Genomic DNA, 51404 nt, shown 5'->3' on the forward strand with positions numbered 1-51404 from the left:
ACATATTGGGCGAGGATGGAACTTTTGCCGCAGCCGGGAGTGCCGACAATTGTGAAATAACCGCGGCTGTGGGAGTTCAGAAAGTCGGAAATGGCAGAAAAAACAAACTTGCGCCCTGCAAAATTCTCGGTTTTTTCTCGCAGGAGTTGCTGAAATTCCCTTGGGTAAGCAGCGGTAGAGATGGGAGTTGAGAGAGGTGAGGAATTCATGTTAGTGCCTCCACCCCTTCTAGCCGCAGGAAATATACGCGGCCGGATGCGTCGCCTGCGACAATTGTGACTCCATCGGGTGCAATGGCGCAACAGGCGATCGGGCTTTCACAGGTAAAATTAGCAATAACCTTTCCACTCGACAAATCCCAAACTTTGATGGTCTTGTCCGATGAACCAGAAATCGCCCGCTTGCCATCAGCGGTGACGGCTACTATATTTACCGAGTCGCTGTGACCTTTGAGAGTAAAAAGTTCGTTTCTAGTTGTTAAATCCCAGACTTTGATGGTGTTATCCCACGAACCAGAAATTGCTCTCTTGCCGTCAGCAGTAAGGGCGACTGCTGTTACAAATTGGCTGTGAGCTTTGAGAGTCAACTTTTCCTTTCTAGCTATTAAATCCCAGATTTTTACGGTGTTGTCCGATGAACCAGAAATTGCTATTTTGCCATCCTCCGTGACCGCCACTGCTTTTACGCAGTCGCTATGACCTTTGAGAGTAAACAGTTCCTTTTGAGTGGTTAAATCCCAGACTTTTAGGGTATTATCCGATGAACCGGAAATTGCCTGCTTGCCGTCGGCGGTGAGGGCTACCGCATTTACCGAGTTGTTATGACCTTCGAGAGTAAACTCTTCCTCTCTTGCTCTTAAATCCCAAACTTTTAGGGTTTTGTCTCTTGAGCCAGAGATTGCCCGCTTGCCATCAGTAGTAACTGCTACCGCATTAACCAAGTAGCTATGGCCTCCGAGACTAAATTCTTCCTTTCCAGTTCTTAAATCCCAAACTTTGATCATTTTATCCTCTGAAGCAGATATGGCCAGCTTGCCATCGGGAGTGACGGCGACTGCTTTGACCCAATCAGTGTGACCTTTGAGAGTAAACTCTTCCCCTCTTGCTCTTAAATCCCAAACTTTTAGGGTTTTGTCATAGGAACCAGAAACCGCCCTACCATCAGCAGTGACGGCAACTGCACTTACCCAATTGCTGTGACCTTTGAGAGTAAACTCTTCCTTTCCAGTGGTTAAATTCCAAACTTTTAGGGTTTTGTCATAGGAACTAGAAATCGCCCTACCATCAGCAGTGACAGTAACTGTACTTACCCAATCAGTGTGACCTTTGAGAGTAAACTCTTCCTTTCTAGTGGTTAAATTCCAAACTTTGAGCGTCCTGTCTTTTGACCCAGAAATTGCTCGTTTTCCATCAAGAGTAACCGCAACTGCATTTACTGAAGCACTGTGAGCGTCAAAAGTAAACTCTTCCTTCCCAGTTGTTAAGTCCCAAACTTTGAGGGTTCTATCCCACGAACCAGAAATTGCTCGTTTTCCATCAAGAGTGACAGCGATGGCCCATACCGCGTAACTGTGACCTTTGAGAGTAAACTCTTCCTTTCCAGTTACTAAATCCCAGACTTTGAGGGTGCTATCCCACGAGCCAGAAATTGCTCGTTTACCATCAGGAGTGACCGCTATCGCATCTACCCAGTAAGTGTGACCTTTTAGAGTAAACTCTTCCTTCCCCGTTGTTAAATTCCAGACTTTGAGCGTGTTGTCTCTGGAACCAGAAATTACCCGCTTCCCATCAGCAGTTACAACAACTGCATTTACCCAGTAAGTGTGACCTTTGAGAGTAAGCTCTTCCTTTCCAGTTGTTAAATCCCAAACTTTTATGGTTTTGTCCCAAGAACCAGAAATCATCCGCTTGCCATCGGGAGTGACAGCGACTACATTTACTGAGTCGCTATGACCTTTGAGAGTAAGCTCTTCCTTTCCAGTTGTTAAATCCCAAACTTTTATGGTCTTATCTGCTGAACCAGAAATTACCCGTTTGCCATCAGTAGTGACGGCAACTGCATTTACTAAACTGGTGTGATCTTCAAGTGTACGTATTAATCCTCCTTGGGGAGGAATGAAACAAGGGATTAAAGGACGCAACCAAGGTACTGCTTTCCACTTTTTTACTACCTCCAGCATTGCTTGAATAGAAGGCATTTCAAAGTACAGTAGGCGACCCAATAATTGTTCTGCCAGCTTATTGTTATCTAGTTCCAAAATATCCACTGACATCCACAATACCGATTGAATCAACTCCAAAGATTTCGCTTTTTCTGGGTTGTAATCTGGGTTAATTACTGCTTCTGAATCGTCAATCAAATTAAAATCATCAATAAGTGCTTGCACTCCAAACTCAGGATGTTGAAGCTTTGCCATCAGAAAATTAAAATCAGTCAGTTTTTGATAATACTTTTCTAAATTTCCTGACTTAACATAATTTGGCAGTAAGCTACCCAGATAAGCACGTTGATAGAAAAGTGGTTTGGCCGCTAACTTGTCAGCAAATTCTCCCATATCACGCCATCCCCTTTTCTAAATACTCAGTAATCCCTTCTAGCCGCAGGAAATATACGCGCCCCGATCGATCTCCTGCGACAATTGTGACTCCATCGGGTGCAATAGCGCAAGAGGCGATCGGGCTTTCACCGGTGAAACTAGCAATGATATTTCCATTCGACAAATCCCAGACTTTGAGGGTGTTGTCCGATGAACCAGAAATCGCCCGCTTGCCATCCTCCGTGACGGCTACTATATTTACTGAATTGCTGTGACCTTTGAGAGTAAACTGTTCTTTTCCAGTTGTTAAATCCCAGACTTTAAGAGTTTTGTCTCTTGAACCAGAAATTGCCCGCTTGCCATCAGCAGTAGCCGCGACTGCTATTACCGACTTGCTGTGACCCGTGAGGGTAAAAAGTTGCCTTATAGCTATTGGATTTCTCCAAATAAAAGCTAACAATTCCCTCCTTATTTCTACATCCCAGACTTTGAGGGTGTTGTCCGACGAACCAGAGATCGCCCGCTTGCCATCAGCAGTCACGGCAACTGCATGTACCGAGTCCCTGTGACCTTTGAGCGTAAACAGTTCCTCTCGAGTTACTAAATCCCAAACTTTGAGAGTGTCGTCCCGTGAACCAGAAATGGCTCGCTTGCCATCAGCGGTGACGGCGACAGCATTTACCAAGTCCCTGTGACCTTTGAGCGTAAACAGTTCATCTTCAGTTTCTAAATCCCAAACTTTGAGGGTGTGGTTCCGTGAACTAGAAATCGCCCGCTTCCCATCAGCGGTGACGGCGACTGCACTTACCGAGTCCCTGTGACCTGTAAGCGTAAACAGTCCATTTCCAGTGGTTAAATCCCAAACTTTGAGAGTGTTGTCCGACGAACCAGAAATCGCCCACTTCCCATCAGCAGTGACGGCGACTGCTTTTACCAAGTAGCTGTGACCTTTGATGGTAAACAGTTTATCTTCAGTTGTTAAATCCCAGACTTTAAGGGTGTTATCCGACGAACCAGAAATCGCCCGCTGCCCATCAGCAGTTACGGCTACTGCATTTATCGAGTCCATGTGACCTGTAAGCGTAAACAGTTCCTTTCTAGTGGTTAAATCCCAAACTTTGAGGATGTTGTCCGACGAACCGGAAATCGCCCGCTTGCCATCAGCAGTCACGGCTATTGCTTTTACACTGTGACTTTTGATGGTAAACAGTTCCTTTCCAGTTGTTAAACCCCAAACTTTGAGGGTGTTGTCCGACGAACCAGAAATCGCCCGCTTGCCATCAGCAGTGACGGCGACTGCTTTTACCCAGTCGCTGTGACCTTTAAGAGTAAAGAGTTCCTTTCCAGTGGTTAAATCCCAGACTTTGAGGGTGTTGTCCGACGAACCGGAAATCGCCCGCTTGTCATCAGCAGTGACGGCTACTACTTTTATCGAGTTGCTGTGACCTTTAAGAGTAAAGAGTTGCTTTCCAGTAGTTAAATCCCAGACTTTGAGGGTGTTGTCCGACGAACCAGAAATCGCCCGCTTCCCATCAGTAGTGACGGCTACTGCTGTTACCCAGCTACTATGATCTTCAAGACTAAACAGTTGATTTCCAGTGGTTAAATCCCAGACTTTGAGGGTGTTGTCAGACGAACCAGAAATCACCCGCTTCCCATCAGCAGTGACGGCTACTGCATATACTGAGTTGCTGTGACCTTTGAGAGTCAACTGTTCATTTCCAGTGGTTAAATCCCAAACTTTGAGGGTGTTGTCAAATGAACCAGAAATTGCTCGCTTGCCATCAGCAGTGACAGCAACTGCATTTACCGAGTTTCTGTGACCTTCGAGGGTGCGTAGTAGTCCCCTGCGAGGGGGAGTTAAACATGGTGTCAAAGGACGCAACCAAGGTGCTGCTTTCCACTGCTTGGCTACCTCCAGCATTGCCTGAATCAGAGGCACTTCAAAGCATAGTAAGCGCCCTAACAATTGTTCGGCCAGTTTGGTCTTATCTCGATCCAAAATATCGGCTGACATCCACAGCGCCGCTTGAATCAAGTTCAGGGCTTTCGCTGTTTCTGGGTTGTATTCTGGGTGAGTTACTGCTTCAGAATCGTCAACTAAATTAAAATCATCAATAAGCGCCTGTAGTCCAAATTCAGGATGATGAAGCTTTGCGCTCAGAAAATTAAAATCGGTCAGTTTTTGATAATATTTTTCTAAATTCCCTGACTTAACATAATTGGGCAGTAAACTGCCCAGATAAGCACGTTGATAGAAAAGTGGTTTGGCCGCTAACTTGTCCACAAAATCTCTTGGGTAAGAATCGGTAGAGATGGGAGTTGCCAGAGGTGAGGAATTCATGTTAGTGCCTCCATCCCTTGTAGCCGCAGGAAATATACTTGGCCGGATTCTTCGCCTACCACAATTGTGAGTCCATCGGGTGCAATAGCGCAAGACGCGATCGAACTTTCACCAGTAAAACTAGCAATGACATTTCCACTCAACAAATCCCAGACTTTGAGGGTTTTGTCTGTTGAACCAGAAATTGCCCGCTTGCCATCCTCCGTGACGGCTACTGCATTTACTGAGTCGCTATGACCAGTGAGAGTAAATTCTTCCTTTCGAGTTGTTAAATCCCAGACTTTGATGGTGTTGTCCCACGAACCAGAAATTGCCCGCTTGCCATCCTCCGTGACGGCTACTGCATTTACTGAGTAGGTGTGACCAGTGAGAGTAAACTCTTCCTTTCGAGTTGTTAAATCCCAGACTTTAATGGTGTTGTCGAAAGAACCAGAAATCCCGCGTTTCCCATCAGCAGTGAGGGCTACTGCATTGACTGAGTAGGTGTGACCAGTGAGAGTAAACTCTTCCTTTCGAGTTGTTAAATCCCAGACTTTGATGGTGTTGTCCCACGAACCAGAAATCGTCCGCTTCCCATCCTCCGTGACGGCTACTGCATTTACTGAGTTGCTGTGACCAGTGAGAGTAAACTCTTCCTTTCCAATGGCTAAATCCCAGACTTTCAGGGTTTTATCTCTTGAACCAGAAATCGCCCGCTTCCCATCCTCCGTGACCGCTACTGCATTTATCCAGTTGCTGTGACCAGTGAGAGTAAACTCTTCCTTTCCAGTGGCTAAATCCCACACTTTGATGGTATTATCCCTTGAACCAGAAATTACTCGCTTGCCATCGGGGGTAACGCCTACTGTATTTACTGAGTCGCTATGACCAGTGAGAGTAAACTCTTCCTTTCCAGTGGCTAAATCCCACACTTTGATGGTAGTGTCAAATGAACCAGAAATTGCCCACTTGCCATCCTCCGTGACCGCTACTGCATTTACCCAGCCGCTGTGACCGTTGAGAGTAAAATCTTCCTTTCTAGTGGCTAAATCCCACACTTTGAGGGTATAGTCTCTTGAACCAGAAATCGCCCGCTTCCCGTCAGCAGTAACCGCTACGGAATTTACCAAGTGGCTATGGCCGTTGAGAGTAAACTCTTCCTCTCCCGTGGCTAAATCCCAGACTTTGATGGTATTGTCAAATGAACCAGAAAATCCCCTTTTGCCATCAGCAGTAATCGCTACTGCATTTACCCAGCCGATGTGACCTTTAAGAGTAAACTCTTCCTTTCCACTTGTTAAGTTCCAGACTTTGAGAGTGTGGTCTGATGAACCAGAAATTGCCCGCTTTCCATCCTCCGTGACCGCTACTACATTTACCCAGCCACTGTGACCTTTAAGAGTAAACAGTTCTTTTCCAGTGGTTAAATCCCATACTTTTAGAGTGTTGTCCGATGAACCAGAAATTGTCCGCTTGCCATCAGTAGTGACAGCGACTCCATTTACTGAGTTTCTGTGACCTTTGAGAGTGCGTAGCAATCCCCTGCGAGGCGGAGTTAAACAGGGTGTCAAAGGACACAACCAAGGTGCTGCTTTCCATTTTTTTGCTACCTCTAGCATTGCCTGAATCGAAGGCATTTCAAAATACAGTAAGCGCCCTAACAATTGTTCCGCCAGTTTGGTCGGATCTTCATCCAAAATATCGGCTGACATCCACAGTGTAGCTTGAATCAAGTGCAGGGCTTTCGCTTTCTCAGAGTTGTAATCTGAGTGAGTTACTGCTTCTGAATTATCAAGGAAATTGAAATCATCAATAAGTGCCTGCACTCCAAACTCAGGATGCTGAATCTTTGCAATTAGAAAGTTAAAATCTGTTAGTCTTTGATAATACTTTTCTAAATGACCTGACTTGACATGATTTGGCAATAAACTACTCAGATAAGCACGTTGATAGAAAAGTGGTTTGGCCGCTAACTTGTCAGCAAAATCTTTTGGGTAAACAGCGGTAGAGATGGGATTTGCCAGAGGTGAGGAATTCATGTTAGTTCCTCCATCCCTTCTAGCCGCAGGAAATATACTCGGCCCGATGCGTCGCCTGCGACAATTGTGACTCCATCGGGTGCAATAGCGCAAGAGGCGATCGAACTTTCACCTGTGAAACTGGCAATGACATTTCCACTCGACAAATCCCAGACTTTGAGGGTGCTATCCCACGATCCAGAAATTGCCCGCTTCCCATCAGCATTGACGGCTACTGCATTCACCGAGCTGCTGTGACCACTGAGAGTAAACAGTTCCTTTTCAGTGATTAAATCCCAGACTTTGAGGGTGTTGTCCCACGAACCAGAAATCACCCGCTGGCCATCAGCAGTGACGGCTACTGCATATACTAAGTCGCTGTGACCCGTGAGAGTAAACAGTTCCTTTCGAGTTTTTAAATCCCAGACTTTTAGGGTTTTGTCCCACGAACCAGAAATCGCCCGCTTGCCATCAGCCGTGACGGCTACTGCATTTACCAAGCCGCTGTGACCTTTGAAAGTAAAGAGTTCCTTTCGAGTTGTTAAATCCCAGACTTTGAGGCTGTTGTCTCTTGAACCAGAAATTGCACCCTTGCCATCAGCAGTGACGGCTAGTGCATATACTGAGTCGCTGTGACCATTGAGAGTAAAGAGTTCCTTTCGAGTTGTTAAATCCCAGACTTTAAGACTTGTGTCAGATGAACCAGAAATCGTCCGCTTGCCATCAGCAGTGACAGCAACTGCATTTACTGAGTTACTGTGACCATTGAGAGTAAACTGTTCCTTTCCAGTGGTTAAATCTCCGACTTTCAGGGTGTTGTCTTTTGAACCAGAAATTGCCCGCTTGCCATCAGCAGTGACAGCAACTACATTTACTGAGTTGCTGTGACCATTGAGAATAAACAATTCCTTTCCAGTGGTTAAATCCCAGATTTTAAGGCTGGTGTCCGATGAACCAGAAATCGCCCGCTTGCCATCAGCAGTGACAACTACTGCATTTACTGAATTGCTGTGACCTTCAGACGTGAAATCTTCCTTTCCAGTTGTTAAATCCCAAACTTTGAGGGTTTTGTCATCTGAACCAGAAATTGCCCGCTTGCCATCAGCATTGACTGCTACTGTATTTACTGAGTTTCTATGGCCTTCGAGAGTAAATTCTTCCTTTCCAAGGGTTAAATCCCAGACTTTGATGGTGTTGTCATCTGAACCAGAAATTGCTCGCTTGCCATCAACAGTGATGGCTACTGCATTTACTGAGTTGCTGTGACCTTTGAGAGTAAACTGTTCGTTTCCCGTGGTTAAATCCCAGACTTTGAGAGTGTTGTCCAAAGAACCAGAAATCGCCAGTTTGCCATCAGCAGTGACGGCTACTGCATATACTGATTTCCTGTGACCAGTGAGACTAAATTCTTCCTTTCCAGTGGTTAGATCCCAGACTTTAAGGGTTTTGTCTCTTGAACCAGAAATCGCGCGCTTCCCATCAGCAGTGACGGCTACTGCATATACTGATTCCCTGTGACCAGTGAGACTAAATTCTTCCTTTCTAGTGGTTAGATCCCAGACTTTAAGGGTGTTGTCCCACGAACCAGAAATCGCGCGCTTCCCATTAGCAGTGACGGCTACTGCATTTACTAATTGCCTGTGACCATTGAGAGTAAACTGTTCGTTTCCAGTGGTTAAATCCCAGACTTTGAGGGTGTTGTCCCACGAACCAGAAATCACCCGCTTGCCATCAGCAGTGACAGCAACTGCATTTACTGACTTGCTGTGACCATTCAGAGTAAACTGTTCCTTTCCAGTTGTTAAATCCCAGACTTTAAGGCTGGTGTCCGATGAACCAGAAATCGCCCGCTTGCCATCAGCAGTGACAGTAACTGCATTTACCGAGTTGCTGTGACGTTTAAGCGTGCGTATCAGTCCCCTACGAGGGGGAGTTAAACAGGGCGTCAAAGGACGCAACCAAGGTGCTGCTTTCCACTGCTTGGCTACCTCCAGCATTGCTTGAATCTGAGGTATTTCAAAGTACAGTAAGCGCCCTAACAATTGTTCCGCCAGTTTAGTCCGATCTCGATCCAAAATATCGGCTGACATCCACAGTACCGCTTGAATCAAGTTCAGCGCTTTCGCTGTTTCTGAATTGTACTCTGGGTGAGTTACTGCTTCTGAATCGTCAACCCAATTGAAATCATCAATCAGTGCCTGCACCCCAAACTCAGGATGCTGAATCTTTGTCATTAGAAAGTTAAAATCAGTCAGTTTTTGATTATACTTTTCTAAATTCCCTGACTTGAGATAATTTGGCAGTAAGCTGCCCAGATAAGCACGTTGATAGAAAAGTGGTTTAGCCGCTAACTTGTCAGCAAATTCTCCCATCTCACAGCATCCCCTCTTCTAAATACTCAGCAATCTGTTGATTTACTTCTTTAAAAATCTTCCGCTTTGAATCCATCTCCCGTTTGCCTTTCAGAAAGTCAAGGAAACTAGCATGATAGATGGTGTAGCAGATTTCTCCCTCTACATTCTGCTTTTTCAAATACTCAACCCACTTATCTTCTAAAACCTTTCCCACGTCACATTCATCCACCTTGGTAATTCCAGCAATCATCTCGCAGGGAATCGGCGTGCCAATCTCTAGTAAAATATACAAGACATTCTCCATCAATTGCCCTGGCTTAGCTTCCATTCCCATCCGCACCCAATGGCTTTGATAATACTCTTGCAACCCATCGGGCAATTGCGTTAAACTCAAGTCATTGTAATCACCTTTAGCAATTGCCGGCAAAACATAGCGCAGATACATAAAATTCTTTTCGCTCTTGTTTGCCACTTGCTCGACAAAAGTTGTATGGGGAATGTTGCGGGTTTGAATCCAGTTTTTCAGACCATCTTTATAGTCAGAATCGGTATTTATAACAAAGCGAATATATTCTTTGATATCATCATGATTGAAATTAACATACTTTTCGTCTCTTAAATCTAGCTCTTTTACCGGAACATCTACTAACAACTGCTTTTTCTCCGAACTATATGGTCGCCTTGTCAGTAGAAAATATACGTTATTGGGCAGATTTTTCGGTAAATGTAAAAGATTTCCTCCCGGTTCTTGTTCGACTTCATCCAGTGCATCAATTGCAATTACCAAACGATCGCCCGCCGTGAGTTTTCCCGCCACCTGTGCCAGTAAAGTTGGTAAATCGGCGTCTTCTGAATTTTGCAATTGATAGCGGTCAATTAATTGCCGACGAATGCTCTTCAAAAACAATTCGGGTCTGTTGCGACGTTCGACGAGAATATTGAAATAGCAGGGAGATTTATGTTCAGAGACGTATTTGGCAACGATCGAACTTTTGCCCATTCCCGCATCCCCGACGATCGTAAAATAACCGTGAGGATTGTCGGTGATAAATTGCTGAAAAGTCTCAAAAACAAATCCGCGCCCGCAAAACCTGCGAATTTTTTCTTCTATTATCGATATAAATTCTTCAGGGTAGGGAGATGAGTTAGAAGCTTGGGTGGCAACTACTGGTTGTGATAGTTGATAATACTTCTGTATCAATTTAGTCTGCAGAATCTTCAACTTTCCTGCACCTTGTTGGTCAGAAAGGTCAGGGAAGCTCTTTGAAAATCTCTTGTAAATCTCTCCCAGTCGCTGTGTTACAGCAGCTTCTGATATGCTGAATTTTACTGAAAGCTGTGCCTTATTGAGGGGTGCTCTTTCAGGAGAGAAGAGTGCTGCTAATAATGTTTCTGTTTGTTCCATCGATAATTCATGTCTCCCAGATTCGCCTCTAAGGAATTCTTGCCAATCCATCTAGGTTAACCCCTCATTTAACTTTATTACAACTTACCCGTCGTGCAATTAAATCATCTTGAGCCTTGCCAAGGATCTCTTAGACGGCTGGGATGCTTGCCAGTCCTGAGCCTTGCGAAGGATAGGGACTCTGCATGACAGTAGTTTAATTATACCTTGAGTATACTTTGATTATACCGACCTCTAATAGACCTAACTTTATACCTCTGGTCAACTTCACTCTATTAAAGTGATGCGATGATTTGATCAGAACACAGACAAACAGTTATTGATCAACAAGAGAGGTCAGTCAAATGAATTTTAAATTATTCGGAAACTCACACGGTGACGAAGATTTTAGCAAAATGGATGGAATCCCGTCACTTGGGATAGGTATAAAAATTATTAGCCAAATTGCCGATGAGCTTAGTTATACCCACACTTCTGACCGTCGAAACTGTCTGTTAATTGTAAAATATTTTCAGCCCGTACTACCTCACCCTAGCACTCAAGCTGATTGTTTGAAGCGAGCGACTGATACTTTAAACATTTTCAACTGGTTGAAAGAGCAAAAAACTAGCCAATCCGAGCGCAGTTCTAACCAGCCACTGCAAAAAATTACTCTGCAACTTAATAGTGATGTTGCCACTGTCACTCAAGTTTTATGGTGGGTCGAACAGTTAGAGAATCTACCACTTCCCGAAGAAGTTTTGCAGCTTTGTAAACTGGCGACGGTGGAGGGGTTTATCAATGCTATTCACCACCACAAAAATATGCCGTCAAACACTCCGATCGATCTTGCGATCGCAGTTTTTAACGAACGCATCGAAATTCAAATTTGGGATTGGGGAAAGCCTATTAATTTCCCAAGCAAAGTTGAAAATGAACAATCGCAAGCAAAAGAACCGTTCCGTTTGAAGGAGCTGGAATTTATGGTTTAGCAAACCTGACTATATCTGCAAATCATTCTTTAATTAGTTCTGCCTGACTAGAGCCGATAGGTTTTAATCTCCTGCCCGATTTGCCCTCAAAATTATGGCAGATCGCAAATTAAAACTCACCTAGTCTCCCCTACATCCTCCCTTTTTGCTTCAGTAGGATATCTGTAGAAACAAAAACAATCAATATTTAGCAGAGAAAACCGTTATGAACTATAACTTAGAAAATTCGCACCGTGACGAAGATTTTAGCGAAATCGATGAAATAGGCAAAATAGGTATAAAACTTATTGGCAAAATTGCCGATCAGCTAAGTTATACCCGCACGTCTGCCGGTCGAAACTGTCTGTTAATTGTAAAATATTTTCAGCCAGCTTTAGTACCACCCCAACCTAGCACTGAACCTGATTTCTTTAAGCGTGCGATCGACGTTTTACACAGCTTTAACTGGCTTCAAGAGCAACGAAATCCCCAATCCGAGCCAAGTTATAACCAGCCACTTCACAAATTTAAGCTTCAAGTAAATAGCGATCTCCAGGCGGTTACTCAAGTTTTAGGGTGGGTCGAGCAGTTAGAGCTTCTACCCATTCCCGAAGCAGTTTTGCAGCTTAGTAAACTTGCTGCGATCGAGGGTTTTGCCCATGCTGTTCGCCACGCCCGCACAAATCTGTCATTGGAAACTCCGAAAATAGAACTGGCGATCGCAGTATTTAACAAACGCCTAGAGATCGAAATATGGGATTGGGGCAAGCCTTTTGACCTCAAGACCAAGCTGAAAGAAGAATTGCCTGAAAAAACTCTGTTTAGTTGGAACGACCTGGCCTTTACTCTTCACTAAAGCTGTTCTGAAATTGCCAGTTGTCCATTGACAACACAAAGGAAGTTTTTTGTGATGATTACTGATACTACTCCCAAGATTCTTGTTGTGGATGATTACCCATCCATCCGCAATCTAGTTCATCGCTTTTTAAATCAGAAATATCAAGTAGATTCGGCAGCAGATGGCGAGACTGCTTTAGCATTGTTTGAGACATTCAAGCCTGTCATAGTAATTCTTGGTGGGAATTTGCCGGGTACTACTTTAGAGCTTTATAGCTTGATAAAAATAGGTAAAAACCGATGGTGAAAGTTGAGGGTGCGGAATATGGGTTGCAGCAGATTATGGATGATTTGGAAGACTAACATCGAGTTTTAAATACTCGACTTCTTTCCTCGTCCCCTGGGTCTGGAAACCACCTAAGTTTTAGGGACACGGCCGTGCCGTGTCCTGACTTAGATATCCTAGTTTTTAGCCACCCCAAACCTTCTTCAAAACATCTTGAGGAGAGATGTCTGCCATTTTGCCAGTAGGAGATTTAATGCCCAAAAATCGATCGCTCTTTGGCAACAATTTTGCAGGTTCAGTCGGGCCGAACAAAGCTATTGTATAAGTTTGAACCGCCACAGCTAAGTGCATCGGCGCACTGTCAGTACATATCATCAAATTAGCAGCAGCAATTGTCGCCGCCAACTTGCCGACATCATCCGGCGAGATAACTTTTACATTGGGACATAACTCGACTAACTTTGTCACGAAGTCTGCATCTTCGGGGCCTTTCACAACAACAACGGGCAAATTCGGCTGCCGCTGCTGACAATCTTCAATTATTTGCTTCCAGTTGTCTGTAGGGTAAATTTTGTCAATACCTTTAGACACAGCTAATTGACTGGAACCGCCGTGAATCAAAATGTAGCCGCTTTCTTTTACGCCCAACCGCTGCTGTTCGGCTTCCGCCCACTGAATGTCCTGTTTTGGTACATTAATTGCGATCGCCGGACAAGGATTTGTAATGTTAAATCCTTGCAGCAAATCATGGTACATTGAAGCGGCGTACTGTTCAGTTTTCAGCGGTACAGCAGCAGTGAGAAATCGAGCACCGTTGGTTCCCGAATACCCAACTCTCTGCGGAATGCCGGTCAGCCACAGCAGCAGCCCTACAGTCCACCGCTGGCCGAGGGAAATAACTGCTTCGTATTCGCGATCGCGAATTACGCCCAGTAAATTGCCCAAATCTGCCATAGCGTTGCGGTCTTTGAAATTGTACGTCAAGACTTCTTTGACGGATTTGCAGACTCGGTAAGCGCCCTTTGCCCTCGGTTCCACGATGACATCAATTTGCGCCTCTGGATAAGACTGCTTGAGGTCATCAAGGGTGGGGAAAAATAAAATTTGGTCGCCAATCCCGCCAGGGACAAGTGCTAGTATTCGCATCATAAACGATCGGGCTATTATCTATCGAGGTAGCTCTCAGCGATCGGTCTTCAGCTATCAGCTTATAGTAATTCTAGACTTTAAAAGCTACTGGCTGACAGCTAAACAACTGACCCAAAAGTACAGGACGCTCTTAATATATACCTAGTTGGGTGAAGAAGGGTTACTTAATGCACTTATTAATTCCTGCAGCAGGTTCGGGGCGACGGATGGGGAGTCAGCGGAACAAACTGCTGCTGACTTTGCTGGGAAAACCTTTGCTGAGTTGGACTTTGGCTGCTGCTGAAGCTTCGCAGCACATTAGCTGGATTGGCATCATGGGCCAGCCAGACGATTTTCCGGATTTTAAAGCAATTCTGAGCGATTTATCTTTGGTCAAGCCCGTGGAACTGATTAAAGGAGGCGCCACCAGGCAAGAGTCAGTTTACAACGGTTTGCAGGCTTTACCACCAAATGCCGATCGAGTGTTGATTCACGACGGCGCCAGGTGTTTGGCAACTGCTGAATTGTTCGATCGATCTGCCGAGGTTCTCTTGACCTGTCCGGGCTTGATTGTCGCCGTCCCGGTCAAGGATACGATTAAGGTCGTAGATGACCGTCGGATCGTGCGAGACACCCCAGACAGAAGCAATTTGTGGGCGGCCCAGACTCCTCAAGGATTTGAAGTGAAATTGTTAAAGCAGTGTCACGAAGAAGGACGACAAAAAGGTTGGGAAGTGACAGACGATGCGGCTTTGTTTGAAAAATGCGGTTTACCAGTGCAAATTGTGGAGGGAGAAGAGACGAATTTGAAAGTCACAACACCGGTTGATTTAGCACTAGCTGAATTTATTTTGCGGCAGAGAACTGATAAGAGCAAATAAAATGTGTTGAGTCTTTTTAATAACGGGCAAGATGCCCGTTCCACAATCAATAATTTGTTAGTTGTGGAACAGGCATCTTGCCTGTCCCTTATGTTATTGTAGAAATATCATAGCTGGAAATAAACATATGATTTCTGTTGCGCCGATCGCACCACCGTTACCCATAGGCGAACAGCGAGTGGTGTTTAGAAATATTACTTGGCAGGGTTATCAACAACTGCTCAAAATTTTGGGCGATAAACGAGCAGCTAAATTGATATTCGATCGAGGGATTTTAGAAATAACCATGCCATTAGAAGAACACGAATTTTCAGCACGCTTAATCGAACTTTTGATTCGGATTTTGGTAGTAGAGCTAGGTTTGAAGATTAAAACAATGGGTTCGACAACCCTCGATCGATCGGACTTAGAGCGCGGTGCAGAACCAGATAATGCCTATTACATCCAAAATCAGCCCCTCGTAGTCGGTCGTACAGTAGATATAGCCACAGATCCAGCACCCGATTTAGTAGTGGAAATAGATATCACCCATACCGATATTAACAAGCTTGCTCTCTATGCCAGTATGGGAGTACCGGAGTTTTGGCGGTACAATGGTAGAGAATGGCGAATTTATAAGCTAGAGAACGATGAGTATTTGGAAGTATCTGTCAGCCCCACTTTTCCCATCGTCCCCAAGGAAAAGCTTTACGAATTCTTGGCAGCAGCGCAGGTAGATGAAGTAGAAGCGGAGGTGAATTTCCGCAACTGGGTGAGAGAGATGGCGAATATTAATAACACAAGTGGAGGATGAAAGCAATGGAATATAGCGGTACATGGCGGATCACAGAGATGGCAATGTGGGATAGTGATTATTTGGACATGGAAGTTGAAGCCTATATCGAGATTGATGAAACAGGTTCAGGAGAATTTCAATTCGGTTTAGTATCAGGTGAAATTGACGGCGAAGTCGTAAAAGATGGAAAGGATCAGCGATTTGAGTTTACATGGGACGGTAATGATGAGAACGATCCTGCATCTGGTAGCGGTTGGCTCAAATTAAAGGATAAAAACTCGGTAGATGGTCGAATCAAATTCCACCAAGGCGACAGTTCTAGTCTTGTTGCAAAACGCATGAAATAGGCAATCAGCGATCGTACTATTTTATGCGATTTTTTTTTACCGCAGATGAACGCATATACACTCCCATCCGCGTTCATCTGTTGATATCTGCAGTAAAAAAAACCCAATCTAACCAATAACCAATAACAACTGACTTAGATTTCTCATGAAGGATTAATCGGAAAATCCCCCTCACTATCAACCTCTGGGGCACTTTTAACTAAATCCAAAAACGCAAACACGGCCGGAATCAATAACCCATCCCTCAAAACAGACACCCCAATTACCCTTTCAAAATCCGCAGGCAAACTGCAAACTTTCACCGACGTAGGTATCGGTTCCGCAGCCAAACGCGGAAGAATTGCTGTACCCAAACCTTGCATCACCATACTGACAATAGTTGAATCTTCGCTGAGTTCGTAAGCGATATTTAAGGGAAACCCCGAAGTTGTCAAATATTTTCGCAGCGGTATCGAACAAGGATTTTCCGCCGGCTGCAAAATCAACGGATAAGCTGCTAATTCTTCCCAGGTAATCTTATCACTTGACAATTTGGCAGTTGGCGGCAGCAACACAACATATTTATCCCGCAAAATTTCTCTAGTTTCAAATTCATCGGAGATGGGAAGAGATACAAAGCCGATGTCTGCTTTGCCCGATCGCAAAGCCTCTTCCACAGCTTGGGTATAATAAACTTCGGTAATGCTAACCGTAATTTTGGGAAAGCAACTGCGAAATTTAGCAATAATACCCGGTAGGATATGAGTTGCGACACTCCGAAAAGTAACTATCCGTACCTGACCTCCCTGCAAACCTTTTTCTAAATCCGCTTCTTTGACCATCATTTCTAAGGCGCAGGCTATTTGACGCCCGTGACTCACTACCCTTTCCCCCACTGGCGTCAGTTGAGCACCGTGTCGCCCCCGGTGGAACAATTGCACTCCCAATTCTGTTTCTAAAGAGGCGATGGCGTGGCTGACGGCGGATTGGGACAGTTCCAATTGCAAAGCCGCCTCGCTAAAGTTTTCACAGTCTGCTACAGCTATCAAAGCTTGAATCTGAGAGAGTTTCATCCGCCGCGTATTGATTTCGTTCATAGCGTTTGTGCCAGTAGTACCCAAATTGTCACAAGGGCTTCGATATATCGATTTTATTCATACAACCTATGCAAGCAATGCTTTGATTGTCAATTGCCGCAGAGTTAAGGTTAATTTATCAGGTAACAGATAGACTTTTACAGGACTTGCACGACAACAATATTGTGCTTTAATTGCGAAAATTTTATTGCAGTTACAAGCTATTTTTTGTAATTTTATTAGTGCAGTTTTTGTAGAAAAAATCACTTTAAGGTGTTGGCTATGTCTACTTACAAAAGTCTGATAAACCCCCGAATAATGATGTTTTTTCCGATAACAGATAGAGCTAAAATATCCGCACAACAGAAAGGGCTATCTCTCTTTTCACCTATAAATAAAATTGGGCAGTTTTTGCTCTACCTCATTTCTAGTGAGGAGGAACTGAGAATTTGGCAGACGTGCGATCGCTATGGTAACACTTGGTGGCACGGTTGCGATCGGGCGACGGGTCGTTCTACCTGCGTGGCAACGGATGATGAAATGCGCGCTTGGATAGATCGGCGTTATTGCCAATAGTAGTGTGTGGGTTGCGTGGAAAAGCAGTGAAATACAGTCGTCCATTAGCAATTAGCAATTAGCAATTACCAATTACCAAGTAGGAGATGCTATGCTTCAAATATCTTCCAAATGTGCAGCGCCCGTTAGCGGAGCCCTCGAAGAGGATCGCATTATTCTGATGGAAAACGAGGTATACAGATTGCCTCAAACTCATCGAGAAATTCAAGTTTTGTCAGGAATTGCTTGGATCACACTTGACCAACAGGACATCATCTTGCAAAGCTCTGAAAAAGCATCGCTTCCACCTAGCAAAAACTTTGCTATCATATCCGCTCTCAACAATATGCCGCTGATTCTGGCAGTCTGGCAAGACAAAAACCAAGCCATGCGATGTGAGATTTGAGATTTGAGATTTTGGATTGAAGAATAGGGAATGACTGACTGTGTATGGGTTTGAAGCGCGGGCATACAGTTGCATTCTTTTTTGAAAGTGGTATCGGAACCTAGCGGCTGAAAAAAAAATCGGCAGGAACACCCCAAAGAGCTCTATCTTAATAGGTATAACTTGGCTCTTGGAGGACTCGATCGGTGAACAGCCGCTCTTACCACTTTAGCTATATCGCAGCTATAAGTCTTGTCTTATCGCCCGCACTCAGCTTGCTGGCAATTTCAGACGCCCGGGCTTATGGCCCAATTATAAATGCGAGGCGCGCCCAAGCGAGCGATCACGCTCAGGCAACTGACCCCAAAACGCAAGCAGACGCACTCTTTGAAACAGGAGTAAAACAGCACCGCGAGGGTTTGTTTCGAGAAGCAATCGAGACTTTTGAGCAAGTTTTGGCAATCCGCAAGCAACTCGGCGACCAAGCCGGAATCGGAGAAACCCTCAATAATATGGGGGAAGTTTATGGCGAAATGGGTTTGAGGCCCAAAGCTTTGGAAGTTCTGCAGCAAGCTTTAGTGATTCACCGAGAAATCAGCGGAGGGCGTCGTATCGCGCGCACTCTCAATCTCATCGGTTTCGTTAACCGGATTGGGGACAATTTTTCCGAAGCGATGAAACTGCACCAAGAAGCTTTGGAACTTGCCAAAACTAATGACGACAAAATTGAAATTGGAGAATCCCTCCACAACATCGCGGCCGTGTACGCAGAACAGGCAGATTACGCCAAGGCGATCGAATTTTACCAGCAAGCGCGGACGATTCGCACGGCATCGGGCGATCGGCGCGATTTAGGCCGTACCCTCAATAACATGGGCGGCGTCTACTACAACATCGGCGACTTTAATAGGGCGATGGAATTTTATCACCAAGCCTTAGCAATTCGCCGGGAAATCGGAGACAGGGCTGGCGTCGGCCGCCTCCTCAACAACATGGCACTTACCTCTCGCAAACTCGGCAAAGATACTCAAGCGCTGATCTATTTTCAGCAAGCAATACCGATGTTAGAAGCAATTGGTGACAAGACAAGTATCGGACGCTTGCTCAACAATATGGGCGCAATTCATGAAAGTCTCGGTCAATATCCTCAAGCTCTCGAATCCTACGAGGGAGCTTTAAAAATTGCCCGCGAGGGCGGTGATAAAGCCGGAGAAACTAAAGCGATAGAGGGTATTAAGCGATTGTCTTCCGGTCAGCTTGTACCCCAATAATGACAGTTAAGCCGTTCGGGGTATCGGATGAAGATTAGACTTGCATTGCATAAGTCTTCGTCGATAGAGCAACCGCAGATTTAAGGCAGAGAAACACACTAAACGCAGATAATTGAAGCAAGTGAAAGCGATTGAATCAATCTTGTCTATTGGAAGCGATAGACTTTGCCGACGATTTGGCAATCATCTGCCAGTAGTTGTGTAATTGGTTGCCAAAAATATATAACTAAAAAAGAGGAAAAAGGTTTCAGGGGCGCTATAATTTGATTAATATGGAGCGCGAAAGATAGAAAGAGTTTCTGTAGTAATTCGTCTGCCAGAGTGGCAAAAAATCATTAATCTAAGCTATGGATATCCGTACAGAAAATCCCGAAGATGTAGAAGCTGTTCGCAACATTAATATTGAGGCATTCGGGCGAGAAAATGAGGCTAACTTAGTCGAGCGATTGCGGGGAATTGCATCTACATTTTCCTTCGTTGCGGTACAATCCGATCGCGTTGTGGGACACATTTTCTTCAGTCCGGTTGTGGTTGAAGGAAAATGTTCTAGGAATTTGTCGATTCTGGGGTTGGCGCCAGTCGCTGTTCTACCCCACTATCAGCGGCAAGGTATAGGAACACTGCTGATTCGGGAAGGTTTAAAAGAGTGCGGGCGATCGGGATTTCAGGCAGTAGTTGTGCTGGGTCATCCAGATTTTTATCCGCGTTTTGGGTTCATTCCTGCTAGTAAAAAGAGCTTGAAATGTGAATATGATGTACCCGATGAAGCTTTTATGGTTTTGGAGTTAGAAAGTGGAGCTTTGGAAGATTGCAGCGGAACGGTGAAGTATCGATCGGAGTTTAGGATCTGCGAGTGATATCAAATCCGGGTGCATCGGATTCGCTGAGGAAGAGCTCGCGAGTCAGAAATATTCTTAAACGAGCGCCCATATCTGAGTTACCTTGGTAGATCCGTTATCCGTATTTACTTATCTTTACATAGTTGGGTTTTGTGTACCTACCTATTGCAAATTTCTCTGCCTCTTTGCTACTTTCTTTTTGACCCATAACGCGCTGCAAAATCGCCTCTACTTTCGCAGCAAATAGAGCATTTCCTCTCTGCCTCGGTCGCGGCATATCAATCGAACAGTCCATTGCAATCTGACCATTTTCTATTAAAATAACTCGGTCAGCTAGCACCACTGCTTCTTCTACGTCATGAGTGATCAGTAGTGCGGTAAAGCCTTTTTCTTGCCATAAATTTTCTAACAATTGCTGCATCTCAATGCGAGTCAAAGCATCCAACGCGCCGAGGGGTTCATCAAGCAGCAGTAAATGAGGTTCGCAGGCAAGGGCTCTTGCTAAAGAAACTCTCTGCTTTTGACCGCCGGAGAGTACCGCCGGCCAATCGTTGGCGCGATCGCCAAGCCCTACCGCGTGAAGGACTTGCATCGCTTTGCAGTGCGTGTTTTCTTTGGCCGTGACTAGCCCTAATTTCACATTTGCTACCACTTTTTGCCAAGGTAGTAGCCGTGCATCCTGAAACATCATTGTCACTTTAGAGTTGAGTTGGCGGGACGGCTTTCCATCTAGGAAGACAGTGCCTTGAGTGGGAACTTCTAGTCCGGCGATTAAGCGCAGTAAGGTACTTTTGCCACACCCGCTGCGACCTACAATTGCTACAAATTCTCCGGGATTTATTTCTATGTTGATATCCCGCAAAATTTTAATATTTCCAAATGACTTCTGGAGTTTTACTAATTCTAGACCTATTCCTGAGAGTGGTGATTCCATTCTAAAAAACCTCCATATCGCTATCTATGCCACAGGTTCAAAACCTTTTTCGCTGTCAAAGGTGGCTGTTGAGCAAATGCCAATTCGTCTCCTACTCACCGGTGCTGGTGAATAGCAGATTAGCATTTATAAATTAAATCTACGGTAAATCAGTCAAATTACAGTAATTTATGATTAAACAAGATTATTGCATAGGTACCTACAAAAAGCAAGATAATTTTTCGTCCAACTTCTGGGGCTTTGATAAATAATTGTTAAGAACAAGCAAACCCGCTTCCTGTAAAGGCTCTGTTTTTGAGTCCGGTGAGATTATGCTGTATCTGGGAGAAAAAACTTGACAGTTGATTCCCGCCGAGATTCGCGAGCGCACAAAATTTGTATAAGAGTTATCAAACTTTACATCTCAACTTACTTGCTTTTTAAAATTGACCGTGCTAGCTTACTATCTATAAAATACGGTAAACCTACCAATTTACCGTATTTGCTGGCGATACCGTAAATCGTTCATTTTTAAATGAGTCAAAAATAGGAGGACTATTAAATGCCTAATGTTGTTGCGATCGCAGGTAGCCCGTCTCATCCATCCCGCTCCTTTGCCGTGCTGGAATACGCCCGCCGTGCTGTCGAGAAAGAGGGACTGAGTACGGCCTCTATCAACGTCCGCGATCTCCCGCCAGAGGTATTAATTTACGGACAATTCGCGAACCCAGACTTAAAAGCAGTCAATGATTTAGTAGTAGAAGCCAAGGGCATAATCATCGCCACACCTGTTTACAAAGCAGCCTACACAGGCGTACTCAAAGCTTACTTAGATTTGCTACCGCAGAAGAGTTTAGCTGGTAAAGTTATTCTCCCAATCGCCACCGGAGGTACGCTGGGTCACTTATTAGCAATTAACTACGCCCTCAAACCAGTGTTATCCGAGCTGGGCGCTAGTCATATCTTGGCTGGTGTCTATGTTTTAGACACGCAGATCCAAAGTTATGACGAAACAAGCGTACAACTTGAAGAGGAAACAGAACAAATACTGCGCTCGCAGTTGCAAGAGTTTGTTGGTGCCCTACAAACTGGCAAACCCGAATTAGTTGGAAGTCTCTGATCGGAAAGTTACCAACAAACAATATTATTGTTTATGCTCAAAAGACTGATTTCATTCCTTGCTCAATTATGGCGATCGCACCTTTCCCTAGCAGCGCTATTTCTATTGGGAATCAGCTTAAATTGGGCGATCGCCGCCTGTAACAATACTCCCCCTACCAGCTCTGCAAGCCCCGCCGCTTCCCCCGCAGCAGCTCAAGCTCAGGTAGTCCGCATCGGTCATCAGAAATTAGACCCCTTCACGCTAGTCAAAGCCAGAGGCGGGTTAGAGAAACGCTTGCAGCCTCTAGGTATATCCGTTGAGTGGAAAGAATTTCAGTCAGGCCCCCCGATGTTGGAAGCGCTAAACGCCGGCAGCATCGACATCGGGCGCACCGGGGACGCTCCTCCAGTCTTTGCCCAGGCTGCTAACGCACCCCTGCTTTACATTGGCGGTAGCGCCCCCAAAGACCGCAGTTCAGGTATTTTAGTTCCTGCTAATTCGGCAATTCACACCCTTGCAGATTTGCGGAGTAAGAAAATAGCTTTTACAAAAGGTTCAAGCGCCAATTACCTGTTAGCAAAAGCACTGAAATCCGCAGGAATAAAATGGACTGAGATTCAGCCGGCCAACCTGACACCAGCCGATGCCAGAGCTGCCTTCCAACAAGGTAACGTAGATGCTTGGGTAATTTGGGACCCCTTTTATGCAGCAGCTCAAGCGCCAGGAGATGTTCGTGTTGTTAAAGATAGCAAAGGACTAGCAGCTAACCGAGATTTTTACTTAGCTAATCGCTCATTTGCTCAGCCGAATGTCAAAATCATTGAGGCAATTAGAGAAGAAACTCAAGCAGTAGCGACTTGGGCGGATGCGAATCCTGCAGAAGTAGTCAAGATTCTCGCTCCCCTTCTGAAAATTGATGTTTCTATCTTAGATGTAGTGACTCGACGGCGGAGTTATGGATTTGAACCGATCCAAGCTGATATGGTTGCCGAGCAACAGGAAATTGCCGATACTTTTTTTGAACTCGGCTTAATTCCCAAGCAGCTCAAAGTTGAAGAAGTAGTTTGGAAACCAGGTAATTAGAAATCCCCGCTTGTGGGTAAATGTTGGATACCGAGGCAGCGATTTCTATCCCTAGTTCCGATGTCTTAACAAGAGATACATTCCTATTCTATTTGATGCTGAGAGGGTTCCTAAAATGCAGACTTCCGAGCCTCTCAGATCGTTTAATAAATCCAGGTGACTGTTTACAAAACTTCCTGGCGCAATTGGGGAAAAACCTTTGCAACTTTGTTCAGGACATAATCGCCGTAAGTGCCGCGAAACTCGTGAACGCTGGCTTTATCCCAACGTTCGTTCTTGTTATCATCGACGCTCCCTCCCTTGATTTCAATCGGGTGGAGTTCAGCATTGAAATTGGGATCGAAGAAGAATGGAAATGAGAGGCGAGAGCGTCCTGACACATTCTTGACTCGATGAGGAGTAGAGCGATAAAGTCCACCTGTGAGGCGATCGAGCATATCGCCAATGTTACAAACAAATGAGTTGGCGATCGGCACAGCATCAATCCAGCCTGATTTTGTCTTCACTTGCAACCCACCTAAATCATCCTGCTTGAGAATCGTGAGCAAACCATAATCGGTATGCTCTCCCACTCCCCAGGATTGCCCTTGCGGATTGCTTTGTGGTGGATAGTTGAAGATGCGAAATAAAATCAGGGGATCAGTCGTATAGCGATCGCGGAAGTAAGAGGCTTCTAAGTTCAAACTCAGGGCAATTCCAGCCATTACTGCGTGACCCAGTTGAGTCATCACCGCCAGATATTCTAGTATTGTCTCGCGAAAAAGAGGAATATCTGGAAACAGGTTTGCTCCGTGCATGGGAACGCCTGCTTGAACAGCCGGATGGGTTTGATTCAATTGAGAGCCGAAATAAATTCCTTCTTTCAAATCTGGTTTACCATTCGTCAGTTCACCTCCAACCGGAAAGTAGCCGCGCCATGCCCGACCTCCCAGGGCCATCCGAATTTGCATTTTGGTTTCTAAATCTAGAGCAAAAAACTGACGGCTCAGTTGCTCCAAACGGTTTTGCAAGCCTTTGTCTACACCATGCTCGACAATGTAAAAAAAACCCGTGTCGAGGCAAGCTTGTCGGATTTGGTTGGCAACAGTACCTACGGGATTATCCGATACCAGCGAACTAATATCGATAACGGGAATCTGAGAAACATCTACTGTTAATTGAGTTGCCATAGAGATGGATTATAAGTGGTTAAGATTGAACGCGTTTTATAATTTGAATTGTTCATCCACCGGAATTTGATAGCCATTTGCCAGTCGATTGGTAGCGTTTGCGGTTGCCACGATCGCCATCAGTTCCCCAAATATGGCATCATTCATTCCCTTGGCTCGCCCTGCGGCTGTATGAGATGAAATGCAGTATTGGCAACCATTTGTAACGCTGACAGCAATGTAGATTAACTCGCGCGTCAGGGGATCGAGTTCTCCCGGAGCGGTCATCACCTCCTTCACATTCTGCCAGGTACGTTGCAGGGTAGGCGGATGGTTGGCGATCGCTTTCCAAAAGTTGTTGATATACTCGGTTTTGCGTGTCGCACGAATGTCGTCATACACTGCGCGTACTTCATAATTTGCGTCTTCGTATTCAATCAAATGGCTCATAGTTGCAATAATAATGGTGAGAGCGTGAAAAGCACTAATTCATAGTTGAGAAAACCGCAAAGCCTTCTGCATTTTTGCGTTCCTCCCTTACGATGACGCGATCGCTGGAACTGTTGCTCGACCGACTTCAGTTGCGCTGGGGACTTCAATCAATTGCCCTGTTTTCACATCGTAGATAAAGCCATAAATCGGAATGGTTGGTGGCACAAGGGGATGGTTGCGAATTCGTTTGACATCCACAAACACGCTTTCTGCCAAATCTTTGAACGTTAACCAATCGACAAATTCACCTTCTGTCGAACCCGAACCCTGCCCTACATCTCGCCAACCATTTTCGTCGATTACAGCGGTTTCCAGGCTGTTCGTCAATAATTCTCGGATGATGCTGTCGGTAAACAGTTGCATCCCACAATCTGTATGGTGAATGACGAACCATTCACGAGTTCCCAATAGCTTGTAAGAGATTACGAGCGATCGAATTGCGTCATCGCTTGCCCGTCCTCCAGCATTACGAATGACATGGGCATCCCCTTCTGCCAGCCCAGCATATTTTGCAGGATCGAGGCGAGCATCCATGCAGGTCAGAATAGCAAAGCGACGACTAGGAGGTAGGGGCAAATTGCCTTTCTTGCCAAAGGTCGCAGCATATTCCCGGTTAGCAGACAGCACTTCTTGCAGAATTTGACTCATGCTTTAATTTTCCCAAATTGTTGAATTATGATTGCAAGCAATATTAAAATACTGTATCTCGGTAAGTAAAGCGTATTTTACCACTATTACCGTTATTAAAATGTTTCTATAGATATCTTTTCCATCTTGAGGGCAGTGATGGCAGCCCACGACCATATTCTGCAAGCGATCGGCAAAACACCGTCGATTTGGAGTGTCGGTCAGTTAATGACTGTGACAACTTCAACTACCAAAAATACTGACAAACCGAACTCTTCTATTTGATGTTGATATGGTTCCGACAATACTGATACTCCAACAACGATCGCGCGCGATCGTCGGTGCTGGCTTTAGTGGTTCTCTAGTAAGGACTCACCTGTTAAAAACAGCTAACCGCCCCTTGCTAATCAAGCCGATCGAGCGCGATCGCCATATTGGCAAGGGAGTTGCCCATACCACCACCAACAGTCGAGTTGGTCTTTTTAACCATTGATCTTGAGTGTGCCTTGCTGTAAGATAAAATTCGGCTATACTACGGTAAACCAATCGAGTTATAGTATGAACGGCTTAAGTCCTAATTAAGCGAGACATTCACCAAGGAGTCGAGGAGACGAATCATGAGCAAGTGGTTTGCCATTGCCAGACGTAGGTTACTGCTATTTTTTATTTCTGGGCTGTTTCTATCGCTATTAGTCAATGCCTGTAATTCTTCCTCTCCTGGAACTAACACTACAGCAGCATCCCCAGGCTCATCTCCTACGGCAGTTCCTACGGTAGTACGTTTAGATTATGCCTACTACAATCCTGTCAGTCTCGTGCTGAAAGAGAAAGGCTGGCTGGAGGAAGACTTAGCCAAAACCAATATCAAAGTGGAATGGGTGCTCAGTCAAGGTAGTAACAAGGCATTAGAGTTTCTCAATGGCAGCAGCATTGACTTTGGCTCGACTTCTGGTGCTTCCGCACTGATTGCAAAAGCCAATGGTAATCCCATCAAGTCTATTTACGTTTACTCGAAGCCCGAATGGACAGCATTAGTAACTACGGCGAATTCTTCCATTCAAAAAGTCGCCGATCTAAAAGGCAAAAAAGTTGCAGCAACGCGCGGAACAGATCCGTTTATTTTCTTGTTGCGTGCCTTGGATCAAGTCGGTTTGACTGCCAAAGATGTGGAAATTGTGCCTTTGCCCCACGCTGACGGTAAAGCTGCCCTTGAGAAAGGCGATGTCGATGCCTGGGCTGGTCTCGATCCATTTATGGCACAGACAGAAGTAGAAAAAGGCTCGAAACTCTTCTTCCGCGATCCCAAACTAATTAGTCAAGGGTTTTTGAATGTCCGCGAGGCATTTGCCAAACAATATCCTGAACAAGTTAGTCAAGTGCTAACCGCCTATGAGAAGGCACGGAAATGGGCGATCGCAAATCCTAGTGAACTCAAGCAAGTGGTGATTAAAGCATCCAAGCTGACAGAAGCCGTAGCAACTAAACAATTAGAGGAGCGAACCGATATATCAAGCTCATCGATTGGTGACGAACAAAAAGCCGTTATTAGTGCTGCTGGAGATGTCTTGAAAAAAAGCGGTGTAATCGAGGATTCCGTTGATGTCATTACAGTAGTTAACAATTTAATCGATCCGCAGTATGTGGCAAAAGTGACCAAATCATAAGTAAAAAACATCGGCTGTGGATATACACCAACTCACCAACGCAAATCAGAAATTTAAAAATTAAAAATTAAAAATTTAAGAATAAATTCAGCATTTTTAATTTGGCATTTTTAAATTTTAATTCCGCTCCCAAGCTATCTATGCAGGACAGCAAATACTAAGTTATGGAACAAAGACTTGCAATCGCAATCACAAGCGCACAAACAGGTAATATTTGGCAATTATTCAGTCGTCTGGGCAGAGCAAAAGGCTTGCTCTTGCCAGTCTTTCTCTTAATATTGTGGGAAAGTCTGTCTAGGTTTGGCTTGGTTGCTCCTAACTTGTTACCTGCTCCCTCAACTATTGTCATAACAGTTTGGAAACTCGGTGTAGCAGGGGAACTATGGCAGCACATCAGCATTACACTCTATCGGGTTTTTGTTGGCTTCTTGATTGGTACATTTTTGGCCACTATTCTAGGAGGATTAACAGGCTATTCTTGCCTAATTCACGATTTACTCGACCCACTTTTGCAGTCACTCCGTAACATTCCTTCCCTCGCATGGGTGCCACTATTCATCCTGTGGATGGGAATTCATGAGCCTTCTAAAATTGCTCTGATCGCCGTTGGAGTCTTTTTCCCCGTTTACTTAAATCTCATGAGCGGCATTCACAATGTCGATCGCAAACTGGTTGAGGTTGGCAAAATCTATAGACTTAATGATTGGCAGCTTATCAGTCGCGTGTTCTTGCCCGCGACATTGCCTGCCTACATTGTCGGTTTGCGAAGTGGCTTGGGTTTGGGCTGGATGTTTGTCGTGGCGGCTGAATTGATGGGAGCCAGTCAGGGCTTAGGCTTCTTATTGATCGACGGGCAAGCGACTGGACGACCCGCCATCACCCTCGCCAGCATTCTCTTGTTTGCGATTTTCGGAAAAGTTACTGACTCAATTATTGGCCTTGCATCGCATTGGCTACTCCATTGGCAGGATGTTTACGCTTCCAACCATTAGTTCAAAGCATTAGTTTAAAGCATTCGTTCAAAGCACCAATGAGGAAACATATATGCTACTTATCGAAGGACTACATAAACGATTTCAAAATGGCTTTGTCGGGTTAGAGTATATTAATTTAGCTGTTAGTCGTAGCGAGATTGTTAGTTTTATTGGTACGAGTGGTTGCGGCAAAAGTACACTTTTACGGCTCATTTCTGGATTAGATTGGCCAACTTATGGAGATGTGCTAATTGACAATATTCGCATTGACAAACCTCATCCAGAAATTGGTGTAATATTTCAAGAACCTCGGCTGATGCCTTGGTTAACCGTCTGGGAAAATGTGCAGTTTGGTTTGCATCATTTACCGAAGGATGAACGCAAGGCACGGGCAAGTGATGCTCTAGTTAAGGTTGGATTACAAGATTTTGCTCGTTTGCTGCCGCGCCAACTATCAGGAGGAATGGCTCAACGGGTAGCGATCGCCCGTGCCCTCGTCACTAATCCTTCTATTTTATTGCTAGATGAACCCTTTAGTGCTCTCGATTCCTTTACTAGAATGCAATTACAGGATCGTCTGTTAGAAATTTGGCAATCCGATCGCCAGACCATTATTCTTGTGACCCATGATGTTGAAGAAGCAGTGATTTTAAGCGATCGCGCGATCGTCATGCGTGGCAACCCTGGACGCATCCATATCGAGCTAGATATCGATCTTCCCCGTCCCCGCAGGCGTACCGATCGCGATTTGCAATATTGGAAAGAAAAATTATTGAGTACCTTGGATTTATCCAATACGCAAACTGTTCCCTTAGAGGTTTAAATCCCAGGCTGAGATCGCAATTAATATCTAATCAAGAGGAGGAGGTTTAATTTGTAAGTTCTATAAATTTAAAAATGTAACAATTTCTATATTAGAGTGAATAAAATTGTTGCCAAAACCCATCATTATCAAAGCAGCTATCTCAAAACCTAAATCCTAACTCAGCAAAACTTGACTTCAATCATGACTACTAAAATACTCCCAAGCTACGATCCCACTCTCTTTCAAGGAGCCATTTCTTATTACCTGCAATATCGACCGCGCTACCCAAATGCTCTTTACGATTTAATCTCACAGGAATTTCAATTAGATGGGCAAGGCAAGCTTCTCGATCTCGGCTGTGGGATTGGCTTGGTAGCGATCGCCTTACACGATCGATTTGAATCTGTTTTGGGCATCGATCCCGATACAGAAATGCTCGAAGTTGCCAAGCAAGAAGCTAAACTGGCTCATGCTTCAAATATCGCTTGGGTAAGGGATTTAGCAGAAAATATTTCCCCGGCAATGGGTACATTTTCCCTTGTCACCATTGGTCGTGCTTTTCATTGGATGGATCAAGAATTGGTGCTACAGCGTAGCTACGATGTGCTCGATCGCAGGAGTAACGCTAATACGGGGATAGCGATTATTCAAACTGAAAAAGATATTTGGTCAAATGACTCTGTTTGGGCACAAAATGTGCTATCTACGATCAAACGGTGGCTAGGAGAAGAGCGGCGTGTGGGATCGACCAGCGTTCCTTTGCTCTACAAGTCTGATTTAGAAGTTTTGGATCGATCGCCATTCGTTCGGATTAAGCGCCATAAGATTGACTTTCACAAACACTGGACGATTGATAATTTTATTGGTTATCTCTACTCCACCGCTTACTGCCGTCGTGATTACTTTAATGGCGATACTTCCGCATTTGAGGCGGAAATTAAAGCAGCAATTCTCAGTGTAGAACCTTCAGGTCAGTTTGTTGAAGATGTACCGATTTCTGTTTACTTGGGTTTTAAGGACTGACCAACCTATAGGAATCCTAAATCATTTGTACCTGATTACTTCCCTCAATTTTTGTATCATCAATATGAAAATATCCCTTGTAGACTCGAAAAGCACAACACAACAAGACAGCAAGCAAGATTATGTCGCGATCGCGAAATCACTTGCTCAAGAATTTGCTGATACTGCCATCGAACGAGATCGTCTTGGCGGTACGCCAAAGTACGAACGCGATCGCATTCGCTCTAGCGGTTTGCTCGGTTTGATTATTCCTAAAGAATATGGCGGTATTGGCGAAACATGGATTACTGCACTCCAAATTTCCCGCGAGTTGGCAAAGACTGATAGTTCTCTAGCCCATGTTTACTCCTATCACCATTTAGGGGTGATTATCCCGCATCTTTTTGGCACGGAGGAGCGCAAAGCGCAGTTCTACAAAGATACGGTGACAAACAATTGGTTTTGGTGCAATGCTCTCAATCCCCTCGATCGCCGTGCGACTTTAACTCCTGATGGTACAGGCTTTTTACTGAACGGTACAAAAAGCTTTTGCTCTGGCTCGAAAGATTCTGATATCTTACCCATAACTGCGGTTCGTCAAGATACCTCCGAACTCACGATTATTGTAATTCCCTCTCAAAGAGAGGGAATACAAATCCATGACGATTGGGATAATATGGGGCAACGTCAAACCGATAGCGGTAGTATTAGTTTCGACCAAGTGCGTGTTTATGATTCGGAAGTGTTTGGCGATCGCACCCGTGCTGATATTCCTTTCCGTACTTTACGAGCTTGCTTGACGCAAATAAATCTTGCCCATATTTATCTGGGTATTGCGGAAGGAGCATTTACTGCTGCCAAAGACTATACTTGCACCCAAGGACGACCCTGGTTGACTTCCAATGCTCCTAGTGTGAGGCAAGATCCATACATTCTGAAACACTACGGAGAAATGTGGGTCGATCTGCAAGCGGTTAGCAGTTTGACGGATCGAGCCGCCGGCATTCTGCAAGCAGCTTGGGAAAAAGGCATAGATTTAACAACAGAAGAACGTGGAAAATGCGCGATCGCGATCGCAACTGCAAAAATTGCTGCCACAAAAATAGGTTTAGATGTGACAACTCGCATTTTTGAAGTGATGGGGGCGCGTGCTACCACCAGTAAATATGGTTTCGATCGCTACTGGCGTAATCTGAGAACGTTTACGCTACATGATTCTGTTGACTATAAAATTCACGATTTGGGTAACTGGGTACTCAACGATCAGCTCCCCAATCCCAGCTTTTATACGTAAAAAACACTAACTGAGCATATCGTGAAGGATAGCATTTCTAGAGGAACTAAGAAAGAAAAAGAGGACAATCTCATCTTTCTTTCTTAGGGGTTCTTTTTTCAACCTAAGCTGGCTGATAATTGGGATGCCAAGCAAGCCATTTCTCTTCTAACTTCCTGGCGATCGCATCGGCAAACTTACCCAACAAAGCATACATGATAATGCTCACCACCACTACATCAGTTTGCAAGAATTCGCGAGCATTCATTGCCATGTAACCAATACCAGAGTCCGCCGCAATTGTTTCGGCGACAATCAGCGTCAGCCACATAATCCCCAAGGAATATCGCAGGCCTACCAAAATTGAAGGCAAGGCCCCAGGCAAAATAATTTTCCACAAAAGAGACGTGGGACTCAAGCCATAAACTTTTCCCATTTCAATCAATCCGGCATCTACGCTGCGAATGCCGTGAAATGTATTGATATACATGGGAAAAAACACACCCAAAGCTACCAAAAATAATCGAGCTGGATCGCCAATCCCAAACCACAAAATTACTAGAGGGATTAAGGCGAGGTGTGGAATATTACGGATCATTTGTAGAGAAGTATCTAGCAGCTTTTCGGCGATTGGAAAAAGACCATTGAGGAAACCTAGAGTCAAACCAATTCCTCCGCCTATGATGAAACCAACCAGTGCACGCCAAGCACTAATTCCGATATGGTGGAACAGTTCTCCGCTAATTGCCAATCTAATTCCTGCACTTAAAACACCTGTTGGTGCTGGTAAAACTCTTGTGGAAAGCCAACCCACCTGCACCAATAATTGCCAGCTAATAATTAGCAGCATTGGTACAATCCAGGGGATTACCTGCTGAAAATAGGGGTTTTTTAGCCATTTTGTATTCATGACGCGCTCGTAGGAATAACTTGTTTTTGTTGGAGAAACTTTTCGTTGGCAACAATTTCGCCAAAAGGACTAAACATTTGCGGTTGATGTACAGTCGGTTGGTTTTTCAGCGGCAAGCGGGGGAATAGCAATTCAGCCACTCGATATGCTTCTTCTAAGTGGGGATAACCAGAAAAAATGAAAGTTTCAATTCCCAACTCGGAATATTCCAACATTCGCGCGACAACCGTATCGGGATCTCCCACTAAAGCAGTACCGGCACCGCCTCTTACTAACCCAATTCCCGCCCACAAGTTGGGGCTAATTTCCAGAGCTTCGCGGCTGCCTGTGTGCAGTTCAGTCATGCGCCGCTGCCCTTCAGAATCCATCCGGGCATAAGCTTTTTGGGCGGCTGCGATCGCATCTTCATCGACATATTTAATCAATCGATTGGCATCCTCCCAAGCTTCGCTTTCAGTTTCGCGTACAATAACATGAAGGCGAATTCCAAAACGCACAGTTCTACCCTGTTCTGCTGCTAATTTTTTCACAGCTTCAATTTTTTGGGCTACTTGTTGTGGCGGTTCTCCCCAAGTAAGATAAACATCAATATGTTTAGCGGCAATTTGTTGCGCGATCGGCGAAGAACCGCCAAACCATAACGGAGGGTAAGGAGTTTGTACAGGTGGAAATAGAACTTTCGCGCCCTTAACTTGAAGATATTCACCGCTAAAATCGACTTCTTGTTCTCGCACGTTAGTCGAGTTACTACCTTCAAGCATGGCCCTCCAAACAGTCAAGAATTCATCAGTCAATTCATAACGTGCGTCGTGACTCAAATGCACTCCATCTCCAGCTAATTCAACCGGATCGCCGCCCGTAACCACATTAATCAGCAAGCGCCCGTTAGATAACCTGTCAAATGTTGCCGCCATCCGTGCTGCTACCCCAGGAGACATCAATCCCGGACGAATTGCTACTAAAAAACGCATTTTTTCCGTTACAGACATGAGGGAAGAAGCCACTACCCATGCGTCTTCGCAAGAGCGCCCCGTCGGAAGTAGAGCGCCCGTAAATCCTAAATGGTCAACGGCTTGGGCGATTTGCTTTAAGTAGGACAAACTGCCCGATCGCCCTCCAATTCCGCTCGCTAAATACCGTCCGTCTCCGTGAGTTGGGATAAACCAAAATAATTCCATTTTCCTTAGTCTCCATCACTATTTATTGTTTAGTTACCTGAGCCACTTCGCTAATTTTTATCGGTTTGGGAAGCAGCTTCAAATCCAAGAAAGTATCAGCAACTTTTTGCTGGTAAGTAACGACTTCACCCGTAATTTGCTGCACACCGTAAGGCCGTCTCCGCGAGATTTCCTCTAAAGTTGGAACATCAATACCAAGCTCAGGAGACAGCAGTTTAGCCACTTCAGTTGGTTGAGTTACCGCCCATTGATCTACTTTTTGAAGTTCCTCTAAAATTGCCTTAATCCGGTCACGATATTGCTCGTTAAAAGGTTTTGCAGCTAGATAGAATTCCCGATTAGCTACAAGCCCTTCTCCATCCTTAAGAATACGAGCACCTGTAGCTCGTTTCGCTACTGTAAAAAACGGGTCCCAAATCGCCCAAGCATCAACGTTACCTTGTTCAAAAGCTGCCCGCCCATCTGCTGGCGGCAGATAAATAGGCTGAATGTCGCTATATTTTAATCCGGCTGCTCTTAATGCTTCTACCACTAGGTATTGCACATTTGAACCCTTATTAAATACAACTTTTTTGCCTTTCAACCCAGCCACATCTTGAATGGGAGAATCTTTCGCTACTAAGATAGCTTCGCCTTTAGGATTAGGAGGTTCGTTAGCAACATATAGCAATGGTGCGCCAGCGGCTTGTGCGAAAATAGGTGGCGCTTCTCCTGTATGGCCAAAGTCAATACTGCCTGCATTCAAAGCTTCCAGTAATTGAGGGCCAGCGGGAAATTGAACCCACTGTACAGAAGTGCTTTGGGAAGCCAAACGTTTCTCTAAACTTCCCCGTGATTTTAGGAGAGTTAGTGTTCCATATTTTTGATAGCCGATCCTAATTACATTGCTCTCTTGTGATTTAGAACTAGCCACCGATGTGGCTGCAGAAGTCGGGGCAGTAGTTCTATTTGTTTGCTGAGTAGTAGGAGTACAGGCAGAAACGGTCAAACTCAAACTGAAGCCAACTGCAAAAAGCAAAGCAAAGGTCTTGATTGAACTAGGTTTGAGTTGGCTCCCAAAATGCCTCAATTTAGCTAAAAATGGACTCTCTCTTAATCGGGTTAACACTGTGCCTTCCTAAGTTTCAAGTGTTGAAAACCAAAAAACGCAATAGCTATGTAAAAGCTGAGCTAATCATTATTGACGAGCAAGCTACTATAAATCGACCGACAAACCGTAGATTATGCTAATAAGCTCCTATTATTCCACAAAGGACTTCAAAAATGCAAGCACATTGTGTAAATTTTTGCTTGTCTGACTTATCTAGTTACTTAAATGATTAATATTCAGGGGTAATGTATCAGTTGCACGCGCAGGAGAAAAAGTAGCATCTAGCCCTGCTGCTATCTGCATAAAAACCTGAGATACTGCCGAGTTCGGATCTGCAATTGTTAGGGGTTTTCCTGTATCACCTCCCGCACAGATGCGCGGATCTATAGGAATTTGGGCAAGGAGGGGTGCTTGAAGTTCTTCTGCTAACTGTTTACCCCCACCAATACCAAAAATTTGTATCGGTTCTTCATGGGGTGAGCCGATTAAATAACTCATATTTTCAATAATCCCAAGCACTGGAACCCCTACTTGGCGAAACATATAAATATTGCGACGGACATCGGAAATAGATATTTGTTGCGGCGTAGTAACGAGAATCACTCCACAAATAGGACTTTCTTGCACAATGGTAATTTGAGCATCTCCGGTACCGGGGGGTAAATCAATGAGTAAATAATCTAATTCGCCCCATTCTACATCTTGAATAAACTGCGTAATAATTTTGTGGAGAACTGGGCCTCGCCACGCTAAAGGACGTTCGGGTTCTGCTAATAAACCCACTGACATCACTTTAATTCCCTGTGCTTCCAGGGGTAAAAATTTCTCACCTTTAGCAGTATTAATTGTCTCTACATCGGCTTGTCCTAAGCCTAACATTTGAGGAATATTGGGGCCGTAAACATCAGCATCTAGCAAGCCTACCTTGGCTCCCTGTAATTTTAACGCTGTTGCTAAATTCACAGCCGTTGTAGATTTTCCCACCCCACCTTTGCCGCTAGAAATAGCCAATGTAGTTCGCACGTTGGCTATGGTACAAGTTTGAATGTAAGTTTTTTTGCACCAGCTTACAGGCGATAAAACAGATTCAATTATTTTTGGCAACTCTTGCTGATGCGAGCCAATATAAAGGCGTAAATAAATGTAATTTTCAACTATTCGCAAATTTCGCACCATTCCCAAACTGATGATATCATTTTTGAGTGTGGGTTCGATGACTTGTTTGAGATAGTTGACAACTTCTTGCTGTCGTAATTTTTCCACAGGATTGGGATTTTCTGAGGGGAGATGTGAGTGGTTTTTTGGTAAAGAGGAAGAATTAACCATTTTGGGAATTTTGCAGTAATGCTTGAATTTTCTGAATCCCTTTTTGAGCGAAAATAGTAACCTCTTTATCGGGATCGTCCAGAGATTGTTGCAGCGCAGGCATCGCGGCAGGATTGCTGAGATTGCCGAGGGCGATCGCAGCTTCTTTCCGCACATCTGAATATTCATCAGCTAAGGCTCTAATCAAAGCAGGCATGACTCGTTCATCGGGAATTTTTTGCAACGCTTGTAGCGCGAATTTGCGTACTTGCCAGTGTTCGTCACTTACTGCTGTTTCCAGTGCCAAAATTGCCGTACAATCGGCATGAATTGCCAAAGATTTAGCTGCATTTCGTCGCACTTGCCAGTCAGTATCGCTTTTGAGTGCTTGACACAAAATTGAGATGACTTCTGGATCTGTTAAATGTCCTAAACTTAAAGCCGTAGCACGGCGAACATTTAAATCTGTATCAGATATTAATGCCAAAGCTTGGGGGCATTTTTCCACCTGATTGAGATAGCTGACAGTGGTTACTGCTGTTGCTCTCAATTCAGGAACATCGGATGCAAAAAATGGTAAAATATCTGGTAAAGATTGAGCATCGTGAATCTTCCGCAACAAGGTTAAGATATTGAGTTGGATATTAACATTGTCGCGGTGGAGTGCATCTAGTAGTTGCCGTAAGTCAGTTGGTGAAACTAATTCATTTAATGCAGATAATGCTTCTTGGCGAATATCGGCATCGCCGGAACCTAGACACTCAATAAAAGCAGGAATAGCCACAGGATTGCCAATTTCCCAAAGGGCAGATATGGCAATTTTTTGAACGGCAATACTTTCATCTGACAGGGCGAGAAGTAGGGCATTTGTAGCTTCTTCATCACCTAAATATTGTAAATTTTTAACGGCAACAAGGCGATCGCTTAGTTCGGGCGATCGCAGCATTTCTAGCCATTGATTCAATTCACTATCATTCTCAGCAATCATGAATTTTTACAGTTTATACAAAATAGAAAAACTTAGCGCAACAAGAAGGGAATTTTAACCGTTATGGCATTGGTTGGACATTCTTTTTCACAAGGCAAACAAAACCAACATTCATCGTATTTCATGTAAGCTTTCCCTGTTTCGGGATTTTTTGCCAGTACATCCAAAGGACAAACATCAATGCAGACTTGGCACTTCTCCAAACACTTAGACTCATCTACAGTGACTGGAACATCAACTCGTTGTGTAATTAAAGCCATAGTTAGGTGCGATGGTTAATGGTGAATAGAGTTATCCGATTGTCAAGTGGGAGAGAGTGGGTTTATGGATATGATAGTGAGAAATCAAAGATATTGACGAAAACTCACCTCTACCATAAGCTGTATAGCATTTAAGCAACTGATTATAGTGGTCTGGTGCGTTAGAGGCAAAGTGTGGTAGAACTCACAAATTATTTAGAACTGACGCACTCTACAATATCTTCTCTACAAATCCATTAACTAGACAAGCTCTCACATCCCCCTTGAATGTATAGTAATCTTAGTTTTATTTGTCCAAATGACGGGGACAAATAACTTAATATTACTATAGCCATTCTAAATCATTTGTGAATTTCTTACTCCCTCCCCTTGATAAGGGGAGGGTTGGGGTGGGGTAAAAAATTTACGACTCCTGCAAGGATTGCTATATAACTCAACGCGCTACAACATTATAATCCTCTTTATGTAAATCAACATCCACAATATAAGGTTCAACTGGACGCTTAAACAAGCTCATTTCTCCAGATTCCCCTTTTTTCAAATTAACATGGCAAAACCACTCTTCATTATTTTTCTCAGGGTAATCTAGTCGATAATGATAAAGCCCCCAACGAGTCTCACAGCGATACAAAGAAGCCCTCGCCGCCATCTCCGCACAGTCTCGAATAAAGTGAACCTCCATGCAGCGCATTAACTCATGAGGATCGCGAGCGCCCATTTCCTGTAGAGTTTCTTGATAACGGACAAAATTTTTCAGCCCAATCTCCATTTTGTTTCCTACTTTGGGTGGTTGTAAATAATCATTCACTAAGCGCCGTAACTTATATTCTACTTGCGTGTGAGGGATTCCGTTGGGCAGGTTTAAAGGTGCATAAACCCGAGCTTTTTCTGCTTCCAGAAAATCAGCGTCAGGATCGACATAATCTAAACTTTGGATGTAGTCAATGGCATTAGTTCCTGCTATTCTACCGAACACAAAAGCCCCGATCATATAATTATGAGGAACGCTTGCCATATCTCCCGCTGCGTAGAGTCCGGGCACAGTTGTTTCTGCCTTTTCATTCACCCAAACACCAGAGGCGCTGTGGCCGCTGCACAGACCAATTTCAGAAATGTGCATTTCAACGCCGTGATCGCGATAATTTTCCCCTCTACCCTCGTGAAATCTACCTCGACTCGGCCGCTCATTTGACCAAAGAATTGACTCAATTTCAGCGATAGTATCTTCATCGAGATGAGTCATTTTTAATTGAATTGGGCCTTTACCAGAGTGTAATTCATTCCAGATTTCCAGCATCATTTGACCGCTCCAATAATCGCAACTAATGAAGCGATGACCTTCGGCATTAGCAGTATGAGCGCCGAAGGGGCCGGCGACATAAGCGCAAGCAGGGCCGTTATAATCTTTAATTAGCGGGTTTACTTGAAAACACTCAATGTTAGTGAGTTCTGCTCCAGCGTGGTAAGCCATTGAATAGCCATCTCCGGCATTAGTCGGATTTTCATAGGTGCCATAAAGATAGCCGGAATCTGGTAGCCCTAAACGACCACAAGCACCTGTAGAAAGAATGACAGCTTTCGCTTGAATTACTACAAAATCGCCATTTCGCACGTCAAAGCCAACGGCTCCAGTAGCGCGTCCTGCTTGGACTAAAACGCGGGTTGCCATCACTCGATTGGTAACTTTAACTTTGTGGCGTTTTACCTGTCTGGTTAAAATTTGTTTGAGGTCTTTGCCTTCGGGCATTGGCAAAACATATTTGCCGACGCGATGAACTTGTTTTAAGTCGTAGTTGCCTTGGGCATCTTTCTGAAATTTTACTCCCCAACTTTCTAACTCTTGGATGACTTCATAGCCTAATTTTCCAGTTTGATAAACGGCTTTTTGGTTGAGGATGCCGTCATTAGCAAGGGTAATTTCGCGAACGTACTGTTCTGGTGTAGAATGGCCGGGAATGACGGCAGTGTTTACACCGTCCATTCCCATGGCGATCGCGCCACTTCTGCGAATATTTGCCTTTTCTAAAATCAGCACTTCGCTGTCAGGATTTGCCTGTTTAGCTTTGATACCAGCCATCGTGCCAGCCGTACCGCCACCAATTACAAGCACATCAGTTTTTATCCATTGAGTATTCACGTTAATTTCTCCTGGCTAATGACCCTACTTACCATCTTTCAAAACGATTTCTTTAATTTGGACGGGCTTAGGAATAAGTTGCAGTTTTTGGAAGGTATCAGCAATTTGTTGCTGTCCGGCAATCTCTTCATCGCTGAGGGGAAAAACGCCATAGTTGCGTCGCTTTTCAGACACTTCTAACACGGAGGCTTCTATCCCTAATTGCGTCTCCAGAAATTTAGCTACTTCTACGGGATTGTCGGCCGCCCATCGATCTACCTTTTTGACTTCATCTAAAATGAGTTTCAAAATCTCAGGATGTTCGTCCACAAAACCCTTGCGGGCAAGATAGTAACCTCGATTGGCAGCTATTCCTGTTGCATCTGTTATGAGTCTCGCGCCTGCGGATTTTTCTGCTGCGGCTAAGTACGGGTCCCAAATTGCCCAAGCATCGACATTTCCCCCTTCAAAAGCGGCGCGGGCTTCTGCTGGTTTGAGGAAAGCTGGGTTGATGTCGCTATATTGAAGTCCAGCCGCTTCTAAGGCTTTAACTAGGAGGTAATGTGTGTTAGAACCTTTGGCAAAAGCTACTTTTTTGCCTTTAAGATCGGCAACTGTTTTTATAGGTGAATCCTTGGGAACTAGGATACCTTCCGACTTAGGATTTGCAGTTTCGTAAGCAACATAAACTAATGGGGTTCCAGCAGCTTGAGCAAAAACTGGCGGTCCTTCTCCTGTGTAGCCAAAATCAATACTGCCTGCGTTGATTCCTTCTAATAGAGGAGTCCCGGCAGGAAATTCTAGAAATTTTACAGAAGATTGGGAGGCTCCTAAGGCTTTTTCTAAGTCACCTTTGGTTTTGAGGGCGTTGAGAACGGTAGCAGATTTTTGGTAGCCGATGCTAACTGTAATGCTTTTTGGAGGTGCGTAAGTGTTCGCAGTGACCGTGTTCTGTGTGGTGGCGGTAGGAGAACAAGCTGCCACTACCAAACTCAGGCCGAGTCCGGTTGCAAATAGCAGGGAAAGACTGCGAACTCTCCGAGAAAGCAAAATTTGGCGGCAGTAGCTCAAAATGCCTAAGAGATCGGTTTCTGCGAGCTTAATCAACATAAATGCCAACAAGAAAGGGATTGAGAGTAACTTTACTGGCAGTATACCACTGTATGTCGATAAATTTACCGGAGTTAATAATTAAGCAGAGCGCGGATAATTTGCTTTTTACAGCTATATAGCCTTTCTCAGAAAGATGAGGTACTATCAGGCATAGGGCATAGGGCCTAGGCATAGGGCATACCTCACCACGCTTGAGAACCGCTATATTGGGGAATTGTCGGTATTACAGGAAAAATACGGTAAATCGATAGAATTAGCGTATTTTTAGATTTTGGGGTATGATCGCGCATCATTATGATGCGGTAATGGTTTGTCCTGCTCTCAACTGACCAGTAGTATGCCACTATTGCCCAGCAAAGTTATTTAAACGCCCCCTTTTCCCTTGTCCCCTTTTGCGCCTTGCAAAGCAAAAATCGGAGTCAGAGCAGATTTCCCCTTCAGAGAAACAGCTCCCAAAGCCTCGCAAATGAAGTTTAGCTCGATCGACTCACACACCCTTTCAGCAATCAAAATTTGGTTTTCCCCCGCCTTGCTCATCAACCGAGCAGCCGTATTTACCGTATCGCCGAGGATATTAAACTCCCTGCGCCCTCGCGGTTCCCCAACCTCAGCAGCAAACACCGGCCCCAGGGATAGCCCAATTTGACAGCTTACTTTTATTTCTTTACCCCCGATAATTACCGCAGGCCAAGCTGCAATCATATCTCGGATCGCAATTGCCGCACTAGCCGCGCGGCTGGCGTCATCCGTGTGAGCGTCGGGCACGCCAAAATAAATCAGCATATCCGAACCATTCAAGTGCGCCGTTACTTTTTGCAACACGCCCCCTTTAGCTGACACTACAGCATCAATCGACGCAAACACCCGAGAAAAACCCCCTACCAGATTGACTTCTTCCTCCAGCGAAGCTTTGTCCACAGACTCCGGTAAACCAATCAAGTTGACAAACATCACCGTCGGTTCGGGAAAATCCGGCGGTATTTTGCGCCTGTCAGCATTTTCTACCAGCAGTCTCAGGATAGTTTTGGGAATATAACTAGCAAGGGGTTCAAGCCGATTCACAGCTTCCCCGATTTCTTTTACCAAGCCCGCAACGCTGCGATCGAGCAATACCGAACTCGGCATCCGCCGCCCAGTCAAAGTGATATCATACTCTCCGAGTCGATCGTCCGTGAAATCGTCCGCCACCAGAAAATAACCCGGTTTCCCAACTTCAAAACGAAATTGCTCTCCCAAAGACTCTCTAGCAGTTTCAGTCACACACACCCGCCCCACAGTTCCAGATCCCTCAGCTTGCTTGGCTTGCTGGACTGAATGCCCCAGCAGTACGTGAGCCATCCGCAGGGGGGTACCGATGTCAGCACTAATGTAGCGGCCGCAGTGGATACCCACCCGCATCCTCAAAGACAAAACACCCCGCGCCGTTTCAATATTGGCAAATTCAGCCATCGCCCGCTGCATCCGCAAACCCGCCCGCACCGCCCTGGCTGTATCCTCTTGGTAAACCCCTGATAGAAACTGCACCAGCATCGCATCTCCGGTAAACTCCAGCAAATCCCCGCCCGATTTGCTGACAATTTCAATCATCGAGGCAAAATAGTCGTTAATCACGCCCAGCAGACTTTCAGCTCCCTTGCGCCCCTGGCTCGCATTCGCTTCCAACAGCGAGGTAAACCCTGCCAAATCCGTGAACAGCAAGGTGCCTGTTTGCCACTGGTAGCGCACCTCGCCCGGGTTGGGCGGAGATTCGGACACGGGCCGGGGTACGTAGTCGTGGAGGATGTAGCGCAGAGTTCGCAGGTGATCGAAAACTCCCATTAGCGTTGCGGGGGACGGATCTACCCACGCAGCAGCGTAAAGTTGAGCGGAAAGGAGCGATCGCAGTCGCAGTTCGATCGCAGCTAAGGGAGGATTGTAGGTTAATCTATTAATAATTTCCACCTAAGTTTATTCTTAAAAAATAAGGTAAGTTCGATCGCTCTAGAGGCAACACCAATAGCTCGACTTAATACCATTATGATAAGTTTCCAGTGAACCCATACCAACCAAACCCAGAACCGACGATAGAAACTTCCGAAAGTCACAGTTTGCTAGCTCCCGATTTGATCCGAGCTGCTCGATCCGCCTATGGTATGTATCTAAAAGTGCATTCCGAGCAGATGCAGCGTCCTGCCGGTGTAGTTGTCAGTCAAGGAAGCGATCGAGGTCAGGTAATTTTTGCTTCGCAGCCCGTTTTGTTGCCCGGTGAACGTTTTGTTACTTTTGACGAAATTGAATCTCAAATGTATTAATTGGTAATTGGTCATTAATCATTGGTAACTAATATTATGCCCGCTCCTACGATCGCAATAAAATAGGTTTCTAGTGCATACCTAAGTTGTCAGGATTTTATGAAAACTTGCATTGTTGACTATTAACACCTTTTATGATGGGTGACTGACCGGACACGCTCTAAAAAACTAACAACTAACAAGTGATACATAACCACCGCAAACAATGAACAGTCAACAGACAAATTAATGGAAATTATCTTTAATTGCCTTGTCACGGCGATCGTCTTTATTCTCGGATCGGCTATTGGCAGTTTTCTAAATGTGGTAGTCTATCGGTTGCCTGCGGGTTTGTCGGTGATCAACCCTCCTTCTCGCTGTCCCAAATGTTTAAATCAACTCAGAACTTACGAAAATATACCCGTTTTCGGTTGGCTGTGGCTGCGGGGACGCTGCAATCACTGCCACAGTCGGATTTCGGCCCGCTATCCGCTGGTGGAAGCAGCTACGGGTTTGCTGTTTTTGTTAATCTTCTGGCGGTTTGGCGTAACAGTGCAAACTCTGGGTTTTTGGGCTTTGTTTAGCTGGTTGTTGGCTTTGTCTTTGATTGATTGCGATACAATGACTTTGCCTAATTCTTTAACTCGATCGGGTTTGGTGGTCGGATTGGTTTTCCAAATCGCGAAAGGTTGGTGGCCGACATTTAGTTTGATCGACTCGGTACACTATCTGGTACTCGATGGGATTGCGGGAGCAGTTGTCGGGTTGTGGCTGTTTGATGCGATTGGACTCGCCGGGACGATCGGACTAGGGCAGAATGCTATGGGGGCCGGAGATACCAAATTGGCCGCCTTGATGGGAGCTTGGCTGGGCTGGAAATACTTGCTGCTAGCGGGATTCATCGCTTGTTTAGCCGGGGCTTTTGCCGGTGGCGGGGCGATCGCCCTCGGCTTGCTCGATCGGCGTCAACCCATGCCTTTCGGTCCCTTTCTGGCTCTCGGTGCAGCAATTACTGCTCTGTGGGGGGAAGCCATTTTATCTACTTACTTGCAGTTGTTTTTCCCTAATTTTAGTTTCTGATCGGCAGGTGGTCAGGTGCGATCTAACATAATATTGTCTCAAAAATTGGTAAAATTGTTCCGTGTCTTGGATTACACTTACAACTACTAGCTTTCGTTGGGAAGCGGAATTAATGCAGCAGCTCCTGGCTGCTCATCAAATCCCGGCCCGGATCGTAGACTTGGGCATAGCATCTTATTTGGGGGCTGGAAGTGCTACAGCCTTGCAAGTTCTTCCAGAACACCAGCGAACAGCATCGCTCCTGATCAGTCCAGTTGAAGATGAGCCAGAATCTGGTGATTAGTCATTAGTCATTAGTCCTTAGTCACTGAACAACTAGCAATTGACAACTAGCAACTAACAACTAACAATTACTAATTACCAATTACCAATTCCCAATTACCAATTACCAATTACCAATTACCAAGTTTTAATGTCTCTATTTGATTGGTTTGCAAATCGAAGAAAATCAGTACCGAACTCCCAAGAACGGCCGGAACGAGAAATTGCGGACGGACTTTGGAATAAATGCGAAGCTTGCGGTGCCCTGAGTTATACCAAAGACCTGCGAGCAAATCAAATGGTTTGCTTGGAATGCGGGCATCATATCAGAGTTTACAGTGACGATCGCATCGAGCAGTTGATCGATCCCAATACGTGGGTGCCCCTTAACGAAGGACTGCACGCCACCGATCCCCTGAAATTTCGCGATCGGAAAAAATATAGCGATCGACTCCGAGAATTTCAAGAAAAAACAGGCCACCTAGACGCCGTAGAAACAGGCATCGGCAAACTCGAAAATTTGCCAGTCGCCCTCGGAGTCATGGAATTTCAGTTCATCGGCGGCAGCATGGGATCCGTTGTGGGAGAAAAGCTAACTCGCCTCATCGAACACGCCACGCGGGAACGCTTGCCCGTAATCGTGGTCTGCGCTTCCGGTGGTGCAAGAATGCAAGAAGGAATGCTCAGCTTGATGCAAATGGCTAAAATTTCCGGGGCTCTGGAACGCCACCGGGAAGCGAGACTGCTTTACATCCCGATTTTGACCCACCCGACCACCGGCGGCGTGACCGCCAGTTTTGCCATGCTGGGAGACATTATAATTGCAGAGCCAAAAGCTACTGTGGCATTTACGGGCGGCCGGGTAATCGAGCAAACTCTGCGCGAAAAGCTGCCGGAAAATTATCAAACTTCCGAATACTCCTTCGCCCACGGTTTTGTAGACTTGATTGTACCCCGGACTCAATTAAAGAAAACTCTCGGTCAGCTCATCAGCCTCCACCAGCAACAGCCTTTCTTGGCCGACTCGGAATTTCCCACCCTCAATGGCAGCGACAACCACGCTTTGCCCCCGCAAACTCACGCTTTCAAACTTTCTCCCTAAGCTGTCGCGCCGGATGATTGTCTATTGGTGAGTGCGGGACACTGAGGGAAATTGCTGAGGAATTGCTCAAAACCAGGCTTCTACCAAAAATATTTAGTTTGGTAACGAGACGTTCACGCAGACACCGGGTTTTAAACCTCGCGCCCGCATTTCCTATTGGTAATAACGACCCAGCAGTGGGATGATATTGATCGGAAGTTGATTGGCCCTGAAGTTTGGCTGGGCAAAAATGCCTAGTCGCAGTTAGCGGTTAGTTAGCTTGCGATAGATCGAACAACATCTCAGAACAAACTAACAGAACAAGCTAACAGCGCTTTCTAAAATTGTCCGGCTTTCAGTTAATAGCCGTCAACTCAATTTTGACCTGTCAGCGACCTAAAAATTATGGGTTTTGCAGACCTGTCCATCGCAGAAATAGCAGAGGACTTCAACGTCCCTGTTGAAGACGTGATCCGCTTGTGCGATGAGTTGGAAATTGCCTACAAGCACCCTCAAACCCGTTTGGCTTTGGAGGATGTTAAGGCAATTATGTCCACTCTCGAAAAAAGGCGCGACTCAAAACTTATTGCAGATTAGCTCGCAAAATTCCTCTACCTTTAAAGGTATAGCTGCACAAACTTTCGCCAGTTGTTGCAGAATCAGGGAATTTTGAACACACATCTGTTTGCCAGGTACGATCTCTTAGCGTTCAATAATTTGCCGGATTTTTTTAAGGAGAACCATGCTTAAAAGATATTTCATTGCTCTGACCGCTGTATTCTTGAGCTTTCAGTTATTTGTCAGCAGTGCGATGGCTGTCGAACTGAGTCCTGAACTTCGCACTGTGACTTTGAATGACAAGGGTGCTCCGGTAGTGCTGAGCCTCAAACAAGTTCAGCAAGGCAAACGCCTGTTTAATTCGGCTTGCGCTCAATGTCACGCTGCCGGCATGACAAAAACTGACCCGAACGTGAATTTGAGCCCGGAAACTCTGGCTTTGGCCAACCCGCCCCGGAATAATATTGAGTCGCTGGTGGACTTTATGAAAAATCCCACCACTTATGACGGGTTTGAGGAAATTTCGGAACTGCATCCGAGCATGAAGAGTGCGGATATTTTCGCTGAGATGAGAAATCTCTCGGATGACGATTTGTACGCGATTGCCGGTCACATTCTGTTGCAGCCGAAAATTGTCTCCAAGCAGTGGGCTGGTGGCAAAGGCGCTCGCTAATCGATTTTAGATTTTAGATTTTAGATTTTGGATGTTGGATTGGGAGAGGGCTGAAGTTTGGCAAGAATTGCTGGCTGGTCGTTTTTCGCTCTAACATCTGAAATCTAAAATTTACCTCCGGCTCATTGATTATCGCAAAAGGTTGTAGTCCCTCATGCTGCGTCGTGGTGCTTTTGTCTGCTTTCTGTTGGGGATGTTAATTATTTTGCCGCTCGTGCTGTTGGCTCCTCAACCTGTTTTGGCTGCTGCCGATTCTTACGTGAATAGGTATTTACAAGCCAGCGAACCTGTGGCTCTGGAGTTGGACTCTGAGGGACATACTCGCTTGTTTTCGGCTCAGGATTTGTCTGCGGGCAAGGTATTGTTCGAGCAAAATTGCCTGAATTGTCACGTCGGAGGAGCTAATTTGCCCGATCCGACGATATCTCTGTCTTTGGCTGACCTCAAAGGGGCAACGCCTCCCCGCGACAACATCAATAGTCTGGTGGCATATCTGAGAGAACCGATGACTTATGACGGTACTGAGGAGACTTTTTGGTGCCGCCAAGTGCCGGAAAGCTGGATGCCACAGGCTGAGATTGAAAATTTAGCGGCTTTTGTGATCCGGGCGGCTCAGAAAGCTCCGGGCTGGGGCGTGGAGAATTTTGAGAGTTGAACTGCCACTGCCAAAAAGTGGTAAATTACTCGGAAGAAGGCGATACGACTGCGCGATCGCGCCTGTTTTAACAGGTAAAATATCTAAAGAATCACCCTTTGCGTGCCCATTAGAGGAGAACTGTGTTGAAAAGACTCTTATCGATCGCCCTGTTAGCGATCGCAATTTTTACCGTCGGCTTTGGCCGCCCTGCTTTGGCAGGAGATGCCGCTAACGGAGCTAAAATCTTTAGCTCGAACTGTGCTGCTTGTCACATCGGTGGCGGCAACGTGGTTATGGCCATGAAAACCTTGAAAAAGGAAGCTCTTGAGAAGTACGGTATGAATTCTCTCGAAGCTATTACCACTCAGGTAACTAAGGGCAAAAATGCTATGCCTGCTTTCGGCGCCAAGTTGAAGCCCGAACAAATTGAGGATGTAGCAACCTACGTGCTCTCCCAATCTGAGAAAGACTGGAAAGGCTAAACTGCCTCTTTGAAGTCGGGCAGCCTGGGCGGGTTTGATTTAATTTAAAACTTGTCCTCCCGATCGCACCCTCTCTCACCCTTTGGCGAATAAACATCGGTTTGAAGCGATCTTAACCTATTTGGGAAAGCGCGCCAGAAATTCGATTTTTATTAGCTCAAGGGCGAGGGAGGGTAATTCTATTTTAGATTTTAGATTGAAGATGGAAGATGGAAGATTGCTAAAAGCTGATTTTGTAGAAATTGTCAAGCAATTTATATTAAGATTTATTCGGGCTGCGCTTCCTAAATTAAAAGTGTGTGCTAGGATATAACCCCTTATTAGCAAAACTTTGAAATCGAGATTAAAGTCGATCTGCAAAGTGGAATCTACACCTGCCATGAACGTAAAAACATCAGCAAAAGTTAAAACTCAAGTTAAAACTCTCGGAGACGCTGCATCTGGGGCGATTGAGAAATATTTCCGCAAAAGTGTAGCGCACGAGGCTGAAGTTATCAAAGACAAAGACGCGGAAGAACTTCATCAAATGCGCGTGGGATTGAGACGTTTGCGATCGGCTGTGACTGGTTTTGCTCCGGTTTTAGATTGGCCAAAAGAGGCTTCGGAACGTAAAATTGGTAAGGTGGGGCGGATTCTGGGAACTCTTAGGGATTTGGATGTGATGCTCGAAAGTCTCCAAAACCGCTATTACCAGAATTTGCCGGCTGAAGAACAGGAAGTTTTAGATAAAGCTTTGTTGAATTTGCTCAAACAGCGACACCGCGCTTTGAAAGGGGTGAGGGCGATTTTAGAGCACAAAAGCTACGAATCGCTGAAGCAGTCAATCGAGAATTGGTTGGAAGAACCGCAGTTTCAGGCGATCGAACATTTGCCAATTGCTGAGGTTTTGCCAGATTTACTGTTACCTCAAGTCAGTGAATTTTTCCTGCATCCGGCTTGGCTGTTGGGCACGGAATATGAAGATGGCAAAGTTAAAGTTGTTGATGATTTGAATGCTGAGGCTGTCGAAGAGAAGTTAGCAGCCGAGGGAACTATTCTGCACGATTTGCGGAAGCAAGCTAAGCGAGTTCGCTATTTGATGAATCTGTTTGGAGATTTTTACAGCGAGACTTACGAAGTTTATGTCGAAGATGTGAAAGCTATTCAGGAATGTTTGGGCGATATTCAAGACAGTGAAGTTTTAGGCGAGTTTCTGACAGATTTTGTCGATCGCGATCTGAAAAAAGAGTTGCCTAAGTTGGCTGGTTTGTTGGCTGAAAATCGCTACGCATCGTGGCAAAAATGGCAGATTTTGCAGCGCAGGTATTTGAGTTCGGAAATTCGGCAAGGTTTTCGATCTGCTTTAATTCATCCTGTGGTTGAAGATGCTGCTAAGGAAAAGTTGCCCCAGGAAAGTTAGGTTTTTCGGGAGGAGAGAATGCGATCGACTGTCTGGAGGAATTAAAAGAGGGATATTTGGAGGGACACGGCATTGCAGTGTCCTTCATTGTGTAACTCAATAAATGGCGATCGCTCTTGGGGATAGGTTCAAGAAAAAACCTTAACAATTACTCTTTCCAGTAACGAGTTAAAAGCCGAATTACTTCACAAGTGTGAAGTAAAAGAAAGGGCGAGAAGCTGTTGTGCATCAATTTGACAGTCAATTTTTCTACAATTATTGTGGAACGGGCATCCTGCCCGTCTCTGGATTCAATTTAAATACGTAGCAGTTTAGAGTTTTTTACCATAGCACATCACGACTGCAACCACTTCATAAACTTATTCGTCGCAGTACCAATAGACTCTCCGACTTGTTTCTTCAACCGCCACCGCCCAAACGCTTTTTCGTACTCTTCCCCTTCAGTTTGATACACATTCCAAGCATTTAGCGACAATCCCAGTCCCCACGTTAGTAAAATGAACAGCGACCAAGAAAGCTCGTGCGAGCCAGCTAGATTAAACAAAACTAGAAAAGTATTGATAATTGCGTACTTGGTCACATTTTTCTGCCATTTGCCGCGACGGTAACGATTAAAAGCCAGTTTTTCTTGAACTTCTCCTCTATTTGCTAACCATTGCTGTTCCGCCGCTACAATATCCTGTTCGGAAATGCCCAATTCCGCTGCAATCTCGAAAAGCTGGACTCTGGATAGTTCCCCTTCATCTTGGCGGCGTGCGATCGCAAGCTGTAAAATACCCTGAGCATCCTCTGAACCGTAAACTTGACTTATTGGATTTTCATGAGTTGCCATAACAAGTTTCCTATAATTCCTGACATCCTTTCTATGATAGATATAGGCGCACTTAAACGACAGGTAGTGACATTGGGGGATTTCAACACCCGGACATTTGAGTGAGCGAGACTCCTCACTATGGTAGTGGAAATATAAAAACCAATATCCTACATCAAATTGAAACTAATTAATTTCCCGAACTTTGACTAAGTTTGCTATCTCGTTTCAACATAAATTGATAAAATATCCCAAACAAAACCACTGCTATCATTCCCACAACTAAAGAACCTTCACCCTCATGCCAATATTTAAACAAATCTAGGCGATTAGATGCAACTAACAATGCCATTCCCGCCACTCTAAAAACATTAATAATAAAACCAAAAATAACAGCGACACCTATTACCAAAGCCTTATTTTGTTTAGTAGGAAACATCAACAAACAAACAACAGCTAAACCTAATAAATAATTCATGGCCTCTATACCCGAACAACCCCCATTTACCAACACCCTTCCTGTCGGTAAAGCAACATAATTACCATCACGTGTTACATTAAAACCGATATACCACAAAGAATAATAAGCAAATTTAGCAGTAAGCGAGGTAATAAAATCCACTAAAGGTAACGTAATGACACTGGGGACGCCATGAAAAAATAGTATTACCAATTCACGCCAATATAGTTTTAAGTTATGAAAACCTACCGCAAGTAGGCTCAAACCTAAACCAGACAAAAAAGGTGCAAGTCTTAAAAAAGGATCGAATTTACTGGAAACCACAGCACTTTTAAATAAAATAATAGCTATTAATAGCGTCCCTGCTACTCTCGACCATAGGTCACTTTTTATCTCACTCTGTTTGAGAATATCCTGGTTGTCCCAAAGCAGGGAACCCACAGCGCACCAAAAAACTATACTCATCCAAAAATGAGCAATATCGTCCAGTTTCCACAGGAGTGTCATATTCAGAGTTACTAAAGCTGTGGCAATAATGATGAGCCAAAAAAGTTTTCTCTTGAACATTTTAGATATTAGTTATTAGTTGATTGATGAGAGCCATACTTCGGACAGTTTGTGATTGTCAACCCTAGAATAAAGGTTTCCAGTCGATGCGGCAGTCGAAGTACCAACGAAAAATCCAGGGTTTCCGACTCGGAACTAAAAACAGTCCAGACTATTGTTTGTTAGATCATATCATAAAAATAGTAGGGGATGTAAACAACTCATTAGCTTGAACCCCTCCTACGGAAAGGACTCGGAGGATTTTAAGGGCTGTAAATCTTTGAGATGAGGTTAGTAGACATTCAGGAATTTGATGGGTAGTGAAACTCAGATGCAACCCATAGCTCAGCATTAGGACACTTATGGAAAAGACGGCTACTCGAAATGATTGGTTGAATACCTAGCACTGGCTTATTCAGGCGCTGTAAGCAAAGACTAACAAGGAAGTGAATCAACAATAATTAAAAATACGTAGTCTTAATAAGGCTTGGGTTTCTTGAGAGTAGACGCAATTGGCACAGCGCATGGTGTGACACTGAGGTTTGAGTAAATAAGGCTGAGCGAGTTAGATATTGAGCAATGCTCCATGGTGATTATCTCCTTTTAAAGAATCTCAGTGTCTTTATAGCAATCCTTGCATCATTTGTAAATTTCTTACTTCCGAGCAAGCGGGTTCGGGGAGGGTTGGGGTGGGGTAAAAAATTTACGACTCCTGCAAGGGTTGCTATATATGGGAAATGCTTCAGAAACGGCTTTACGGTAGTTCTTAAATGTGCGGTCTAGGGGCGATTTGACGGGAGCATCTCAATGAAAGCAGACAAGCTAGAAATTGGAGTTGGAAGGCCAGTGGAAAGAGGAAGAAGGAAGGAGCCGGAAGAAGTGTTTTTACAAATATGAGATGCTCCCTTGAGATAGGCTGTCAAGTCGGAGGTTTGCACGGTGGCGTGGTATCAGATACTAAGAAACCTAGTTTCACCAAGAAACCAGGTTTTTAGCTCGAACATAAAATAATCAGTGTGGCATCAAGCCAGAATCGAAAACGAGTTCAAATGATAGCTTATTCAGCTTTTTGAGCCTGAGCGCGTTGCTTTTTGAACATAGTACCAAACCCAACAGCGGCTCCAGCAGCAAGCATTGTTAAAGGTTCAGGAGTAGCTT

Annotated in this window: 51 protein-coding genes and 1 pseudogene; 28 read left to right on the forward strand and 24 right to left on the reverse strand. The window is 44.8% G+C overall.

Features of this window, described 5'->3' with window-relative positions; translation table 11 throughout:
* The 6 genes and pseudogenes from QUA45_RS04515 to QUA45_RS04540 all read right to left on the reverse strand — a co-directional run.
* Positions 1-209, reverse strand: a pseudogene (locus tag QUA45_RS04515) (hypothetical protein); the annotation flags it as partial.
* Complete coding sequence (locus QUA45_RS04520; protein WP_333219690.1) at positions 206-2554, reverse strand: WD40 repeat domain-containing protein; 2349 nt, start codon at positions 2552-2554, stop codon at positions 206-208. The gene QUA45_RS04520 and the pseudogene QUA45_RS04515, both read right to left, overlap by 4 nt.
* A 1-nt stretch (position 2555) precedes the next feature.
* The gene (locus QUA45_RS04525; RefSeq protein ID WP_333219692.1) at positions 2556-4880 is read right to left on the reverse strand and encodes a WD40 repeat domain-containing protein; all 2325 of its coding nucleotides are present in this window, start codon (positions 4878-4880) and stop codon (positions 2556-2558) included.
* Entirely contained in the window at positions 4877-6898 is a 2022-nt protein-coding gene (locus QUA45_RS04530; RefSeq protein WP_333219694.1) for a WD40 repeat domain-containing protein, read from the reverse strand. The genes QUA45_RS04525 and QUA45_RS04530 overlap by 4 nt, the downstream gene beginning before the upstream one ends.
* Complete coding sequence (locus QUA45_RS04535) at positions 6895-9249, reverse strand: WD40 repeat domain-containing protein (RefSeq protein WP_333219696.1); 2355 nt, start codon at positions 9247-9249, stop codon at positions 6895-6897. The genes QUA45_RS04530 and QUA45_RS04535 overlap by 4 nt, the downstream gene beginning before the upstream one ends.
* A 1-nt stretch (position 9250) precedes the next feature.
* Entirely contained in the window at positions 9251-10636 is a 1386-nt protein-coding gene (locus QUA45_RS04540; RefSeq protein ID WP_333219697.1) for an AAA family ATPase, read from the reverse strand.
* Between the two features lie 344 nt (positions 10637-10980).
* Between QUA45_RS04540 and QUA45_RS04545 the strand changes: the two genes are divergently transcribed.
* From QUA45_RS04545 to QUA45_RS04555, 3 genes are all read left to right on the forward strand, one after another.
* Positions 10981-11607, forward strand: coding sequence for an ATP-binding protein (locus QUA45_RS04545; RefSeq protein WP_333219699.1), 627 nt, complete (start codon positions 10981-10983; stop codon positions 11605-11607).
* A 205-nt stretch (positions 11608-11812) separates the two neighbouring features.
* A complete protein-coding gene (locus QUA45_RS04550) occupies positions 11813-12442 on the forward strand; it encodes an ATP-binding protein (protein WP_333219700.1) in 630 nt (209 codons plus the stop codon).
* A gap of 54 nt (positions 12443-12496) precedes the next feature.
* Complete coding sequence (locus tag QUA45_RS04555; protein ID WP_333219701.1) at positions 12497-12730, forward strand: response regulator; 234 nt, start codon at positions 12497-12499, stop codon at positions 12728-12730.
* Positions 12731-12892: 162 nt separating this feature from the next.
* On the opposite strand, the gene QUA45_RS04560 is transcribed toward QUA45_RS04555, so the two are convergent.
* Entirely contained in the window at positions 12893-13855 is a 963-nt protein-coding gene (locus QUA45_RS04560; RefSeq protein WP_242725781.1) for a glycosyltransferase family 9 protein, read from the reverse strand.
* A gap of 170 nt (positions 13856-14025) precedes the next feature.
* On the opposite strand from QUA45_RS04560, the gene ispD reads away from it, so the two are divergent.
* From ispD to QUA45_RS04575, 3 genes are all read left to right on the forward strand, one after another.
* A complete protein-coding gene (gene ispD / locus QUA45_RS04565; RefSeq protein WP_333095585.1) occupies positions 14026-14718 on the forward strand; it encodes a 2-C-methyl-D-erythritol 4-phosphate cytidylyltransferase in 693 nt (230 codons plus the stop codon).
* A gap of 127 nt (positions 14719-14845) precedes the next feature.
* Complete coding sequence (locus QUA45_RS04570; protein ID WP_333219702.1) at positions 14846-15511, forward strand: Uma2 family endonuclease; 666 nt, start codon at positions 14846-14848, stop codon at positions 15509-15511.
* Positions 15508-15840 (forward strand): hypothetical protein, encoded by a 333-nt coding sequence (locus QUA45_RS04575; RefSeq protein WP_333149882.1) that lies wholly within the window; start codon positions 15508-15510, stop codon positions 15838-15840. Before QUA45_RS04570 ends, QUA45_RS04575 begins: the two co-directional genes overlap by 4 nt.
* Before the next feature lie 143 nt (positions 15841-15983).
* Here QUA45_RS04575 and QUA45_RS04580 read toward each other — a convergent pair whose 3' ends face one another.
* A complete protein-coding gene (locus QUA45_RS04580; RefSeq protein ID WP_333095588.1) occupies positions 15984-16916 on the reverse strand; it encodes a LysR family transcriptional regulator in 933 nt (310 codons plus the stop codon).
* 390 nt (positions 16917-17306) lie between these two features.
* Here QUA45_RS04580 and QUA45_RS04585 point away from each other — a divergent pair, with 390 nt between their 5' ends.
* The 4 genes from QUA45_RS04585 to QUA45_RS04600 all read left to right on the forward strand — a co-directional run bounded on the left by QUA45_RS04585 (position 17307) and on the right by QUA45_RS04600 (position 19963).
* Entirely contained in the window at positions 17307-17471 is a 165-nt protein-coding gene (locus QUA45_RS04585; protein ID WP_333095590.1) for a hypothetical protein, read from the forward strand.
* 91 nt (positions 17472-17562) lie between these two features.
* Entirely contained in the window at positions 17563-17856 is a 294-nt protein-coding gene (locus QUA45_RS04590; RefSeq protein WP_333095592.1) for a hypothetical protein, read from the forward strand.
* Between the two features lie 185 nt (positions 17857-18041).
* The gene (locus QUA45_RS04595; protein WP_333219704.1) at positions 18042-19106 is read left to right on the forward strand and encodes a tetratricopeptide repeat protein; all 1065 of its coding nucleotides are present in this window, start codon (positions 18042-18044) and stop codon (positions 19104-19106) included.
* A 347-nt stretch (positions 19107-19453) separates the two neighbouring features.
* A complete protein-coding gene (locus QUA45_RS04600) occupies positions 19454-19963 on the forward strand; it encodes an N-acetyltransferase (RefSeq protein WP_333219705.1) in 510 nt (169 codons plus the stop codon).
* A 97-nt stretch (positions 19964-20060) separates the two neighbouring features.
* Here the strand turns inward: QUA45_RS04600 and QUA45_RS04605 are convergent, their stop codons facing one another.
* Complete coding sequence (locus QUA45_RS04605) at positions 20061-20879, reverse strand: ATP-binding cassette domain-containing protein (RefSeq protein ID WP_333095595.1); 819 nt, start codon at positions 20877-20879, stop codon at positions 20061-20063.
* A 541-nt stretch (positions 20880-21420) separates the two neighbouring features.
* Here QUA45_RS04605 and ssuE point away from each other — a divergent pair.
* Both ssuE and QUA45_RS04615 read left to right on the forward strand, forming a co-directional pair.
* The gene (gene ssuE, locus QUA45_RS04610; RefSeq protein WP_333095597.1) at positions 21421-21978 is read left to right on the forward strand and encodes an NADPH-dependent FMN reductase; all 558 of its coding nucleotides are present in this window, start codon (positions 21421-21423) and stop codon (positions 21976-21978) included.
* Positions 21979-22011: 33 nt separating this feature from the next.
* On the forward strand, positions 22012-23043 hold the full coding sequence (locus QUA45_RS04615; protein ID WP_333095598.1) for a sulfonate ABC transporter substrate-binding protein: 1032 nt from the start codon (positions 22012-22014) through the stop codon (positions 23041-23043).
* A 164-nt stretch (positions 23044-23207) separates the two neighbouring features.
* On the opposite strand, the gene QUA45_RS04620 is transcribed toward QUA45_RS04615, so the two are convergent.
* From QUA45_RS04620 to QUA45_RS04630, 3 genes are all read right to left on the reverse strand, one after another.
* Positions 23208-24212, reverse strand: coding sequence for a 2-oxoglutarate and iron-dependent oxygenase domain-containing protein (locus QUA45_RS04620; RefSeq protein WP_333219708.1), 1005 nt, complete (start codon positions 24210-24212; stop codon positions 23208-23210).
* 36 nt (positions 24213-24248) lie between these two features.
* The gene (locus tag QUA45_RS04625; protein WP_333095600.1) at positions 24249-24641 is read right to left on the reverse strand and encodes a carboxymuconolactone decarboxylase family protein; all 393 of its coding nucleotides are present in this window, start codon (positions 24639-24641) and stop codon (positions 24249-24251) included.
* Positions 24642-24728: 87 nt separating this feature from the next.
* A complete protein-coding gene (locus QUA45_RS04630) occupies positions 24729-25331 on the reverse strand; it encodes a carbonic anhydrase (protein ID WP_333219710.1) in 603 nt (200 codons plus the stop codon).
* A 138-nt stretch (positions 25332-25469) separates the two neighbouring features.
* On the opposite strand from QUA45_RS04630, the gene QUA45_RS04635 reads away from it, so the two are divergent.
* The 7 genes from QUA45_RS04635 to QUA45_RS04665 all read left to right on the forward strand — a co-directional run bounded on the left by QUA45_RS04635 (position 25470) and on the right by QUA45_RS04665 (position 31049).
* Positions 25470-25595: a hypothetical protein gene (locus QUA45_RS04635; RefSeq protein WP_333095602.1), complete on the forward strand. Its 126-nt coding sequence runs from the start codon at positions 25470-25472 to the stop codon at positions 25593-25595.
* 7 nt (positions 25596-25602) lie between these two features.
* Positions 25603-25803: an FAD/NAD(P)-binding protein gene (locus QUA45_RS04640; RefSeq protein WP_333219712.1), complete on the forward strand. Its 201-nt coding sequence runs from the start codon at positions 25603-25605 to the stop codon at positions 25801-25803.
* Positions 25804-25927: 124 nt separating this feature from the next.
* Positions 25928-26974 (forward strand): aliphatic sulfonate ABC transporter substrate-binding protein, encoded by a 1047-nt coding sequence (locus QUA45_RS04645; RefSeq protein WP_333095604.1) that lies wholly within the window; start codon positions 25928-25930, stop codon positions 26972-26974.
* Between the two features lie 164 nt (positions 26975-27138).
* The gene (locus QUA45_RS04650) at positions 27139-27966 is read left to right on the forward strand and encodes an ABC transporter permease (protein WP_333219713.1); all 828 of its coding nucleotides are present in this window, start codon (positions 27139-27141) and stop codon (positions 27964-27966) included.
* A gap of 52 nt (positions 27967-28018) precedes the next feature.
* Positions 28019-28771, forward strand: coding sequence for an ABC transporter ATP-binding protein (locus QUA45_RS04655; protein ID WP_333219715.1), 753 nt, complete (start codon positions 28019-28021; stop codon positions 28769-28771).
* A gap of 183 nt (positions 28772-28954) precedes the next feature.
* Complete coding sequence (locus tag QUA45_RS04660; protein ID WP_333095607.1) at positions 28955-29776, forward strand: class I SAM-dependent methyltransferase; 822 nt, start codon at positions 28955-28957, stop codon at positions 29774-29776.
* Between the two features lie 64 nt (positions 29777-29840).
* The gene (locus QUA45_RS04665) at positions 29841-31049 is read left to right on the forward strand and encodes an acyl-CoA dehydrogenase family protein (RefSeq protein ID WP_333219717.1); all 1209 of its coding nucleotides are present in this window, start codon (positions 29841-29843) and stop codon (positions 31047-31049) included.
* Between the two features lie 103 nt (positions 31050-31152).
* On the opposite strand, the gene ssuC is transcribed toward QUA45_RS04665, so the two are convergent.
* The 9 genes from ssuC to QUA45_RS04710 all read right to left on the reverse strand — a co-directional run bounded on the left by ssuC (position 31153) and on the right by QUA45_RS04710 (position 41929).
* On the reverse strand, positions 31153-31938 hold the full coding sequence (gene ssuC / locus QUA45_RS04670) for an aliphatic sulfonate ABC transporter permease SsuC (RefSeq protein ID WP_333095609.1): 786 nt from the start codon (positions 31936-31938) through the stop codon (positions 31153-31155).
* On the reverse strand, positions 31935-33116 hold the full coding sequence (gene ssuD / locus QUA45_RS04675; RefSeq protein ID WP_333095610.1) for an FMNH2-dependent alkanesulfonate monooxygenase: 1182 nt from the start codon (positions 33114-33116) through the stop codon (positions 31935-31937). Before ssuD ends, ssuC begins: the two co-directional genes overlap by 4 nt.
* 22 nt (positions 33117-33138) lie before the next feature.
* Positions 33139-34224: a sulfonate ABC transporter substrate-binding protein gene (locus QUA45_RS04680; RefSeq protein WP_333219719.1), complete on the reverse strand. Its 1086-nt coding sequence runs from the start codon at positions 34222-34224 to the stop codon at positions 33139-33141.
* 195 nt (positions 34225-34419) lie between these two features.
* Positions 34420-35532 carry an Mrp/NBP35 family ATP-binding protein gene (locus QUA45_RS04685; protein ID WP_333219721.1) on the reverse strand — a complete coding sequence of 371 codons (1113 nt, stop codon included), beginning with the start codon at positions 35530-35532 and terminating at the stop codon, positions 34420-34422.
* Positions 35525-36499: a HEAT repeat domain-containing protein gene (locus QUA45_RS04690; RefSeq protein ID WP_333219723.1), complete on the reverse strand. Its 975-nt coding sequence runs from the start codon at positions 36497-36499 to the stop codon at positions 35525-35527. The genes QUA45_RS04685 and QUA45_RS04690 overlap by 8 nt, the downstream gene beginning before the upstream one ends.
* A 32-nt stretch (positions 36500-36531) precedes the next feature.
* The gene (locus tag QUA45_RS04695; RefSeq protein WP_332959817.1) at positions 36532-36759 is read right to left on the reverse strand and encodes a 4Fe-4S dicluster domain-containing protein; all 228 of its coding nucleotides are present in this window, start codon (positions 36757-36759) and stop codon (positions 36532-36534) included.
* Positions 36760-37192: 433 nt separating this feature from the next.
* Entirely contained in the window at positions 37193-38896 is a 1704-nt protein-coding gene (locus QUA45_RS04700; RefSeq protein WP_333219726.1) for a fumarate reductase/succinate dehydrogenase flavoprotein subunit, read from the reverse strand.
* A gap of 24 nt (positions 38897-38920) precedes the next feature.
* The gene (locus tag QUA45_RS04705; RefSeq protein WP_333219728.1) at positions 38921-39985 is read right to left on the reverse strand and encodes a sulfonate ABC transporter substrate-binding protein; all 1065 of its coding nucleotides are present in this window, start codon (positions 39983-39985) and stop codon (positions 38921-38923) included.
* Between the two features lie 366 nt (positions 39986-40351).
* Positions 40352-41929 (reverse strand): adenylate/guanylate cyclase domain-containing protein, encoded by a 1578-nt coding sequence (locus QUA45_RS04710; RefSeq protein WP_333095619.1) that lies wholly within the window; start codon positions 41927-41929, stop codon positions 40352-40354.
* An 89-nt stretch (positions 41930-42018) separates the two neighbouring features.
* Between QUA45_RS04710 and QUA45_RS04715 the strand changes: the two genes are divergently transcribed.
* From QUA45_RS04715 to QUA45_RS04755, 9 genes are all read left to right on the forward strand, one after another.
* Entirely contained in the window at positions 42019-42279 is a 261-nt protein-coding gene (locus QUA45_RS04715) for a hypothetical protein (RefSeq protein WP_006633439.1), read from the forward strand.
* 228 nt (positions 42280-42507) lie between these two features.
* On the forward strand, positions 42508-43338 hold the full coding sequence (locus tag QUA45_RS04720) for a prepilin peptidase (protein WP_333219729.1): 831 nt from the start codon (positions 42508-42510) through the stop codon (positions 43336-43338).
* A gap of 61 nt (positions 43339-43399) precedes the next feature.
* Positions 43400-43621 carry a hypothetical protein gene (locus QUA45_RS04725; protein WP_333068401.1) on the forward strand — a complete coding sequence of 74 codons (222 nt, stop codon included), beginning with the start codon at positions 43400-43402 and terminating at the stop codon, positions 43619-43621.
* A 129-nt stretch (positions 43622-43750) separates the two neighbouring features.
* Entirely contained in the window at positions 43751-44701 is a 951-nt protein-coding gene (gene accD, locus QUA45_RS04730; RefSeq protein WP_333095623.1) for an acetyl-CoA carboxylase, carboxyltransferase subunit beta, read from the forward strand.
* Between the two features lie 384 nt (positions 44702-45085).
* Positions 45086-45277 carry a translation initiation factor IF-2 gene (locus tag QUA45_RS04735; protein ID WP_333068403.1) on the forward strand — a complete coding sequence of 64 codons (192 nt, stop codon included), beginning with the start codon at positions 45086-45088 and terminating at the stop codon, positions 45275-45277.
* 145 nt (positions 45278-45422) lie between these two features.
* Positions 45423-45911, forward strand: coding sequence for a photosystem II cytochrome c-550 (gene psbV / locus QUA45_RS04740; RefSeq protein WP_333035576.1), 489 nt, complete (start codon positions 45423-45425; stop codon positions 45909-45911).
* Between the two features lie 154 nt (positions 45912-46065).
* Positions 46066-46566, forward strand: coding sequence for a photosystem II cytochrome PsbV2 (gene psbV2 / locus QUA45_RS04745; protein WP_333095624.1), 501 nt, complete (start codon positions 46066-46068; stop codon positions 46564-46566).
* 125 nt (positions 46567-46691) lie between these two features.
* The gene (petJ, locus tag QUA45_RS04750; RefSeq protein ID WP_333068405.1) at positions 46692-47030 is read left to right on the forward strand and encodes a cytochrome c6 PetJ; all 339 of its coding nucleotides are present in this window, start codon (positions 46692-46694) and stop codon (positions 47028-47030) included.
* A gap of 379 nt (positions 47031-47409) precedes the next feature.
* Entirely contained in the window at positions 47410-48429 is a 1020-nt protein-coding gene (locus QUA45_RS04755; protein WP_333219766.1) for a CHAD domain-containing protein, read from the forward strand.
* Between the two features lie 334 nt (positions 48430-48763).
* Here QUA45_RS04755 and QUA45_RS04760 read toward each other — a convergent pair whose 3' ends face one another.
* The 3 genes from QUA45_RS04760 to QUA45_RS04770 form a co-directional block, all read right to left on the reverse strand.
* Entirely contained in the window at positions 48764-49261 is a 498-nt protein-coding gene (locus QUA45_RS04760) for a 2TM domain-containing protein (protein WP_333219731.1), read from the reverse strand.
* A 169-nt stretch (positions 49262-49430) separates the two neighbouring features.
* The gene (gene crtA / locus QUA45_RS04765; RefSeq protein WP_333219733.1) at positions 49431-50267 is read right to left on the reverse strand and encodes a cyanoexosortase A; all 837 of its coding nucleotides are present in this window, start codon (positions 50265-50267) and stop codon (positions 49431-49433) included.
* Between the two features lie 1036 nt (positions 50268-51303).
* On the reverse strand, positions 51304-51404 hold a 101-nt coding region (locus QUA45_RS04770; RefSeq protein WP_333219768.1), incomplete at its 5' end, for a PEP-CTERM sorting domain-containing protein.

It is taken from the genome of Microcoleus sp. Pol12A5 (genome assembly GCF_036701435.1).
Classification (GTDB): domain Bacteria; phylum Cyanobacteriota; class Cyanobacteriia; order Cyanobacteriales; family Microcoleaceae; genus Microcoleus.

What these genes read in the sequence shown, in the direction of transcription:
- QUA45_RS04590 (WP_333095592.1), top strand. Translation starts at nt 17,563, where the DNA reads ATGCTTCAAATATCTTCCAAATGTGCAGCGCCCGTTAGCGGAGCCCTC.
- QUA45_RS04630 (WP_333219710.1), bottom strand. Translation starts at nt 25,331, where the DNA reads ATGAGTCAAATTCTGCAAGAAGTGCTGTCTGCTAACCGGGAATATGCT.
- QUA45_RS04705 (WP_333219728.1), bottom strand. Translation starts at nt 39,985, where the DNA reads ATGTTGATTAAGCTCGCAGAAACCGATCTCTTAGGCATTTTGAGCTAC.
- QUA45_RS04695 (WP_332959817.1), bottom strand. Translation starts at nt 36,759, where the DNA reads ATGGCTTTAATTACACAACGAGTTGATGTTCCAGTCACTGTAGATGAG.
- QUA45_RS04755 (WP_333219766.1), top strand. Translation starts at nt 47,410, where the DNA reads ATGAACGTAAAAACATCAGCAAAAGTTAAAACTCAAGTTAAAACTCTC.
- QUA45_RS04665 (WP_333219717.1), top strand. Translation starts at nt 29,841, where the DNA reads ATGAAAATATCCCTTGTAGACTCGAAAAGCACAACACAACAAGACAGC.
- QUA45_RS04685 (WP_333219721.1), bottom strand. Translation starts at nt 35,532, where the DNA reads ATGGTTAATTCTTCCTCTTTACCAAAAAACCACTCACATCTCCCCTCA.
- QUA45_RS04620 (WP_333219708.1), bottom strand. Translation starts at nt 24,212, where the DNA reads ATGGCAACTCAATTAACAGTAGATGTTTCTCAGATTCCCGTTATCGAT.
- QUA45_RS04650 (WP_333219713.1), top strand. Translation starts at nt 27,139, where the DNA reads ATGGAACAAAGACTTGCAATCGCAATCACAAGCGCACAAACAGGTAAT.
- QUA45_RS04525 (WP_333219692.1), bottom strand. Translation starts at nt 4,880, where the DNA reads ATGAATTCCTCACCTCTGGCAACTCCCATCTCTACCGATTCTTACCCA.
- accD (WP_333095623.1), top strand. Translation starts at nt 43,751, where the DNA reads ATGTCTCTATTTGATTGGTTTGCAAATCGAAGAAAATCAGTACCGAAC.
- QUA45_RS04735 (WP_333068403.1), top strand. Translation starts at nt 45,086, where the DNA reads ATGGGTTTTGCAGACCTGTCCATCGCAGAAATAGCAGAGGACTTCAAC.
- QUA45_RS04625 (WP_333095600.1), bottom strand. Translation starts at nt 24,641, where the DNA reads ATGAGCCATTTGATTGAATACGAAGACGCAAATTATGAAGTACGCGCA.
- QUA45_RS04555 (WP_333219701.1), top strand. Translation starts at nt 12,497, where the DNA reads ATGATTACTGATACTACTCCCAAGATTCTTGTTGTGGATGATTACCCA.
- QUA45_RS04570 (WP_333219702.1), top strand. Translation starts at nt 14,846, where the DNA reads ATGATTTCTGTTGCGCCGATCGCACCACCGTTACCCATAGGCGAACAG.
- QUA45_RS04600 (WP_333219705.1), top strand. Translation starts at nt 19,454, where the DNA reads ATGGATATCCGTACAGAAAATCCCGAAGATGTAGAAGCTGTTCGCAAC.
- QUA45_RS04760 (WP_333219731.1), bottom strand. Translation starts at nt 49,261, where the DNA reads ATGGCAACTCATGAAAATCCAATAAGTCAAGTTTACGGTTCAGAGGAT.
- QUA45_RS04530 (WP_333219694.1), bottom strand. Translation starts at nt 6,898, where the DNA reads ATGAATTCCTCACCTCTGGCAAATCCCATCTCTACCGCTGTTTACCCA.
- QUA45_RS04660 (WP_333095607.1), top strand. Translation starts at nt 28,955, where the DNA reads ATGACTACTAAAATACTCCCAAGCTACGATCCCACTCTCTTTCAAGGA.
- ssuC (WP_333095609.1), bottom strand. Translation starts at nt 31,938, where the DNA reads ATGAATACAAAATGGCTAAAAAACCCCTATTTTCAGCAGGTAATCCCC.
- QUA45_RS04720 (WP_333219729.1), top strand. Translation starts at nt 42,508, where the DNA reads ATGGAAATTATCTTTAATTGCCTTGTCACGGCGATCGTCTTTATTCTC.
- QUA45_RS04545 (WP_333219699.1), top strand. Translation starts at nt 10,981, where the DNA reads ATGAATTTTAAATTATTCGGAAACTCACACGGTGACGAAGATTTTAGC.
- crtA (WP_333219733.1), bottom strand. Translation starts at nt 50,267, where the DNA reads ATGTTCAAGAGAAAACTTTTTTGGCTCATCATTATTGCCACAGCTTTA.
- QUA45_RS04615 (WP_333095598.1), top strand. Translation starts at nt 22,012, where the DNA reads ATGCTCAAAAGACTGATTTCATTCCTTGCTCAATTATGGCGATCGCAC.
- ssuD (WP_333095610.1), bottom strand. Translation starts at nt 33,116, where the DNA reads ATGGAATTATTTTGGTTTATCCCAACTCACGGAGACGGACGGTATTTA.
- QUA45_RS04580 (WP_333095588.1), bottom strand. Translation starts at nt 16,916, where the DNA reads ATGAACGAAATCAATACGCGGCGGATGAAACTCTCTCAGATTCAAGCT.
- ispD (WP_333095585.1), top strand. Translation starts at nt 14,026, where the DNA reads ATGCACTTATTAATTCCTGCAGCAGGTTCGGGGCGACGGATGGGGAGT.
- psbV2 (WP_333095624.1), top strand. Translation starts at nt 46,066, where the DNA reads ATGCTGCGTCGTGGTGCTTTTGTCTGCTTTCTGTTGGGGATGTTAATT.
- QUA45_RS04690 (WP_333219723.1), bottom strand. Translation starts at nt 36,499, where the DNA reads ATGATTGCTGAGAATGATAGTGAATTGAATCAATGGCTAGAAATGCTG.
- QUA45_RS04520 (WP_333219690.1), bottom strand. Translation starts at nt 2,554, where the DNA reads ATGGGAGAATTTGCTGACAAGTTAGCGGCCAAACCACTTTTCTATCAA.
- QUA45_RS04560 (WP_242725781.1), bottom strand. Translation starts at nt 13,855, where the DNA reads ATGCGAATACTAGCACTTGTCCCTGGCGGGATTGGCGACCAAATTTTA.
- ssuE (WP_333095597.1), top strand. Translation starts at nt 21,421, where the DNA reads ATGCCTAATGTTGTTGCGATCGCAGGTAGCCCGTCTCATCCATCCCGC.
- QUA45_RS04645 (WP_333095604.1), top strand. Translation starts at nt 25,928, where the DNA reads ATGAGCAAGTGGTTTGCCATTGCCAGACGTAGGTTACTGCTATTTTTT.
- QUA45_RS04575 (WP_333149882.1), top strand. Translation starts at nt 15,508, where the DNA reads ATGAAAGCAATGGAATATAGCGGTACATGGCGGATCACAGAGATGGCA.
- QUA45_RS04550 (WP_333219700.1), top strand. Translation starts at nt 11,813, where the DNA reads ATGAACTATAACTTAGAAAATTCGCACCGTGACGAAGATTTTAGCGAA.
- QUA45_RS04640 (WP_333219712.1), top strand. Translation starts at nt 25,603, where the DNA reads ATGGTTCCGACAATACTGATACTCCAACAACGATCGCGCGCGATCGTC.
- QUA45_RS04635 (WP_333095602.1), top strand. Translation starts at nt 25,470, where the DNA reads ATGGCAGCCCACGACCATATTCTGCAAGCGATCGGCAAAACACCGTCG.
- QUA45_RS04655 (WP_333219715.1), top strand. Translation starts at nt 28,019, where the DNA reads ATGCTACTTATCGAAGGACTACATAAACGATTTCAAAATGGCTTTGTC.
- QUA45_RS04540 (WP_333219697.1), bottom strand. Translation starts at nt 10,636, where the DNA reads ATGGAACAAACAGAAACATTATTAGCAGCACTCTTCTCTCCTGAAAGA.
- psbV (WP_333035576.1), top strand. Translation starts at nt 45,423, where the DNA reads ATGCTTAAAAGATATTTCATTGCTCTGACCGCTGTATTCTTGAGCTTT.
- QUA45_RS04535 (WP_333219696.1), bottom strand. Translation starts at nt 9,249, where the DNA reads ATGGGAGAATTTGCTGACAAGTTAGCGGCTAAACCACTTTTCTATCAA.
- QUA45_RS04605 (WP_333095595.1), bottom strand. Translation starts at nt 20,879, where the DNA reads ATGGAATCACCACTCTCAGGAATAGGTCTAGAATTAGTAAAACTCCAG.